This window comes from Streptomyces sp. ISL-100, from assembly GCF_018614615.1.
Lineage (GTDB): Bacteria > Actinomycetota > Actinomycetes > Streptomycetales > Streptomycetaceae > Streptomyces.
The window spans coordinates 77,938-133,061 of the sequence record NZ_JAGGOK010000065.1 but is presented as its reverse complement, the minus strand read 5'-3'; the positions used below and the strand labels follow the sequence as shown (position 1 = coordinate 133,061).

The window sequence follows — 55,124 nt, the reverse complement described above, 5'->3', positions numbered from 1 at the left end:
GTGGTTGGGCGTACGCTCCTCGGGCAGTTCTGCCAGCGCGTTCCTGATCGTGGCGAGCGGGATGCCGACGCGCTGCGCCGCGCGGACGAAGGCGACGCGGCGCAGCGCGTCACGGCTGTAGCGTCGCTGGTTGCCCGTGGTCCTGCGGCTGCTGATGAGGCCCTTGGACTCGTAGAAGTGAAGGGCGGACACGGCGGCGCCGCTGCGGGCGGACAACTGGCCGACCGTGAGTTCGTGGATCTTCTCTGGTATCTGCGGCACCCCTCGAACCCTACTGGGCCCCCGTCGCCGGCTTCCGTCGCAGCTTCCGTCGCAGCTTCCGTCGCAGCTTCCGTCGCAGCTTCCGTGGACAGCTTCCGTTGACAGCTTCCGTGGACAGCTTCCGTTGACAGAACACAGCAGCCGAACCATGCTGAGCAAGCGCTTAGACATGAACTTTAAGGAATGCAGCCGCACGAGAGGCAGGGGCCGGGACATGGCAGAGCCGAGGATCTTCACTTCCGCCGAGGAGCTGCGCGCCGGGGTCGGCGAGCAGTTGGGGCACAGCGAGTGGCTGGACATCGACCAGAAGCGGATCGACCTGTTCGCCGAGGCGACGGGTGACCACCAGTGGATCCATGTGGACCCGGAGAAGGCCGCGGCGGGCCCCTTCAAGACGACCATCGCGCACGGATATCTGACGCTGTCGCTGCTGCCGGTACTCGTTCCGCAGATCATCCGGGTCGAGGGCATGAAGATGGGCATCAACTACGGCGCCAACAAGGTGCGCTTCCCGTCCCCCGTGCCGGTCGGCTCGCGGCTGCGGGCGACGGCAGTGCTCAAGGAGGTCACGGAAGCGGGCGGCGGCGTGCAGGTGACGGCCGTCGTCACGGTGGAGCGCGAGGGCGGCGACAAGCCGGCGTGCGTGGGGGAGTCCGTGTCCCGCTACTACTTCTGAGCCGCGCGCGACTACTCCGCGACCACTGCGCGACTACTTCTGGGCGGTGACCATCCTCAGCACGAGGTCGGCGTACAGCTCGCCGACCTCGTCGGGTGTCCTGCGGCCCTGGGCGTTGAACCAGCGCGCCACGTCGATGCACAGCGACAGCACGGCGAGGGTGGTGCCGGGGACGTCCGGGACGTCGAACTCCCCCGCCTTCACACCGTCGTTCAGGATGTGGCGTACGGCGGCGTCGGTGCGCCTGCGCAGCTCCACGATCTCGGTGCGGTGCTCGTCGCTGAGCGCGTCGAGTTCGTACTGGACGACGCGCGCCGTGGTGTGCCGTTCCGCGTGCCAGCGGACGAAGGAGCGTACGGCAAGGTCGAGCCGCTCGGCGGCCGTGCCCGGCCCTTCCGCCGCGGCCAGCAGAATCTGCAGGGCCCTGTCGTGCCCGACGCGGCTGATCCGGTGGAGCAGCTCTTCCTTCGTCTTGTAGTGGATGTAGAGCGCAGCCGGGCTCATCCCGGCGCGGCCCGCGATATCGCGGGTCGTGGTCGCGTGGTAGCCCCGCTCGGCGAACGCCTCGACGGCGGCGACCAGCAGCTTCCTGGCCGCCTCGGGGGTGACCTCGCTCCACGGCTTGTCTGTGTCGTCGTGGTTGTCGCGTGGCTCGGCCATCTCGTCCGCCGCACTCATGGCTCGCCCCTTCCGTCCAACAGGAACGAACACCATACCCCGAAGGTGAGCAAGCGCTTAGAGCTTCTGGAACGGGTCGTGCTCGGCGAGCAGCTTCTCCAGGCGGGCCTGGTCGACGCGGCTCACGATCTGCCCGGCCTCCTGCCGGTCCCTGATCACCTTGGCGAGGGTGAACGCGGAGGTCACCAGGTACAGGACGCCGATGCCGAGGAAGGCGCGCACCCAGGCGTCGGCGTCCAGGTAGAGGATGCCGAGGGTGACCGCCCCCAGGGCTGTGACGAAGGCGGCGACCGCCTGCCCGTAGTACGCCGTCGTGTTCTGTTGCTTTACCGGTGTGTCGCTCATGACCGACAGCATGGGCGAATGCGACGCGGCTCACATCCGCTCACGTACCTACCTCACGTACTCAGATTCAGATGTCAGGCGCTCAGGAGCCGGATCGGATTTCCCTCCAGGAACACGGCGACGTCCTCCACCGCCTGCTCGTAGTAGGCGCGGAAATTGCGCTGGGTCACATAGCCGAGGTGCGGTGTGGCGAGCAGGTTCGGCAGCGAGCGGAACTCGTGCCCGTCGGGGAGCGGCTCCGTTTCGAACACGTCCACACCGGCGCCGGCGATCCACCCGTCACGCAGCGCCCGCGCGAGCGCCGCCTGGTCCACGATGGCGGCGCGTGAGGTGTTGATCAGGTACGCCGAGGGCCGCATCCGCTTCAACTCGTCCTGGCCGAGCAGCCCCCGGGTCCGGTCGCCGAGTACCAGATGGACCGAGACGAAGTCGCTGCTCTCGAGCAGCTCCTCCTTGCTGAGCGCGAGCCGGACGCCGGCGGCGTCCGCCCGCTCGGCGGTCAGGTTCTGGCTCCAGGCCATCACGTCCATGCCGAAGACCTGGCCGATCCGTGCGACCTTGCTGCCGGTCTTGCCGAGGCCGAGCAGGCCGAGGCGGCGGCCGTACAGGTCGGTGCCGACGGTGCTCTGCCAGGGCCCGTGCTCGCGCAGGGCGCTGCTTTCCCGTACCACCTGCCGGGCCAGCCCGAGGATGAGCGCCCAGGTGAGCTCGACGGGCGGCTCGGAGTTGCTCGCCGTCCCGCACACCGTGACTCCGTGCCGCGCGGCGGCGCCGAGATCGATGGACGCGTTGCGCATTCCCGAGGTGATCAGAAGCCTGAGGCGGGGCAACCGGGCGAACAACTGGTCGCTGAACGGCGTGCGTTCCCTCATCACGACGGCGATCTCGCAGCCGCCGATCGCTTCGACCAGTTCGTCCTCGCCGGTGAAGTGCTGTCGGTACGACGTCACTTCCACGGCGTCGGCCACCGGGGCCCAGTCGGCGCTGGAGAGCGCGACGTCCTGATAATCGTCGAGTACGGCACAGCGCACCTTCACAGTCATCCCTCCGGTGTCCCTCCGACATCTCTCCGGTCACGCGCTCAGAACGCGGAGACCCCTGTCAGTGCCCGGCCTATGACGAGCTTCTGGATCTGGCTGGTGCCTTCGTACAGTGTCATCACGCGGGCGTCGCGCAGCAGCTTGCCGGCCGGGTACTCGTCGATGTAGCCGTAGCCGCCGAAGACCTGGAGTGCGTTGTTCGCGGCGCGTACGGCGGCCTCGGAGGCGAAGAGCTTCGCTTTCGAAGCCTCGGTGACGAACGGCTGACCGCGGTCGATGAGATCGGCGACGCGCCAGGTCAGCAGGCGGGCGGCGTCCACGTCGACCGCGATGTCGGTGATGAGTTCCTGTACGAGCTGGTGGTGGGCGATGGTCTTGCCGAACTGTTCGCGCTCGGTCGCGTACTTCACGGCCGCGTCCAGGGCGGCCTGGGCGATGCCCACACAGCCCGCCGCGACCGACATGCGGCCCTTGGCGAGAGCCGACATGGCGACCGAGAAGCCCTTGCCTTCCGGCGCCATCATCGCGGAAGCGGGGACCCGTACGTCCTCCAGGAACAGCTCAGCGGTGGCCTGGCCGCGCAGGCCGAGCTTGCCGTGGATCTCGCGGCGGGTGAGGCCGGGGGTATCGGTGGGCACCAGAAAGGCCGAGACGCCCTTGCGACCGGGGGCGTCGGTCGAGCGGGCGAAGAGCAGCACCACGTCGGCCCAGGTGCCGTTGGTGATGAACATCTTGGAGCCGTTGATGACGTACTCGTCGCCGTCGCGCACGGCGCGGGTGGTGAGGTTGCCCGCGTCGGAGCCCGTGCCGGGCTCGGTGAGGCCGAAGCACCCGACCAGCTCGCCCGACGTGAGGCCGGGCAGCCACTGATGCTTCTGCTCCTCGGTGCCCCAGTGCGCGATGGTCTTGGCGACGAGGCCGAGCGATACGGACACGATGCCGCGCACCGAGGAGTCGCCGCGGCCGAGTTCCTCGGTGACGAGGCAGTACGCGAGGTGGTCGCCGCCGGAGCCGCCGTACTCCTCGGGGATCGTCAGGCCGAGGAACCCGAGCGCGCCGAGCTTCTTCACGATGGCTCGATCGACGCTCTCGGCGCGGTCCCACTCGACGATGTGCGGGCTGATCTCGCGGTCGGTGAAGTCCTTGGCGAGCTGCCGCACCGCGGTCTGCTCCTCGCTGAGCTCGAGATTCATCCCGGCACCCCACTTCTCGTCAACTCGATCAGCATTTAATTAGCACTGCTAGTTTCTTGATGCACGGCCTACTATGTGCCGCATGGCCCGACCGCGCAAGCCCCTCCTCAGCCGTGACCGCATCGTCGGGGCGGCGAGTGCGCTCGTGGACGCGGAAGGTCTCGACGCGGTGTCGACGCGGAGGCTCGCGGCGGAGCTCGGGGTCAGCGGGCCGTCCCTCTACAACCACTTCCACAACAAGGACGAGATCCTCGACGCGGTCGCCGACGGGGTGAGCGCGAAGGTCGACCTGACGATGTTCGACCCGGCGGACGGCCGCGACTGGCAGACCGCGCTGCACGATTACGCCGTCTCCTACCGCGCGGCGCTCACGGAGCACCCCAACATCGTTCCGGTACTGGCCCGCGGGCCGGGGCGCAGGCCGGCCGGCCTGCGGGTCGCCGACGCGGTGTTCGGTGCGATGGTCAGGGCGGGGTGGCCGCCGGCCCAGGCGACGTACATCGGCGCGCTGATGCGGTACTTCATCACTGGCTCGGCGCTCGGCTCGTTCGCGAGCGGCTTCGTCGACGACGAGACGGCGTACGATCCGGCGGACTATCCGCACCTCGGCCAGGCCCATCTGCTCGCGGAGCGGCGGCAGAAGGTCGACGAGGGCGCGTTCGAGACGGGGCTGCGGGCGCTGATCGACGGCTTGGCGCTCCAGTACGAGCAGTGGGGGGCGGTTCGGCGCACGCCGAACAATCCCTGACGCATCCTGGGACGCATGGCGCAAGACGACTCCCACCACTCCACTCGCCCCTCCCCCCACCGCTCCTCCCCCGCGCGCCGCCTCGCGGCGCTCGCCGCACTCCTCGCCGACGAGACCCGGGCGTCGTTCTGCCTGGCCCTGCTCGACGGGCGGGCCTGGACGGCCGGCGAACTGGCGCGCCACGCGGGGGTGGCCGCTTCGACCGCGAGCGAGCACCTCGGCAAGCTTGTCGCCGGGGGGCTGCTGGCGGAGGAGCGGCAGGGCAGGCACCGGTACGTCCGGCTGGCCGACACGGGCACGGCACACATGGTCGAGGACCTCGCCGCGCAGGTGGCGACCGCGGCGCCTCCGGGGCCTCCCCGTTCGCTGCGGGCGGCAAGTGCGAGCAGTGCGATGGCGCGTGGCCGCACGTGTTACGACCACCTGGCCGGGCGGATCGGCATCGTGATCGCGGACGCGATGACGGCACGTGGCCTGCTGCGGCAGGACACCGGCTTCGCGCTCACGGAGGAGGGGCTGGGCTGGTTCGGCGCGCTCGGCATCGGCCTGGAACGCACGGGCCGGCGGCCACTCGTACGCTCCTGCCTCGACTGGACCGAGCGCCGCCCGCACCTTGCGGGGGTGGCGGGGGCGGCGCTGTGCCGTCATGCGCTGGATGCGGGATGGTGCGTACGGATCGGCTCGGAGCGGGCGGTGAAGATCACCGAGCCCGGGGAACGGGCACTGCGCGAGGCGCTGGGGATCGAGCGCGGGACGCTGTAACCGGGACCCCGCACTCTTCGGCGGTGGCCGAACCGTCGCGGCGGTACGTTCAGGGCCATGACAACGCCCACTCCGGACGCCCGTGCCGTGCTCCGCGACCCCCGGTTCCTCGTACCGGAAGCGCCCGCCGGCGGCGCACCCGAAACCATGCGATGGCTGCGCGGCGCCGTGGCCCGCTTCAGCAACGGCGAGGTGCACGCACGGCGCCGGGCCCTGGCCGAGGGCGAGTTAGGACGCCTCGACCCCCACCGACTGCGGGAATCGGCCAGGATTCTGACCCGTCACGCCGCATCACCCGACGCGGCGCCCTACATCCCGGTAGCCGTCCTCGGCACCGCGCTCGGCGCCCATGCGGACGTCGTCCCCGCGACCCGCGCGGTCGCGGCGGCCTACCGGCCGGGGGCGGCGCCGGAGGTGATGGCGCGCGCGGACGAGGGCGTACGCACTCTGGTCGGCCTGCTGCCGGACGACGAGCCGGAGCGCGTCGCGAACCGGATCGGGCTGCTCGTACAGACCTGCGACGCCACGGCCGCGCTGATCGTCAGCGCCCTCGAAGCCGGGGCACGGCAGCAAACCACCCTCCCCACCGATGAGTTGGTCGCCGAAACCCTCCGCCTTGCCCCACCCGTGCGCGGCACGCAACGCGTCGCCGCCGCCGGGGCGGCGCTGCACGGCCGGTCCGTGCCCGAGGGCACCGACGTACCTCTGGACCTGGCGTCCGCCGACGCCCCCTTCGGCCACGGCATCCGCCCGTGCCCCGGATCCCGGCACGCCCTGGCGCTGGCCTGCGGCGTACTCGACGTACTACTGGAGGAGACGAACTCATGAGCCGTTACGACGAATTCCGCGCCCTGCACCACCGCCCCGGCACCCCGCTCGTCCTCCCCAACGCCTGGGACCACGCCTCCGCCGCCGCCCTCGCCGAGGCCGGTTTCGCCGCCATCGGGACGACCAGCCTCGGCGTCGCGTCGGCCGCCGGCAAACCGGACGCGACCGGCACGGCACGCGAGGAGACGCTCCACCTCGGACGCGGGCTCACGCGGCTGCCGGTCCCGGTCACCGTGGACATCGAGGGCGGATTCAGCGCTGACCCGGCCGAGGTCGCCGCGCTGGCTGCTGATCTCGTACGGGCGGGGGTGGCCGGGGTGAACATCGAGGACGGCCGCACGGACGGCACGCTCGCGCCACTGGCGCACCAGCGGGAGGTGATCCGTGCGGTGAAGGAAGCGGCGCCGACTCTGTTCGTCAACGCGCGCGCGGATACGCACTGGCTGCCGGGCCACGCGGACGAGACGGCGCACCGGCTCTCCGCCTACCAGGAGGCGGGCGCGGACGGCCTGTTCGTACCGGGGCTGCAGGACGAGTCCGTCATCGCCGCCCTGACGGCCGAGTACGAGGCGCCGCTCAACATCCTGTACGCACCGGGCCGGTTGACGGTCGCGCGGCTGGCGGAGCTGGGGGTGGCCAGGGTCAGCACGGGCTCGCTGCTATTCCGGGCGGCAGTGCGGCATGCGGCGGATCTGGCGCGGGCGGTGTCGGGGGGCGGCACGGTGGATGTGGCGGGCGTGCCGGCGTACGCGGTGGCGGACGGGTGGGCGGACCTGTACGGGAAGTAGGCCCCGGCTCCGTCCGGCGAAGCCGACAGTACCGCCGCATGCGGCGGTACGGCGCTTCGCGAGGAGGTTGTCCGTCCAGCGGACGAAAGAGGGAAGGAGGTGTACCCACTCCTTTCCACTCTTAACTTATAGCGCAGTGGGGGGCTTGCGGCAAGGCCCCGGTCGTGCCGCAGAATCACCGGCCTAAGCCAGAATCTGCGGAAGTGAGAGTCACTGAATGCGAGTGCTGTTGTCGACGTACGGGTCGCGCGGGGACGTCGAACCGCTGGTGGGGCTCGCGGTGCGGTTGCAGGCGCTCGGTGCCGAGGTGCGGGTGTGCGCGCCGCCGGACAAGGAGTTCGCGGAGCTGCTGGCAGGTGCCGGCGTGGAGCTGGTGCCGTTCGGCCAGTCGGTGCGCGCGCTGGTGACCGGGGTGACGCCGCCGTCGGCGGCGGACGTGCCCCGGATCGCGGCCAAGCTGGTCGCCGAGCGGTTCGACACGCTCGCCGCGGCGGCCGAGGGATGTGATGTGCTGGTGGCGACCGGCCTGATTCCGGCCGGCGTGCGGTCGGTGGCCGAGAAGCTGGGCATCCGCTACGTGTACGCGTGCTTCCATCCGTTCGAACTGCCGTCGCCGAACTACCCGCCGCAGCAGCGGCCGGGAGTGCCGTTCCCACCGGAAGAGACCGACAACCGGGTGCTGTGGGACTTGGACGCCGAGAAGGTGAACGCGCTGTACGCCGCGCCGCTCAACACCCACCGGGCAGCGATCGGCCTGCCACCGGTGGACAACGTCCGCGACCACACCTTCACCGACCAGCCGTGGCTCGCGGCGGACCCGACCCTGGGCCCGTGGCAGGACTCGACGGACCTCGACGTCGTGCAGACCGGCGCGTGGATCCTGCCGGACGAACGCCCGCTCCCGTCCGAGTTGGAGGCGTTCCTGAACGCCGGCACACCACCGGTGTACGTGGGCTTCGGCAGCATGCCCATGCGCGCCTCGAAGGACGTCGCCCAGGTGGCTGTCGAGGCGGTCCGCGCGCAGGGCCACCGCGCAGTCGTCTCCCGCGGCTGGGCGGACCTGGCCCTGGACGACGACCAGGACGACTGCTTCGTCCTCGACGAGGTCAATCAGCAGGCACTGTTCGGCCGGGTCGCCGCCGTCGTGCACCACGGCGGTGCGGGCACCACGACGACGGCTGCCCGGGCCGGCGCGCCTCAGGTGGTCGTACCCCAGATGGTGGACCAGCCGTACTGGGCGGGCCGGGTGGCCGAGTTGGGCATCGGCGCCGCACACGACGGTCCGACTCCGACCTTCGAGTCCCTGTCGGCCGCGCTCAGCACGGCCCTGACCCCCGAGACCGCCGCACGAGCGAGGGCCGTGGCCGGCACGATCCGGACCGACGGGACAACGGTGGCCGCGAAGTTGCTGCTCGACGCGACCGGCGGAGAAATGCCGCAAGTGTCCGCGTGAACCACGCGGAATCGTCGAGCCAGGACCAGAGCACGAGAACCCGCGAACCATGGCGACCTGAACCGACAACGGCGTCATGGTCACCAGGTTCGTCACGCCGGTCCAGACGCCTTGCCGCGCGCAATCAATGGTTGCGAGCGGCCTCACATCGGAGCTTATGACTTGAACCCCCTTACTACCAGCGCCTTTGACCTTCCCGACCGCCTCTCCCCCAAGGCCGACCCGACGCTGATCGCCGGCGACGAGCAGCACTTCGCGGCCATCGCGGAGTGCCTTGAGCAGTCGATCGCCGAACTGACCGACCAACTCGATGCCGAGCGCAAGCGGCCCGGAGGCATCGGCCGGCAGGCGATGGACCGGGACATGGAGATCCACCGGCTGACCGCTCGCCTGCGCGCACTGCGTCGCTTCGGTCTGGACCTGTGCCTGGGACACATGGTCAGCGCGGACAACCCAGAGCCCGTGTACGTCGGACGACTTGGCCTTACGGACAGCGCGGGCCGATGGCTGCTGCTCGACTGGCGCTCCCCCGCGGCCGAGCCGTTCTTCGGAGCCACCCACGCCAACCCGATGGGTCTGGCAAGCCGCCGCAGGTACCGCTGGACCCGCGGCCGGATCAGCGACTACTGGGACGAGGTGTTCACCTCGGACGGGTTTGCCGGGCACGCCGCGCTCGACGACCAGTCCGCCTTCATCGCCAGCCTGGGCAGCAACCGCTCGCCCCGGATGCGAGACGTGCTCGGCACCATCCAGGCCGATCAGGACGCCATCATCCGCGCGGGATCGCGCGGCGCTCTCGTCGTCGACGGCGGTCCGGGTACGGGAAAGACCGTCGTCGCCCTGCACCGCTCCGCCTACCTCCTCTACTCCGACCCTCGCCTCGGTCACCGCCGTGGCGGCGTGCTGTTCGTCGGTCCGAGCCGGCCCTACCTCGGCTACGTCGCCGACGTACTCCCCAGCCTCGGAGAGGAGGGCGTGCAGACCTGCACCCTGCGGGACCTCGTCGCCGAGGGAGCCGCGGCAGCGATCGAGGCCGACCCGGACGTGGCCCTCCTGAAGTCGTCCGCGAATCTGGTGAAGGCGATCGAGACGGCCGTCAGGTTCTACGAGGAGCCGCCCACCAGGGGGATGACGGTCACTACCCACTGGTCCGACATCTGGCTGAGCGCCGACGACTGGGCCGTGGCGTTCGAAGCAGCACCCGGTATTCCGCACAACGAGGCGCGCGACCAGATCTGGGAGGAGCTGCTCACGATCCTGGTGGACAAGCACGACGGCGACGTCTCGCCCGACCTGCTCCGCAAGTCGCTGGGGCAGGACAGGGAGCTGCTCACAGCCTTCGACCGCGCGTGGCCGCTGCTCGAAGCGGCCGACCTCGTCGCAGACCTGTGGTCGGTACCCGCCTACCTGCGCAAGTGTGCTCCCTGGCTCAGCCGCGATGACGTCTCGAAGCTGCAGCGCGGGGACCCCCAGGCCTGGACGGTGTCCGACCTGCCGCTCCTGGACGCGGCACGGCAGCGGCTCGGTGACCCGGAGGCGGCCCGGCGGAGGCGCCGGCACGAGGCCGTGCTCGCCGCCCAGCGCGAGCGCATGGCGCAAGTCGTCGACAACCTGGTCGAGGCCGCAGCCGACTCCGGCGCCGACGGTGACGACGGCGAGGGCCTGGTGACGATGCTGCGCGGCGAGGACGCCCGGGTCAGCCTGGTCGACGAGTCCGAACTGCACACCGCCGACCAGGATTTGCTCGCCGGCCCGTTCGCGCACATCGTCGTGGACGAGGCTCAGGAACTGACCGACGCCGAGTGGCAGATGTTGCTGCTCCGGTGCCCGTCCCGGAGCTTCACCATCGTCGGGGATCGTGCCCAGGCCAGGCACGGCTTCACGGAGTCGTGGCAGGAACGGCTCGAGCGGGTCGGGCTCGACCGGATCAACCTGGCCTCCCTGAGCATCAACTACCGGACGCCGGAAGAAATCATGGCGGAAGCCGAGCCGGTCATCCGGGCCGTGCTCCCGGACGCCAACGTACCGAACTCCATCCGCAGCAGCGGCGTCCCCGTCGTGCACGGAGCTGCTGCGGATCTGAGCTCGGTCCTCGACAACTGGCTCGCCGCACATGCCGAAGGGATCGCCTGCGTCATCGGCGATCCAACATTCCGGGCGACGTCCCGCGTCCGGTCGCTGACCCCGGAGCTGTCGAAGGGGCTGGAGTTCGACCTGGTCGTCCTCATCGACCCGGAGGCGTTCGGCAAGGGCATCGAAGGAGCGGTCGACCGCTATGTCGCGATGACCCGGGCGACCCAGAAACTCGTCATCCTCACGAGCTCCTGACGCCGGCCGGGCGAACGCCCGCTCCCGGGCCGGCAGAGGGCTGTCCCGCGGTCTGTGGCACTGGCTACTGGTGACCGGTGGGACAGCCCTTGCGGCCGGGGCAGGCGCAAACGCCCGCCCTAGTCGGCCGCGGCGGCAGCGGCGGCAGCCCGGTTCGACAGGATCTTGATGGAGATCAGGGCGATCACCGCGAGTCCGATGATGTACGCCGACACCGCCATCGACGTACCGGTCGCCTCAAGAAGCAGCACCATCATGAACGGCGCCAGCCCGCCCCCGAACACCGCCGCGATCTGGTACCCGAGCGACGCCCCCGTGTACCGCATCTCCGCCGTGAACAGCTCGGCGAACAGCGCCGCCTGCGGCCCGTACATGATGCTGAGGAAGCAGCTCGTCACGAACGTCCCGACCGCCAGCCACAGCAGCGACTTCGTGTCGATGAGCAGGAACATCGGCACCGCCCACACCAGAAGCCCCACCGCACCCAGGGCGTAGATGCGCAGCCGGCCGATGCGGTCGGACAGGGCCGCCGACGCGGGAATCATCACCAACTGCGTGAGGCTGACGCACAGCGAGACGGCGAGGACCGCGCTGCGTTCCATCTCCAGTTCGCGGGTCGCGTAGTCCAGGACCCCGGTGATGATGATGTAGAACGTCGCGGTGTTGACCGCGAAGGACCCACCGGCCAGGAAGACCGTGCCGAGGTGCTTCGTCAGGATCGTACGGAGCGGCGAGCGCGCCGCCCCCTTCTCCTGCTCGGCCAGCGCGCGCTCCGCCTCGCGGAACGCCGGAGTCTCTTCGACCCGCGTGTGGATGTACCAGGCGAGTACGAGCACCAGGACGCCGACGAAGAACGGCACTCGCCAGCCCCACGACGCGAACGCGCTCTCGCTGGTCGTGGCGCCCGCGATGAGGAAGACCGTGTTCGCGGTGACGACGCCGATGGGAACGCCGAGCTGCACCAGGCTGCCGTACAGCCCGCGCTTGCCCTCGGGGGCGTACTCGGTCGCCATCAGCATCGCGCCGCCCCACTGGGCGCCGACGGCGATGCCCTGGAAGACGCGGAGCAGGACGAGAAGGATGGGAGCGGCGATGCCGATGGTCTCGTACGTCGGCAGGAGACCGATGCCGGTGGTGGCCAGGCCCATCAGCGTCAGGGCCAGGACCAGCATCGGCTTGCGGCCGTGCTTGTCGCCGAAGTGGCCGGCGATGACGCCGCCGACCGGGCGGGCGAGGAAGCCGACGGCGAAGGCGGCGAAGGCGGCGAGTACGCCGGCGGACGAGCTGCCGGAGGGGAAGTACAGGTCGCCGAGGACGAGAGCCGCGGCGATACCGAAGACGAAGTAGTCGTACCACTCGACGGCGGAGGCGAGGGCGGCGGCGGTCGCCACCTTGCGCCGGTTGCGGTCGGTGGCCGAAGCGTCTGCCGTGGTGTCCGTGAGCGGGGAAGGTGCCGTGTCCATGCGGTGCACACTCCGGTGGGTGCGGGGACGAAAGGTGGGGACGGGCAAAGGGGAGGGGGTGGCTCCGAGATGTGCCGGGAACGTACCGACCGGATGGTACGGAGGTCAACGGGTCTGGCAGCAGGACTTTCTCCCACCTCAGCCTCAGCACTGACCTCGGGTTTCTGCCTGGCCTGTCGCTGCGGGGGTGGTGGCGCGGCCTTGGAATCGTTGGTCAGGTCCCGGGCGGGATCGACTCGCCCCCCGGCCCCGGCCGGCCGGGGCCGGGCGGTGCGACCGGGCATGTTCCGGCCGTCACCACGCTGGGCGGAGTGCTCTTCAACGCATGGGACTGCTACGCCTGCGATGAGGCCGCTTGCGGGCAGCGCGAGCCACCCCAGCCGCGCGGAAGCGTCTGGGGTGGCTGATGTGGAACAGGGCTGGGCCTGGTCCAGTCGTTCTAGAAGACGACCAGGGCCCGGCCGCCCTTGCCCGCCAGCATGTTGTCGAAGGCGGCCGGGATGCCGTCGAGGCCGATCTCTTCGGTGACCATGCTGCTCAAGTCGAGGCGGCCGGCGCGGATGTGGTCCGCGAGTACGGGCAGGTCGCGCCCGGGGTCGGAGTTTCCGTAGACGCAGCCCGAGAGCGTACGGCCGAAGTGGAAGATCTCCAGAGCGTTGAAGCTGACCTGCTGGTCCTTGCCGCCGATGCCGACGACCGTCGTGCGGCCGCCGCGGCGGGTGGAGTCCCAGGCGGTGCGGATGGTGACGGCCCGGCCCACGCACTCGACGGCGACGTCGACGCCCTGCGCACCGCCCGTGAGCTTTCGGATCTCCTTCGCGGTGGTCTCGGAGGCGATCACGAAGTCGGTGGCCCCGGCGGCCCGCGCCAGTTCCTCCTTCTCCGGCGAGACGTCGACGGCGACGATCTGTCCCGCCCCCGCGATACGCGCCGACTGCAGGACGGCGAGACCGACGCCGCCGACACCGAAGACCGCGACCGACTCGCCCTCGCGGACCCGCGCGCTGTGGTGGACAGCGCCGTAGCCCGTGAGGATCGCGCAGCCGAGCAGCGCGGCCTCCGTGAGCGGGATGCCGTCCGGGACCGGCAGCACACAGTTGGCCGCGACGACGGTCTCCTCGGCGAACGCCGCGACGTTCAGGCCGGGGTGGAGGTCGGTGCCGTCCGCGGTACGGGCGTACACGCTGCCGGCGCCGGACAGCGCGTTGACGCACAGCCACACCTCGCCGATGCCGCAGTGGTGGCAATTCCCGCAGGCAGGCGCCCAGTTGAGAACGACCGGGTCGCCGGGGGCGACATGCGTGACGCCCTCGCCGACGGAGACGACCGTACCGGCGCCTTCGTGGCCGAGTACGGCGGGAACCGGCACGCGCATGGTGCCGTTCGAGAGGGAGAGGTCGGAGTGACAGACACCGGCGGCGGCGAGACGGACCCTCACCTGACCGGGACCCGTCTCGGGGAGTTCAATGTCGGTGATTTCCAGGGGAGCACCGACGGCGGACAGGACTGCGGCGCGGACTCGGTCGCGGGCCATGGTGGGTTGCTCCCGGATCAGAACTGGAGGGACTTGGTCTGGAGGTACTCGGAGAGGCCGTGCGACCCCAGCTCGCGCCCGACGCCCGACTGCTTGTAGCCGCCGAACGGTGCGAGGGGGTTGAACCGGCCGCCGTTGATGTCGACCTGTCCGGTGTCCATGCGGCGCGCGAAGGCGACGGCCTCCTCGTCGTCCGCCGCCCAGACCGCGCCCGCGAGGCCGTAGACGGTGCCGTTGGCGATCCGCAGCGCCTCGGCCTCGTCGGCGTACTTGAGGATGGAGACGACCGGGCCGAAGATCTCCTCCTGGGCGATGGTCATGTCCGGGGTGACATCCGCGAAGACGGTCGGGGCGACGTAGTAGCCGGTGTCGAGCGGGGCTTCGGGGCCGCCCGCGACGATGCGCGCGCCTTCCGCGACCCCCTTCTCGATGTAGCCGCGCACGCGCGCCTGCTGCTTGGCGTTGACCAGCGGGCCGACGCGTTCGCCGACGGTGTACTTCGCCACGGCGGCGGTGGCGACGGCCACCGCCTCGTCGTACTGGTCCTCGTGTACGAGCATCCGCGTCCAGGCGCTGCACGTCTGGCCGGAGTTGCCCATGACGTTCGCGATGCCGACACTGACCGCCTTGGCCAGGTCCGCGCTCGGCAGGATGACGTTGGCCGACTTGCCGCCCAGTTCCAGCGCGACGCGCTTGACGGCGGCGCCGGCCGTCGCGCCGATCTGCTTTCCGACGGCCGTGGACCCGGTGAAGGACACCAGGTCCACCCCCTCGTGCTCCGCGAGCGCCTGCCCGGCGACCGGGCCGAGGCCGGTGACGAGGTTGAAGACACCGGCGGGGATGCCGGCCTCGTCCACAGCCTCGGCGAAGAGCTGAGCGGTGAGTGGGGTGTCCTCGGCGGGCTTGAGGACGACCGTGCAGCCGGCGGCGAGTGCGGGGGCCACCTTGGCGACGATCTGGTGCAGCGGGTAGTTCCACGGTGTGATGGCGCCGACCACGCCCACCGGCTCCAGGAGGACGGTGGAGTTCCCGACCTTCTCCTCAAAGGAGTACGTCGCGGCGAGCTCGGCGTACGACCCGGCGACCAGGATCGGCACACCCGCGTGCACCATCTGCGAGAAGCCCAGCGGCGCGCCCAGCTCGGCGGTGACGGTGGCCGCGATCTCGTCCTTGCGGGCCACCAGCACGTCGCGCAGCGCGGCGATCTTCGCGGAGCGCTCTGCGGGCGGGGTCGCGGCCCAGCCCGGGAAGGCGTCGCGTGCGGCTCGTACAGCCGTGTCTACGTCTTCGGCGGTGCCGGCCGGGACGTGGCCGATGACCTGTTCGTCGGCCGGGTTCACGACCGCGATCGTGTCCTGACCTGCGGCGGGCCGCCACCGGCCACCGATGTACATCGCGTCATGGGCTTTCATCGCAATCCTCCAGGGCTGGCTGGCGTAGTCGTCCACGCCCCAAACTAGCGCTGTTAGTTTTTCGACGCCAGAGGCCCAAGTCTCCAGAGTGCCACTACTGGACGAGGGCGACGGCGAACAGCGTGAAGGCGAGCACGATGATGCCCACGCGGACGCAGTGGAACCGGTCCCAGCGCCCCACCTGCTGTTTCCAGTCAGCGGGAACACCCTCGTGCGACCAAGTCGCGACACGCGAGTTGATCGGCACGAGCAGCAGGATCGACATCACCACGCTCAGCACGAGGAGCACTGCGCCTGCGGCTATGAACGACGCGCCCTCACCCTTCCACGTCACTGCGGCCCACACCGCGCCGAGGACGACTGAACCGATGTACCAGAACGGCATGATCCGGCCGAGAACGCGCGCCCCGTCGCTGCGGGCGTCGAGTCCGCCATCGTTGGGGAGCCGGTCGAGGATCGGGTTGACGAATACCGCCACCGCGAACTCCACGCCCACCAACAGCCCGACCACCACGACCGTGACGACAGCCAGTACGTCCTGCATGTCCCCTCCCAAGGGCTCGCCCTAGCGTCGCTAGGTTCTGACGCAATGCTAGGCATGTCGGCGCTCCATTTTCTAGCGGTGCTAGAATTGAGCCATGTCAGTACACGAACGCAAGCAACGCGAGCGGGCCACCCGCCACAGGCTGATCGTCTCCACCGCCCGCGAACTCGCCGAGGTCAACGGCTGGGACGCCGTGACCACGCGCCGGCTCGCCGAGCGGATCGAGTACAGCCAGCCCGTGCTCTACAGCCACTTCCGGGGCAAGAACGAGATCGTGGGAGCGGTCGCGCTGGAGGGGTTCGCCGAGCTGACGACCGCGCTGCGAGCCGCGGTGCCGGAGGGGCCCGCCGGCCGGGAGGCGGTGGCCGCGCTGGCCCGCGCCTACACCGACTTCGCCGTGCGCAACCCCGCCCTGTACGACGCGATGTTCAGCCTCGACAACGGCCTGCCCTTCACCGACGAGGCCACGCCCGCTCCGCTGCGTGAGGCGTTCCGGGCCCTGCTGGACCCTCTCGTCGACCACGCGCACCCGGACGAACCGGGGTTGTTCGTCGAGACGTTCTGGGCCGCGTTGCACGGACTGGTCACCCTCACCCGCGCCGGGCGCCTGCCCGCCGACCGAGCCCACGAGCGCCTCACGCTCCTGGTCGACCGCTTCGTTCCCCGCTAGGGTCCGTCAGCCTCGCGTAGCGAGGACGATGAAGTCCGCCCAGGCACGGGGCGCGAGGTCCGGCACGGGCACGGACCTGTCCTTGGAGTCGCGTACGTGGACGGTGTCGGGGCATGCGTCTACCTCGACGCAGTCGTCGCCCTGGGCGCCGCTGTAACTGCTCTTGACCTGGAGACGGGCGGCGGGGCCGGGTGAGGTCAGAAGTCGGCGCGGATCGGATCGTCGAGACGGGCGACGGATTCCTGGGCGTACGCGCGCTCGTAGGCGTCGCGGATGCGCTCGATCTGCGGGTCGCGGGCCTTGACCTGCGATGCCGGGTACAGCAGCGTCAATTCGTATGAACGCTCGCGCTCGATCGTGCCGTTGGCGTCGCGCCACTGGCCTCGGCCGTTCTGCACGGTGAGTCCGTCCGGGAAGCTGCGTGTCACGTGACGGTCGATGAAACCCATGAATGCCTTGTCGGTGATGTCCGGACCGCCGTCCGGCCGCTCGGTGCCGAAGAACAGCCGCGTTTCCACGTACGCCGTTCCCCGCGGGGCGGCAGCCGGGGTGGCGGCGGGTTCGTCGCCGAGGGTGGCGTACGCGGCGGGGGCGCCGGCTGCGAGGAGTACGCCCGCGGTGGCGGTGGCGAGGCGGGTGGGTGTGATCCGCAGGGGCGTAGGAGGCGTGAGAGGCATGGTGAAGTCCCTTCGGTGGAGGCTGTTGACGCGCGGAAGCCCCTCGACCGGACCGACGGCCTGGTCGAGGGGCACTGTTACGCGTACTTCACGTCCGTGAGGTGGGCGAAAACGACGACATTGGAGGCGTATCCCTTCTTCTTGTCGAAGGCGCCGCCGCAGGTCAGGATCCGCAGTTCCGGGCGGCCGGCTTTGGCGCCGTACACCTCGGCGTCGGGGAATGCCTCCTTCTTGTACGTCCGCACGGCGTCGACGGTGAACACCGCGGTCCGGCGGTCCTCCCGTACGACGTGGACGACGTCGCCGGGGACGAGTGCGTTGAGGTTGAGGAAGATGGCCGGTCCGGTCCGGGTGTCCCGGTGGCCGACGAGGAGGGACGTTCCCGCCTCTCCGGGGGTCGGGCCGTCCCGGTACCAGCCCACCAGGCGCGGGTTGTCGACCTGCGGTGCGGCCAGGTGGCCTGCCGGGTCGAGCCCGAGCCCGATGATGGGCGACTCGATGGTGATGGCGGGGACGGCCACACTCAGCGGTGGCGATGCGGGCAGCGGCGGATACGTCGCCTGGACCGGCTTCGGAACCGGCATCGGCTTGCGCACCGGCTTGGGTACCGGTTTGGGCACCTGCTCGGGTGCCGGTTTCGAAACCGGCGTCGGAACCGGCTTGGGCACCGGCGTCGGGACCGACTCGGGCACCGGGCTCGGAGCCGGCTTCGGGACCTGTTCCGGCGCCGGCTCCCTTACGTTCGCGGCATTCGCAGCCGGTTCCGGCGCCGGGTTCTTGGCTGCGGTGTCGTGAGCGGCCGTGTCGTGGGCAGCGGTGACCGGTGCGTCGGGGGGCGAATCGCCGCACCCCCGGACAACACCGGTCACCAACGTCACCGTCACAGTCGCGGTCATAGCGAGGCGGACGCCCCGGCTGGGACCGCTCCGACGGCTGTAGCGGGTGTTACGCGGCGCCATTTGCGCGGCGGCGGGCCCGACGGACGAAGATCAGCCCGGCCACTCCCGCAGCACCCGCGACCAGGGCGGCTGCCAGGCTCGCCGACGAGCTGTCGGCGGTCTCGGCGCCCGTGCCCGTGCCGGTACCGATGTCCGCGGCCCCGCCGCCACCCGCGGGGACAGCACCGCGCGGGGCGGCGGCGGGCTTGTCGTCCTGCTTCTTCGCGCAGTTGACCTTGAAGATCTTCTGCTTCGGGACGCCGCCCGGGAACGACCAGCTGAGCTGGTAGTGACCGTCCGGGAGCGAGTAGTCCGCGGTGCTCCCCTTGCCGTTCATGATGACGAGGCCTCCCGACAGGATGGGCTCGACGGGGGTCTTCGGCTGCGGGGGTGTGACAGTCCAGTTGACCAGCTTCACCGATTCGAAGTTGGACGCGGACAGGCTGAACGTACAGACCTCGTAGTGGTCCTTGGTGTCGGCGGCGCGGGTTCCGGACTTGTGGATCTTGATCTCTCCGCTGTCTCCCTCCACGGCGAACGCCGCCGACGCGCCCCACAGGGACACCCCTGCGAGGGCCAGCGCGGCGAGGGCTGCCGTGCCCGATCGGACACCGTGGGAACGAGAAGATGTCGTGGTGGTCATGCGTGCTCCTTCAAGCCGAGATGATTGTCGTACTGATCACTCGATCGCCTGATTAGATGTCACATATCGGGCGTGAAGAAGCGTCGAATCGCTGAAAAGGCATCAGAAATGACCTGACTGGCCCACAGTGCGTGTCCGCCGCCGGAGCAAACGGGTGGCCTGCGGGGCGTTCCGTGGGCTGGACGGGGCCGGGCGGGGCCCGGCCCACCCGCGGCTACTTCGCCCGCGTCCGGCGAGTCTCACGTGACGCGGCGCAGCCGCCCGCCGCCCGCCTCGAACCGCCCCCGCGCCCCGGATCCCGCAGCGCCAGCGCCGACGCTCCCAGCAGCAGGACCCCCAGCATCGCGAACGGCGCCGCCGTCCCCGCCACTCCGGCCACCAGGCCCGCCGACGCCGGCGCCGCGACCTGCCCGAGGCGGTTGCCGGTCAGGCGCAGTGCGAGCGCCGTCGAACGCGCCTTCGGCGGCGCCGCCTGAACCACCGTCGTCATCGACAGCGGCTGGCCCACGCCGAGGCAGAAGCCGAGCACGGCCAGCATCACCGCGAGCGCCCACACCGGCACCGGCAGCGCGATCCCCGCGCACAGCAGCCCGGCCACAAGGCACGTGACGCTCATCAGGGCCGTGCGGCCGAGCACCCGGATCATCGGCGTCATCACCAGCCGACAGGCGATCGTCGCCGCGGCTCGCAGGCTCAGCAGCAGGCCGACGACCGAAGGGGCGATCCCCCGGTGCTCGCCGATGACCGGCAAGTAGGCGGTGAGGATGTCCGTCGCGGAGAGCACGGCGAGGCTGATGAAAATCCCGGCCGGCACGCCCCGCGTCCGCAGGATGCGGTGAACCGGAACCTTCGCCCCGCCCGCCGTACGCACCGCAGGCCCCACCCGGTGCTCGATCCGCCAGAGCGAGCTGAACGACACCGCCGCGACGCCCGCCGAGACGACCAGGGCGAGGGCACTGGTCCGGGCCATCGCACCGTCCTGGCCGGAGACCAACAGGCCTGCCGCGACCGGTCCCACGAGCTGGCCCAGAGACGCCCCGATGGTGAAGTGGCCGAAGTTGCGGTCCTGTTCGGCCGGCGCGGACTGCCTAGCGACGATCGACTGGGCGCCGATGACGAAGCAGAGGTGCCCGAGACCCATCACCCCGCTCCACGCGGCCATCACCGCAAGGGAGTTCGCCGTACCGCTGAGGGCGCATCCGGCCGCGATCAGGACAACACCGGCGGGAAGCAGGGGTGCACACCGCCCGTGGTCCGTCCGGCGCCCCAGCGGTACGGCGGCGAACAGGGGAAGCAGCGCGTACACGCCCGCGATCACACCGATCGCGCGCTCGTCCGCGCCCAGGGCGAGGGCGCGGTACGAAACGGCCGGGCGCGCCATCGACACCGCCGCCTGCGCGAAGCCGAAGGCGATGACGAGGCGCACCAGCCAGCCCCTGCCCGGCATCATCAGATGATGCCGAAGACGATTCCGGCGGCGAGTACCACCAGCGACGTGAGCGCGGCCCACTTCACGGTGAACTTCGTGTGATCGCCGAACTCCACCTTGGCCATGCCGACCAGGACGTACACGGCGGGCACGAGCGGGCTCGACATGTGGAGGGCCTGCCCGACGAGCGACGCGCGGGCGATCTCCAGCGAGGACACACCGTGCGCCGCGCCCGCTTCCGCCAGCACCGGCAGGACACCGAAGTAGAAGCCGTCGTTGGACATGAAGTACGTCAGCGGGAGGCTCAGGAGGCCGGTGACGATCGCCATGTGCGGGCCCATGCCCTCGGGGATCGCGCCGACGAGCCAGTCCGCCATGTGCTTGACCATGCCGGTGCCGGTGAGGACGCCGGTGAAGACGGCGGCCGCGAAGACCATGCCGGCGACGTTGAGGACGTTGTCCGCGTGGGCGGCGATACGGGCCTTCTGGTCGGTCATCTTCGGGTAGTTGACCGTGAGGGCGAGCGCCGCGCCGAGGAGGAACAGAACCGGGATCGGCAGCAGCTCCGTGATCATGGCCGCGAGCAGCACGACGGTGAGCCCGGCGTTGAACCAGTAGAGCTTGGGACGAAGGGTCGCGCGGTTCGGGTCGAGCCCCTGGAAGCCCTCCCCGTCAGCGGAGTACGCCGGACCGGCATCGGCGTCGGCCTCGGCGTGCGCCCCGCCGCCCGCGCCCTTGCGCGGCTCAGTGCCACCGCCGACGCCACCGCCACCCGCCGTGACAAGGACCTCCGCCTCCGCCTCGACCGCCTCGTCCAGGGTGAGATACCCGAGCCGCTTGCGCTCCCGCCTGCCCAGCACGTACGCCAGCACGAAGACGAAGAGCAGTCCCACGGCCAGCGCCGGGATCATCGGCACGAAGATGTCCGCCGCGTCCAGCTTCAGCGCGGTGGCGGCGCGGGCCGTCGGCCCGCCCCACGGCAGTGTGTTCATGACGCCGTTCGCGGTGGCGGCGATGCCCGTCATCACGACCAGGCTCATCCCGAGCCGCTTGTACAGCGGATACATCGCCGAGACCGTGATCATGAAGGTGGTCGAGCCGTCGCCGTCGAGCGAGACGATCGCGGCGAGCACGGCAGTCCCGACCACGATCCGCAACGGGTCTGCCTTGCAGAAGCGCAGGATGCCGCGGACGATCGGGTCGAAGAGACCCACGTCGATCATCACGCCGAAGTACACGATGGCGAACATCAGCATCGCGGCGGTCGGCGCGAGATTGCCTACACCTTCGAGGACGTAGTCGCCGAGCTTGGCGCCCTGTCCGACGAGCACACAGAACAGTGCCGGGATCAGCACGAGCGCCGCGATCGGCGACATCTTCTTCATCATGATCAGGACCAGGAAGGTCGCAATCATGACGAATCCGAGGATTGTCAGCATTTGGGGTACCTAACGTTCGCCCTTGAACTCCCACCAGACCAGGCGGTTCGATGACGTTAGGTCGCGTTCCGACGCGTTAACAAGATGTTGACACGCGAGCAATAAGCGCAAAACCCCAGGTCACGATATGGGTGTTACCTCGACGGGGAATCCGTTGAGCACAGCTGTGCCCGACAGCGGGTCGAGCAGGCTTCCGTCGAGCAGCTGGTTGACGTTGACGCCCGGAGTGGCCGCGGCGACTGCCATCCGGACGCCCTCGCGGTCGTGCCCCCAGCCGTGCGGGAGGCTCACCACTCCGGCGCGTACCTCGTCCGTCACCTCCACCGGAACCTTCAGTTCCCCTCCTTCCGCGGCGATACGGGCGTCCTCGCCGTCGTTGAGACCGAGCCGGGCCGCGTCGTCGGGGTGGACCTGGAGGGTGCAGCGGTTGCTGCCGCCGTTGAGCGACGGGATGTTGTGCAGCCAGCTGTTGTTGGAGCGCAGGTGACGGCGGCCCACGAGCACGAGGGCGGCGGGTCGTTCGTCCAGCGCGCGCCGCAGTCGCGGCAGGTCGGCGGCGATGGGATCCGGCAGCAACTCGACCTTTCCGCTGCGGGTTTTGAGCACCTGCGGGAGGCGCGGCTTGAGCGGGCCGAGGTCGACGCCGTGCGGGTGCGCGAGCAGGTCGTCGAGGACCAGGTCGTACGGGCCGAGGCGCAGCATCATGTCCAGGCGCCGCTCGGGTCCGGTGCGCCCGGTGAGCAGAGCGGCGAGCTGCTTCGGGTCGCCGCCGTGGAGGGGCGAGTGCGGTTCGGCGACCGCCTTGGTGAGGGCGCGCTCGATGACGAGGTCGTCGACGGACACCGGGTCGGCGCCGTGCATGCCGCTCACCGCGAGGATCAGGCGGGCGTGGATTTCGCTCTCGTCCATCCGTCCGTCCTCCAGGGGGACGGCGGCCGGGCTGTAACGCGCCTGGTTGTGAACGGCGAAGCCGTTGAAGGCGAAGTCGAAGTGCACGCTCCGGGACGGCGGCGGCGGGGGCAGCACGACGTCGGCATGCCGCGAAGTCTCGTTGAGGTACGGATCGACGCTGACCATGAAGTCGAGGTGCTCGCTCAGGGCACGGTCGAGGCGGAGCCCGTCGGGCGCGGAGAGCACGGGGTTGGCGGCGATGGCGATGACCGCCCGCACCCGGCCCTCCCCCGGAGTGTCGATCTCCTCGGCGAGCGCGGACAGCGGCAGTTCGCCCTTGGCCTCCGGGTGGCCACTGACCCGGCTCTTCCAGCGGCCGAGCGCGAATCCCTTGCCGGGGCCGGCGGGGCGGGGCGGGGGCACGGTGGCGGAGAGCGGGAAGAGGGCTCCGCCGGGGCGGTCGAGGTTGCCGGTGAGGATGTTCAGTACGTCGACGAGCCAGTTGGCCAGGGTGCCGAACTCGACAGTGGAGCTGCCGACCCGGCCGTACACCGCGGCGGTCGGCGCGGCGGCGAGACCACGGGCCAGAAGGCGGATTTCATCGGCGGGGATGCCGCAGGCGGCGGCGACGGCCTCCGGTGTGAAGTCCCGTACTGCTTCCCGGACTTCGGCCAGCCCGTCGATGTACTCCTCCAGAACGCCCGGGTCCGTCAGCTTCTCCTCGAAGAGGACCTGGGCGAGCGCGGCCAGCAGCAGCGCGTCCGTGCCGGGCCTGATGGGGACGTGCCGGTCGGCGAGCTTCGCGGTGCGGGTGCGGCGCGGATCGACGACGACGAGCGTGCCGCCGCGGCGGCGCAGCGCCTTGAGCTTGCCGGGGAAGTCGGGGGCGGTGCAGAGGCTGCCGTTGGAATCCAGCGGGTTGGCGCCGAGGAGCAGGAGGTGGTCCGTACGGTCCAGGTCGGGCACCGGGATGGCAAACGGGTCGCCGAAGAGCAGTCCGCTGGAGACGTGCTTGGGCATCTGGTCGACGGTGCTGGCCGTGAAGAGGCCACGGGTGCGCAGGAGGGAGAGGAGGACGGGCGGGTAGAGGGCGCCGGCCATGGTGTGGACGTTGGGGTTGCCGAGTACGACGCCGACGGAGTTCGGCCCGTACTCCTCGATCAGCGGCCGCATCCTGGCGGCGACGAGGTCGAAGGCCTCGGTCCAGGTCGCCTCCTGGAGGACGCCGTCCTTGCGGACCAGAGGCCCGGTCAGCCGGTCGGGGTCGCCGTCGACCTCTCCGAAGGAGGCGCCCTTGGGGCAGATGAACCCCTGGCTGAATACGTCGTCACGGTCGCCGCGCGCGCCGGTCACCTTTGTGCCCTCGATGGTGAGGGTCAGACCGCAGGTGGCTTCGCAGAGGGGACAGATACGCAGGACGGTGCGGGATTCGGACATGAGCCCTCCAGCGGGCGGCGGCGACGGCGGCGGTGACGCGCGAGCACGGCCGAGCATACCGACCGGTAGGCATGAAGGGGAGGGTCGAGCGAAGAGGATCAGTAGCTCAGGTCAGTCGAGTGTCCGGGCCAGGTAGGCGTGCAGGACGCCACGCGTTTCGGTGATGAGGTCCGGGTCCCCCGACGGCCGCAGCCGGAATGCCAGCTGGAGCACCGCGTCGGCCGCCTCGACGGCGACCAGGACCGTCCGGCGCAGGGCCGCGTCGGGGGTACGGCCGAGGTGGGCCGAGAGGAGGTCGGTGAGGCGGTCGGTGACGCGGTAATTGATGTCGGCGTCGCCGGGGTCGCCGACCCGGTCGCCCGCCCGGGTACCCATCGGGATCTGGACGCCGAAGTCGACGAGGCGGAAGCCGGGGACGGTCCGCTTCATGGCGATGTACTCGTCGAGTACGGCGTCGATGGCGCCGCGCCAGTCCTCGCCCGGCATCGCGGCGATGCGGCCGCTGATCCGCTCGGCGTAACGGTCGAGGTTCCGCTGGGCCAGGGCGTCGGCCATGGCGCGCTTGTTGCCGAAGAAGCGGTAGACGGAGCCGATGGGCACGCCCGCGCGGGCGGCGACCGCCCGGGTACTCAGCCGCTCGTAGCCGGTTTCGTCCAGGAGTTGGGCACAGGCGTCCAGTATCCGGGCGAGCCGCTCGGCACTGCGCTGCTGCACGGGGGCTCGGCGGAGTGAGTTCGTTGGGGGCACGGGCTCCATGATGCCGATACACCCCACGGGTGCGGCACCCCGTTGACGGCCGGGCTCGCGAATCCTACTGTCAACCATAGGATTGCACCTTAGGATTTCTTCGGCACCCCGGGAGCGGACGATGAGCGGCATCGAGCAGGCGAGGAAAACGGCTGAGGGACTGGCCCATTCCGCGGGCTTCGGCAACGAACACAGCTCGGAGGCCGTCCCCGGCGCCTTGCCCCACGGCCGCAATTCGCCCCAGCGCGCCCCGCTCGGCCTGTACGCCGAGCAGCTGAGCGGCTCGGCCTTCACCGAGCCGCGCGCCCACAACCGGCGCTCGTGGCTGTACCGGATCAGGCCGTCGGCCGCGCACCCCCCGTTCGTACGCACCGACAACGGCAACCTGCGCAGCGCGCCCTTCACGGAGGCCGTTCCCGACCCGAACCGGCTGCGCTGGAACCCGCTGCCCGAGCCCGCGCCCGGCACCGACTTCCTGGCCGGCCTGTGGACGGTCGGCGGCAACGGCGACGCGACCCAGCGCACCGGCATGGCGATTCACCTCTACAACGCCAACTCCTCCATGACGGACCGCGTGTTCAGCGACGCCGACGGCGAGCTGCTGATCGTTCCGGAGCGCGGCGGCCTGCTGCTGCGCACCGAGTTCGGCCTGCTGCGCTGCGACCCCGGCCACATCGCGCTGATCCCGCGCGGGGTGCGCTTCCGCGCGGAGCTGCTCGACGAGACGGCCCGCGGTTACGTCTGCGAGAACTACGGGCAGCCCTTCCAGCTCCCCGACCTCGGCCCGATCGGCGCGAACGGCCTCGCCAACGCCCGCGACTTCCTCGCTCCGGTAGCGGCGTACGAGGACGTCGAGGGCCCGGTGGAGGTGGTGAACAAGTTCTGCGGCAACCTCTGGTCGGCGACGTACGACCACTCGCCCCTCGACGTCGTCGCCTGGCACGGCAATCACGTCCCGTACGTCTACGACCTGCACCGCTTCAACGTCATCGGCAGCATCAGCTACGACCACCCGGACCCGTCGATCTTCACGGTCCTCACGTCGCCGTCCGACACCCCGGGACTGGCGGGAGTCGACTTCGTCGTCTTCGCGCCGCGCTGGCTGGTCGGCGAGGACACCTTCCGGCCGCCGTACTTCCACCGCAATGTGATGAGCGAGTACATGGGCCTGATCGAGGGCGCGTACGACGCGAAGGCCGAAGGCTTCGTGCCGGGTGGCGGCTCGCTGCACAACATGATGTCGGCGCACGGGCCCGACCGTGAGACGTTCGACCGGGCGAGCGCCGCGGAGCTGAAGCCGCAGAAGATCGACGACGGTCTTGCCTTCATGTTCGAGACGCGCTGGCCGGTCACGGCGACCGCTCAGGCGGCGTCCGCCGACCACCTTCAGTCGGCGTACGACGACGTGTGGCAAGGTCTGCAACGCCACTTCAGGTCGTAGTACGTACGTCGTACCGTGCCGACGGAGAAATGAAACCGTGACCGCATTCGCCCCCGACTCGCTGGTCCTGAACCGGAAGCTGCCGCTCTGGTACCAGGTCTCGCAGTCCCTGCGCGCTTCCATACTGGGCCGCATGGCCGACGCCTCGCTGCGGCTGCCCACCGAGGAGCAGCTCGCCGCGCACTACGGCGTGAGCGTGCTCACCATGCGCCAGGCCCTCAAGGAGCTGGAGGCGGAGGGCCTGATCAGCAGGCACCGGCGGCGCGGCACGTTCATCGAGCCGGGCGCCAGGCGCGGTGCGCCGCGCCGGCTGCTCGGCTCGATCGACGCGATCGTGGCCCAGCAGTCCGGGGAGCTGACGACGATCCTCGGGCACGGGCCGACGCCCGTGCCCGGCGATCTCGTCGAGTACTTCCCGGACGAGGAAGAGGTCGTCACGTACAAACGGCTGCGCTGCGACGGCGAGAGCGGCGAGCCGACGAACTGGGCGGAGAACGCGGTTCGACCGGATGTCGCCGCCGGTCTCGACGTGGCCGATCTCGAACGCTGGCCGATGACGAAGGTGCTGCGGGACGTGGTGGGCGTACGCATCAGCAAGATCACGGACACGGTCGAGGCGCGGCTGGCCGATCCGGCGACGGCGGACCTGCTGAAGGTCCCGCTGCTCAGCCCGATCCTGCACTACACGGGTGTGACGTACGACCGGGAGGGGCGGGTCGTGGACGTGGCGCGCATCCGTTACCGGGGCGACCGCTTCTCCTTCTCGGTGACGGTGGACGCGCACTGACCTGCGGTCGGGTGGCGTGGCTACGATGCCCGCATGGTTGCCCCGGATGCCCCGCTGCTCGACGAACTGATGCCCTGGTCGGTGGCGCCGCTGCGGCTGGGGCGGGGCTGGGTCCTGGCGCCGGACAGACGTACCCTGCGGGCCCGTTGGGATGCGCTTGTACGGGCGGAGGGGGCCGCCCGCGAGGAGCTGTTCGGGGCCACCCGGGCGCGTACGACGCATTCTTCGGTGGCCGCGCTGCCCGGCCGGTCGACGGGCACGGGCCGCCTCGCACGCGAGACCGGGCCCTGCCCTGACCCGGTCCGAATCCTTCACGGCCCCTTCGACGAACAGTGGCTGATCCCGGACCACCGGCTGATCGACGCCGCCCGGCCGGAGCTGTGGCGGGTGGCCGACGACTCGAACCAGCTGTTCGCCGTGGAGCAGGCGTACGTGCCCGGGGCGGCCGCCGGACCCGCGCTGCTGGTCAGCGCCCTGCTCCCGGACGGCCGCTCCTCCGCCGGCCGCCCCGGCCGCATCCGCCCGCTGCACCGCCGCCCCGGCGGCCGCGAACCGAATCTGACGCCGGGGCTGCGGGCGCTGCTGAGCGACCGTTACGGACAGGAGGTCGCTGCCGGGGACGTACTGGCGTGGGCGGTCGCCGCTGCCGAGCCCTCGCCGTCGGGCGCGGTGGTTCCGCTGCCGGCGGGGCCGGACGTATGGGCGGCGGGCGTGGAACTGGGCCGCCTTATGACGGCTGTGCAGGTGCGGGGTGCGCGGGGCGGGAAGCGCCCCAGGCTGCCGGGCGGCCGCCGCCCTTATGTCCGGGCCGCCGTCCCGGCGTGGCCTTCGGTACTGCGGTACGACGCGGAGCAGGAGGTCCTGCACGTCGGAGAGGGTCGCGTCTCGCCCGTACCGGCCGCGGCCTGGGACTTCCACGTGGGCGGGGTCCGGGTGCTGGATCTGTGGTTCGAGCGGCGTACGGCGCGGGGTGAACCGGGGACCCTGGAGGCGATCCGCCCTTCTGCGTGGCCGCAGGAGTGGACGTCGGACTTGCTTGAGCTCATCACGGTGCTGGCGCTGCTGGGTGAGCTGGACGCGGGCCGGGAGGAGTTGCGGGGCGGGGAGCGGATCGGCCGCGATGAGCTGGCGGAGGCGGGGGTACTTCCGGTGCCGGATGCGGTGCGGCGCCCGGCGTCGGTCCTGGACCACCAGGAGGAGGGCCCGGAGGGCCAGTTCGCGCTGCTGTAGCACCCGGCCCCGGTGCCCTGCGGGGTTATTTCCCCTACCCGCCCCTTCCCGAACTGGGGGCAAGCCCCCAGACCCCAGACAACGCAGACGCCCTGCGGGCGTGTCCTCAATCGCCGGACGGGCTCCAATGGAGCCCCTCCGGCGATTGAGGAGCGGGGTCTGGGGCAGCGCCCCTCACGCGGCGGAGCCGCAAAATGTCACAGCGGGAAGGGGCGGGGTCGGGAACAAGCCGCCCGCAGGGCTCCGCCCCCGGCGCCCGGCACGCCGCACTCCCCGGCTACGCGAAGCTGTTCAGCACCCGCTCCAGCATTCGCTCGAACACCGCGTCCAGATCGATGGGGCCGGCGTCCTCGGCGAACGCCTGCGCCATCCGCGGATACTTTCCCGTGGCGATCTCGCGCCCGAGATAAGCGATCCGCACCGCGTTCTCCTGCTCCTGCGACCACGGCAGCGACCGGCTGCGCTCAGCCGTCGCGAGCTCATTGGTGACGTACGTCGTCACCATTCCGTTGACCATCGCCACCAGCTCCAGCTTCGTCCCCTGCGGCGCCTCCAGCCCCTCCAGGCAGCCGAGGCAGTACTCCAGGTACCGCAGCACATTGGGGCTGAAGCCGTAGACCGGTGACATCAGGCGCGGCAGCCACGGGTGCCGGTGCATCAGTGCCCGAGCCCGGTGCGCCAGCGCCAGCATGTCCGCGCGCCAGTCCCCCGACGGCTCCTGGGACAGGTCGTACTCCCCACTGACGGCGTCGACCATCAGCTCGTACAAGTCCTCCTTGCGCGGCACGTAGTTGTAGAGCGACATCGTGCCGCAGCCGATCTCCGCGGCGACTCTGCGCATCGATACCGCGTCGAGCCCGTCCGCGTCCGCGATCCGCACCGCAGCGGCCGCGATGTCGGCGCGGCTGTACGCCGCCCTGGGTCCGCGGCCGGCGCGTTCGGGGCGGGCCCAGATCACCTCGGGTGTCGCGGAACGCCCGCCGACTGCCATTGATCATCACCTCGCCCACCATCCTAGTTACGTACAGCGTACGTAGTGCGCTACGGTGGGGGCATGACAACTACGTACGCTGTACTTAGTGAAGGCCTGGAGAAGCGCTTCGGCCAGGTTCACGCCCTGCGCGGCCTCGACCTCGCCGTCGAGCAGGGCACGGTCTGCGGCATCCTCGGCCCGAACGGCGCCGGCAAGACCACCGCCGTCCGGGTCCTCACCACCCTCACCGCCCCCGACTCCGGCACCGCCACCGTCGCGGGCCACGACGTCCGCCGGGACCCCGGCGCGGTACGCCGCGCCATCGGCGTCACGGGCCAGTCCGCGTCGGTGGACGGCGAGCTCTCCGGCCGCGAGAACCTGCGGCTCTTCGCCCGCCTGCTGCGCATCAGGGGCGCGGCAGGGCCCGCCCGCGCCGACGAACTCCTCGAACGCTTCGACCTCACCGACGCCGCCGGCCGCCCCGCCCGCACCTACTCGGGCGGCATGCGCCGCCGCCTGGACCTCGCGGCCAGCCTGCTCGTCCGGCCCGAGGTCCTCTTCCTCGACGAGCCGACCACCGGCCTCGACCCGCACAGCAGGAACCAGATCTGGGACGCGGTACGCGACCTGGCGGGCCGGGGGACGACCGTGCTGCTCACCACGCAGTACCTGGAGGAGGCGGACCAGCTGGCCGACGACATCGTGCTGATCGACCAGGGCCGGGCGGCCGTCACGGGCACCCCCGCCGAGCTGAAGGCCCGTATCGGCTCGTACGCCGAAGTGGTCGTCGCCGACGCGTCCGCGATGCTGCCCGCAGCGGCCGTACTCGACCAGCTCACCGGCGCCGAGCCGGTCCTCGACCACGAGCGCCGCGCGGTCGGGGCCGTCGCGACCGACCCCTCGCTCACTCTCCCCCGTATCGTCCGCGAACTCGACGCGGCGGGCGTGCCGGTCGTCGACGCGAGCCTGCGGCCACCCACCCTCGACGAAGTCTTCCTGCGCCTGACCGACCGCAACCCCAGCCCCAGCCCCCTGAAGGAGCGCGCCGCATGAGCACCATCGCGTACGACGGCACCGCCATGCTGACCCGTCACCTTCAGCGCATCAAGCACGCCCCGGGCGTGCTGATCCTGATGCAGACCATGCCGATCACCATGCTGCTGTTCTTCGGCTATGTCTTCGGCAGCGCCCTCGCCGTGCCGGGCCAGGAGTACCGCGCCTTCCTGGTGCCGGGGCTGCTGGCCGCGACCGCCGCCAACGGCCTCATGACCGGCATGTTCCAGGCCGCCCAGGACTCCCACCGCGGCGTCATGGACCGTTTCCGTACGATGCCGATGAGCCGGGTCGCGGTGCCGCTCGGCCAGACCACCGCCGATCTGCTGATAACGGCCGCCGGCACAGTGCCCCTGGCCCTGGTGGGGCTCGTGGTCGGCTGGCGCGTCGAGGGCGGGACGCTCGCGGCGCTCGGCGCCTTCGGCCTCCTCGTCCTCTTCCGCTTCGCCACCGCCTGGGTCGGCTGCTACCTGGGCCTGCTCATTCACAACGAGGAGGCGGCCGGCCAGCTCGGCAGCGCCACCTTCATCCTGCCGCTGCTCTCCAGCGCGTACATCCCCACCGACAATCTGCCGGGCCGGCTGCGTACGGTCGCCGAGTGGAACCCGATCAGTGCCGTGGCCGGCGCGGTGCGCGACCTCTGCGGGAACGCCGCGCCGTCCGCCGACGCCGCCTGGCCCGTCGCCCACCCGGTGGCCGGGACGATCGCCTGGTCGCTGGTGCTGCTCGCGGTCTTCGTGCCGCTCGCCGTCCGCAAGTACGCGAACGGCGGAAAGTGATCGGGTTCTCAGCCAGCATGTCCGGGTGACAAAGGTGTGACCTACACGATAGTCAGTGGGGCATGAGCACTCAGCCCCTGCCTCTGCCCCTGGACGGCATCACCGTCGTCGCTGTCGAACAGGCCGTTTCGGCGCCGTTCGCCACCCGCCAGCTCGCCGATCTCGGTGCCCGCGTCATCAAGATCGAGCGACCGGACGGCGGCGACTTCGCGCGTGGCTACGACACCGCCGCGCGCGGCCTCGCCTCGCACTTCGTGTGGTGCAACCGCGGCAAGGAGTCACTCGCGGTGGATCTGAAGGACCCGCGCGGTCTGGACGCGGTACGGCAACTCGTCGCGGGAGCCGATGTGTTCATGCAGAACCTCGCCAACGGGGCGGCGGCACGGCTCGGGCTGGACGCCGCCACCCTGTGTGCCGCGCACCCGCGCCTGGTCGCCGTCGATATTTCGGGTTACGGCGCCGACGGGCCGTACGCCGACAAGCGGGCGTACGACATGCTCGTCCAGTGCGAGGCCGGGCTCGTGTCCGTAACCGGCACGCCCGGGCAACCCGTCAAGGCGGGCATTCCGGCGGCCGACATCGCCGCGGCGATGTACGCGTTCTCCGGGGTCCTGGCGGCCCTGCTGCGGCGCGCGACGACCGGGCTCGGCGGGCCGGTCGAGGTGTCCATGCTGGAGGCGCTCGGTGAGTGGATGGGGCATCCGCTGCACCACGGGATGCATGGAGGTGAGGCCCCGGCGCGCACCGGCATCGCGCACGCCGTCATCTCGCCGTACAACGCCTACCCGACGGCGGACGGCGGTCAGGTGCTGCTGTCGGTGCAGAACGACCGGGAGTGGCGGCGTCTCGCCGAGCAGGTGCTCCGGCGGCCGGAACTGGCGGACGATCCCGCCTTCGCCACGAACACCGCCCGGACGGGCAACCGGGTCAAGACCGACGCGGTGGTCGCGGAGGCGCTGGGAGTGATGAGTGCGCCGGAGGCGATCGCGGCGCTGGAGGCGGCCGGTATCGCCTGTGCCCGGCTGAACACGGTGGCCGACGTGGCGGCGCATCCGCAGCTGGCGGCGCGGAACCGCTGGCGGGAGATTGATTCACCGGCGGGGCCCCTGCGGGCGATGCTGCCGCCGATCACTATGCCGGGTGGAGCGGACCCGCTGATGGGCCCGGTTCCCGCACTCGGCGAGCACACCGACGCGCTGCTGCACGGCCTGGGGATGACGGACGTACAGATATCAGCGCTGCGCCGGGACGGTGTGATCGCCTGAGCGCGGTCGCACTGCTGATCCGCCGTGTCAGTGGCGGCTGCCGAAGAGCGATCGACGCAGTCGCCGCAGCGGGGCGAAGAGCGAGACGCGCGCGCTCCTGCTCGCCCGCGAGTGCGCCACATCACGTGACGTGAGCTCGCGCATCAGCAGGGTCGCCTCGGCCGTCTCGCCGTGCGGCACGGCTGGTCCGCCGAGCACCGCGAGATGGCGGTCGAGGCGCGAGCTGGTCGCACCGCTCCCGCATGTGATCGCAGGCACTCGAGGCCTGCTGCGCACCGTTATCTGTTCCATGTCACTCCCCACCCGTACGAGGGCACCCGGCCCGGGCAGGTTAACCCTATCGCCCCGTCGAGACACTCGTGTATCCCGCCGGTGTGATTCACCACCCCAGTACGGGGGTTGACGACCACGTGACGATTACTCTCCGAATACGACTGATTCCAGGGTGAGTTGGACAGTTTACGCGCGCAGGATCGCCGGCCGGGCGGATTGCTGTTCAAGGGGGCTTCAGCTGGCCGGAGTTGAGATAACTTTGAGTGGTTTCTTCCGTGATGCCGCTCTGCTGCGGACAGGAGGCTCGCCAGTGAGCGAACAGCCGGGCAATGGGCAGCGGGTGATCGCCGGCCGTTATCGCCTGCTGGCACCGCTGGGCGAGGGCGGCATGGGCGTCGTGTGGCGCGCCCGCGACGACGTCCTGGGCCGCGAGGTCGCGGTCAAGGAGGTCCGGGCGCCGTCGGAGCTCGGCACCACGGACGGACAGCGGCTGTACGCGCGGCTGGAGCGCGAGGCGTGGGCGGCCGCCCGTATCTCGCACCGCAATGTGATCACCGTGTACGACGTGGCGACCGAGGAGGGCCGCCCGTGGATCGTGATGGAGCTGGTGCGCGGGCTGTCGCTCTCCGACGTACTGGACGGGGAGGGTCCGCTGAGCCCGCAGCGTGCCGCGCGGATCGGCACCGAGGTCCTGGCGGCCCTGCGCGCGGCGCACGAGGCGGGCGTACTGCACCGCGATGTGAAGCCCGGCAACGTACTGATCGCCAATGACGGCCGCGTCGTACTGACGGACTTCGGCATCGCGATGGTCGAGGGGAGCTCGGCGCTCACGATGACCGGCGAGCTGATCGGGTCGCCCGAATTCCTGGCGCCGGAGCGGGCGATGGGGCGTACGCCGGGGCCGGAGTCGGATCTGTGGTCGCTCGGGGTGCTGCTGTACGCCGCGGTCGAGGGCAACTCGCCGTTCCGTCAGGACACGCCGCTGTCCACCCTGCGCGCGGTGGTCGACGAGGAGTTGCCGCGCCCGGCGCGGGCGGGCGCGCTGGCGCCGGTGATCGAGGGGCTGTTGCGCAAGGAGCCGGCCGAGCGGATGTCCGCCGGGGACGCGGAGCGTCTGCTGCGGATCGTGGAGGGCGGGGGTACGCCGCGCACCGGGGCGGTGCCGGTCGCGTCCGGTCCGTACAGTCCGACCGTCACGGGGTCCACGCCGGTCGCCGGGCCTTCGCCGTACGGCAGCCACACTCCTCTTCCCACCCCTCAGCCCCTCCCCACCGCGACGACCTCCACCACGACGCAGGAGCGGCCCCGGCGGGGTGTCGTGATGCTGGTGGCGGTGGTGGTCGCGCTGCTGCTCGCCGTCGGGGGCATCACCTGGGCGCTGGTGAAGGCCAACGCCGACACCGCCGACAACACTGAAGACCCGGGGACGGCTTCGGGCGGCGCTTCGTCCGGCGCGACCGGCGGCGACGGCGGGGGCGGCACCGACTCCGGCGGAGGCGGTGACAGTGGCGGCAAGAACGGCGGCGGGACGGACGGCGGCACCGGCACCGGCGGCTCCACCGGCGGGGATACGAGCACCGGCACGACCGGGGGCGACACCGGCGGCAACGGCGGCAATGGCGGGACCGGGGCCAACGGTGGCGGCAACGGGGGTACGACCACCCCGCCGCACCAGTCCGTGAAGGTCACCGTCACGACGGTGACCGGCAGTTACTCCGGCACCTGCCCGCCGCCCGAGGGCCAGGCACCGTCGTTCACCGCGACCTTCACGGTGGGACGCGTCCCCGCCGAGGTCGGCTACCGGTGGGTGACCGGCAGCGGCGAGTCCTCCGACTCCGGGTGGAAGACGCTGAGTTTCGGCGCGGGCGAGGAGAAGTCGAAGCAGGTGAACCACACCGAGTTGACCCACAAGGAAGATGAGACGCACCACGACGCGATCAGCGTCGAGGTCAAGAGCCCCGTGCAGGTCACGTCCAACTCCGTGTCGTTCTCGGTGACCTGCGAGCAGGAGACCCCGACGGACGGGGCCTCCTACACCGCCGAAAGTCCGGCGGCCGCGCAGATCAGGCAGCGGAGGTGAAGACGGGCAGGTATCCGCCCGACTGACCCGCCGCGGTCGGGTGGTACGACTCGCCGATGTTGGACCACTTCACGCTGTGGAGCCACGGCGCCGACGAGCAGATCTCGTGGCCGGTGAAGGCCGGGGTGACCTCCGCGAACGTGTAGCCGTGGTCGGCCGCGCGCTTGGCGGTGGCGGTGTTGAGGTAGTCGGAGGCGTCGTTGATCGCGGCGCGCTCCTTCTCGGTGAGCCCGGCGACGCAGCCGCCGCCGAGCTTGTAGAAGCGGGGATAGCCGAGTACGACGACGTGCGCTGCGGTGGCCTTGGCTCTGATCGCCGTGTACACGGAGTCGAGCTTGCCGGGCAGGGTGGAGTCGACGTAGGCGCGCGCTTCGGCGATCCGGGCCAGGCACGCGGCCTCCGACTGGAGGACGCACGTCGTCATGACGTCCGCGAAGCCGGCGTCGTTGCCGCCGACGGTGAGGGAGACGAGGTCGGTCGAGGCGTTGAGCGGGGCTAGCTGACCGGCTGTCACGTCACCCGTACGAGCGCCGGCACATGCGGTGAACGCGAACGTCGAGGGTGAATGGGCCGCTGCCCACAGGGCCGGGTAGGCGCGGGTGCTGCGCTTGCAGTTGCCGCTGGCGCTGTCGTAGTTTCCGGCGCCGACGCCCGAGGAGTAGGAGTCGCCGAGGGCCACATAGTCCGGGGATTCGGCTTGTTGAGCTGCCTGCGCCGCGCTCGCCCCGGTGAGGGTGAGCGCTGCTGCGAGCAGGAGTGAGGATGAGAATGCCGCGATTCGGGACAGTTTCATGGAACCTCCCTTAGCAGGAATTCCGCCTCAACTGTCGTAGCAGTCCCTATACATCACCGGAAGTGTCCATGCCAAGAACTTTCTCCTGGGATCTTCCGCACACTCTCTCCGCATCCTTGACGCGCCCGAGTGGGCTGAGCGACATTGAAGCCCGGCATCCGGCGCTTCAGGGGGCAAAGTCGCCAATGCAGACCATCGGTAACAAGCCATCGGCAGCGGTCGCGGATTCGCTGCCCGTTCTCGCGGGCGCGGCGCTCGCCGTGTCGGGGGTCGGCGCCGTACTGGCGCTCGCGGACCTCGCGTCGCCACTTCGCGCGCCGTTCACCCTCTTCTTCCTGATCGTGGCGCCGGCCTCCGCCGTGGCCGCCGGCCTCCGGGGCCTGGAGCCGCTGGGCCGCCTGGTGGCATCGGCAGCGGGGGCGGTCGCGCTCAACCTGCTGGTGGCCCAGGCGATGCTGGCCACGCAGACCTGGTCGATCAGGGGCGGGGTAGCGGCGATCGCCGGACTCAGCGCCCTGCTCTTCCTCTTGGCGCTGTTACGGCGTCCCGGCGGCCCTACGGCGAGAAGGCAGACCTACTGACATGGACGACATCAGTGTGCTCCGCCCCGGCGAGCTCAGCGCTGCCGACCGAACGGCCTGGACCGCCATGCAGTCAAAGGCCCACCTGCACGGTGCGCCGGAGCTGGCGAACCCTTTCCTCTCCCCCGAGTTCACGCTGGCCGTGAGCCGGTACCGGCGCGGGGTGCGCATCGCGGTCGTACGCGAAGGCGGTGAGCCCGCGGCGTTCTTCCCGCACCAGAGATCCGCCACCGGCGTCGGCCGGGCCATCGGTCTCGGCGTCTCCGACAGTCAGGGTCTGGTGCACAGACCGGGCTTCGAGTGGGACGCGCGGGAGTTGCTGCGGGCGTGCGGGCTCGCGGTGTGGGAATTCGATCATCTGACGCAGGGGCAGGGGCCGTTCGAGGCCGGCGTCACCGGGTCGTTCGCCTCACCCGTGATCGACATCCAGGACGGTTACGACGCATACCTCGCGTACCTGCGGAAGAACTCGCCGAAGTTCATCAAGTCGACGCTCGCCAAGGAGCGCAAGCTGACCCGCTCGGTAGGCGAGTTGACGTACGTGCACGACGAGCGCGATCCGGCGGCGCTGCGGACGCTGATGCGCTGGAAGTCCGCGCAGTACCGCAGGACCGGGCGCAGCGACCGTTTCACCCAGCCGTGGATCACCGGGCTCGTCGAGCATCTGTTCCACACCCGGACGGAATCGTTCAGCGGCCTGCTGTCGGTGCTCTACGCGGACGGCAAGCCGGTCGCCGCGCATTTCGGGCCGCGTTCGGAAAGGATCATCAGCTGCTGGTTTCCGGCCTATGATCCGGAGTTCGCGAAATTCTCTCCCGGCCTGCTCATGCACCTGCGTATCGCTGAAGCCGCCGCCGCCGACGGTATCGCGTACATGGATCTCGGCCGCGGCCAGAAAGAGTACAAAGACTCCCTGAAGACCCGCGACATCATGGTGTCGGAGGGGTGGATGATGCGACGTCATCCCGTCGCACTCGGCCACTGGGCGCATCGCGCTCCGGTCCGGGCATTGCGCAATACGGTCGTCGAACGGCCGGAATTGTTCGAACCCGCGGACAGGCTGCTCAAGCGGATCGGCGAATTCCGATCGGGACGGTTCCGTATGTGACCGTCCATGCAATACCAAAGGCGCAAAAAAGCGAGGCCACGTTCCAGGTCTTGCCATACAGTCCCAATCATCAATACCGTCGTACATCCACCCGCAACGGTCCGTCATGCAAGGCGCTAGGGGAGGGCTCAAGCGTCGCGATGGGGTCCGGGGCGGGGCGCGGTAGGGGGGGTCGTGCTCGGCGAATCAGTACTGTGCCGAGTCGCGTGCCGCGCTGGAAAGCTGTGCCAGCTCGCCCGTCCAGTGCGGAGTGACATGCCGTCATGGGCAGGGTGAGAACCCCCCTTTCGAACCGGAAACTCATCCGGACCGCCCGGGGGCGGGCGGTCCACCGGTGGAGAGGGAAAAGACTCATGAGCTCATTCCTCCGCCCTGCGATCGAGGGCAAAGATCCGCTGATATCCGGCCACGCTTACCGGCCGATCTCTTCACATCTCGCCATAGCACCGCCGGTGAGTGTCGTAATCCCCGCCATGAATGAGGCGGAAAATCTCCCGTACGTCTTCAAGACCCTTCCCGCCTGGATCCATGAAGTGATCCTGGTCGACGGGAATTCGACCGACGACACCGTCCAGGTGGCCCGTGATCTCTGGCCGGGAATCAAGGTCGTCAAGCAGCGCGGAAAAGGCAAGGGCGACGCATTGATCAGCGGATTCGCCGCCTGCACCGGCGAGATCATTGTGATGGTCGACGCGGACGGATCGGCCGACGGCCACGAGATCGTCAGTTACGTGTCGGCGCTCGTCTCGGGGGCCGATTTCGCCAAGGGCTCGCGCTTCGCCAACGGCGGCGGCACGGACGACATGACGCCGATCCGCAAGCTCGGTAACCGGGTGCTGTGCGCCGTGGTCAACGCCAAGTTCGGCGCGCGCTACACGGACCTGTGCTACGGCTACAACGCCTTCTGGCGGCACTGTCTCGACAAGATCGACCTGGACTGCACGGGCTTCGAGGTCGAGACCCTGATGAACATCCGGGTCGTCAAGGCCGGCCTGCGGGTCCAGGAGATCCCCAGCCACGAGTACGTCCGCATCCACGGCATGAGCAACCTCAGTGCCGTGCGGGACGGGCTGCGCGTGCTCAGAGTGATTTTGAAGGAGCAGGGCAGGCGGCGCCCCGGACGCCGCAGGCCGCCGGCCTTCGCGCCGGGCGCCAGCCGGGGAGAGGTGTCTTGAGCTTGAGCCACCTGGACATCTCGGTGGTGATCTGTGTGTACACCGAGGACCGCTGGGAGGACATCCTCGCGGCGCTCGACTCGGTGCGCCGCCAGTCACGGCCCGCCGCCGAGACATTGCTGGTCGTCGACCACAATCCGGCACTGCTGGAGCGGCTCGGCAAGGAAGTACGCAAGAACACAGACGGTCAGGAGGAGGTGCGGGTGCTCGCCAACGCGGGCCCCCGCGGCCTCTCCGCGGGCCGCAACACCGGTATCGCCGCGGCCCGCGGCGAGATTGTCGCCTTCCTCGACGACGACGCCGTGGCCGAGCGCGACTGGCTGCGGTACTTCGCCGAGGGGTACGCCGATCCACGGGTGATGGCCGTCGGGGGCAGAACCATGCCCGCCTGGGCATCCGGCCGCCGACCGGACTGGTTCCCCGAGGAGTTCGACTGGGTCGTCGGCTGTACGTACAAAGGCCTGCCGCCGGGGCGGGTCCGGGTCCGTAACGTCCTCGGTGGGAACGCGTCCTTCCGCAAGTCGGCGTTCGACGCGGCGGGCGGCTTCGCCACCGGCATCGGCAGGGACGGCGACAAGCGGCCGCTGGGCTGCGAGGAGACGGAGCTGTGCATCAGGCTCACCCAGGCACTGCCGGAGGCGGTGCTGCTGATCGACGACCGCTCGGTGATCCACCACAAGGTCCCGGCCGTCCGGGAGCGCTTCGGCTACTTCCGTACGCGGGCATACGCCGAGGGACTGTCGAAGGCGCTCGTGGCGCGAAGTGTCGGTGCGGGCAAAGGACTTGAGTCCGAACGCCGCTACACGACACGGGTCCTGCCGGCCGGTGTCGCCCGAGGGCTGCGCGACGCGGCCCTCGGGCGGCCGGGCGGCGCCGGGCGGGCCGGGGCCATTGTGGCCGGAGTGGCTGCAGCGGCGGGCGGGTACGTCCTCGGGAGCATCCGGGCGCGCAGGGGCGTGGGCGCGTTCTCGGTCCCGGTCCTGGCTTCGGTGCCCGGCCCGCGCCCGGCCTCCGACAGACCGCCCGTGCGAGGTGGGACGCGGTGAGTGGACCGGCGGTGCCGATCCTGATGTACCACGCGGTGGGGCACCGGCCGGCGAAGGCGGCGTACAGCCTCTCGGTCTCCCCGGAGGCGTTCGCCGAGCAGATGGAACTGCTCGGCGAACGCGGCTTCACTCCGCTGACCACGGCGCAACTGGGCGCGGCCTGGCGTGGTGGCTCCAAGCTGCCGGAGCGTCCGGTGCTGATCACCTTCGACGACGGTTACGAGGGCGTGCACCGGCACGCCCTCCCCGCCCTCGCCAAGCACGGTTTCGCGTCGACCCTGTTCGTCTCGACTGGCTGGCTGCGCGGCCCGTACGACGGCGGGGGCGCCCTGGACACCATGCTCGACTGGGACCAGGTACGGGAACTGGCGGCCGCCGGAACCGAGATCGGCGGCCACAGCCACACCCACCCGCAGATGGACCAACTCCCGGACGATCAGCTGTGGTTCGAGACTCTCCGCTGCCGTGAGATCGTCACGGAGGAACTCGGCACCCGCCCCGTCTCCTTCGCCTACCCCTACGGCTACTCCAGCCGCCGCGTACGCCGCACGGTGCGCGAAGCCGGCTTCGCGCAGTCGCTCGCCGTGGGGAACGCGCTCGCGGCGCGGTGCCAGGGGCCGTACGCCCTGGAGCGGGTGACCGTACAGCGCAAGACCGGTATCGAGGAGTTCGAGCGACTGGTGGAGGGCCGGTCGATCGCCCGTGACTTCGCCAGGGACCGGGTCCTCACCAAGGGGTACGCCATGGTCCGCAGAGCCCGAGCGGCCGGCCGGAAGGTAAGCAGGAGCCGTGTCTGACACGACCACCACCACCGCCCAGGCCTCAAGCCCGGCGCCGGCGCAGCAGCCGTCGTCCGGGCTCCGCTTGCGTCTGCCGGGCACGGGCGGCGGGAATCCGCTCTTCCGTAACGCCTACGCACTGATGCTCAACACGGGCATCAGCGCGCTCCTCGGCCTCAGCTTCTGGCTGGCCGCGGCCCGGTACTACTCGGAGTCCGCGGTCGGCCAGGGTTCGGCGGCCATCGCCGCGATGAAGCTGCTGGCCGGCCTGACCGCGCTGACGCTCACCGGGGCGCTCGCGCGCTTCATCCCGGTGGCGGGGCGCAGGACCGGGCGGCTGGTGTTGCGGACGTATGCGGGAAGCTCGGTCGTGGTCGCGGTCGCCGCGCTGGTCTTCCTGTCCACGCTCAGCCTGTGGGGCCCTTCGTACAGCTTCCTGCACGGCCCGCTGAACGGCCTCGGCTTCGTACTCGCCGTCGTGGCCTGGTCATTGCTCACGCTCCAGGACGGGGTCCTGACGGGCCTGCGCAGCGCGCTGTGGGTGCCCGTCGGCAATACCGTCTTCTCCGCGGTCAAGCTGGTGCTGCTGATCGTGATCGCGGCTTCCATCCCGACTGCGGGCGTCTTCGTCTCGTGGGTCGCGGCGATCGCCGTGTCGGTGATCCCGCTGGGCTGGCTGGTCTTCCGCCGCCTGGTGCCGCGTCATGTGGCGGCCACCGAGGACCGCGCGCAGCCGCCGACGCTGCGGCAGATGGGCCGCTTCCTGGCCGGTGACTACACCGGTTCGCTCTTCTCGCTGGCCGTCGTCTACGCGGTACCGGTGATCGTCGCCTCGCAGGTCAGCTCCGAGGACAACGCGTACTTCTACATCACCACGACCATTGGCGGCACGGTCAACCTGCTCGCGATCAATATGGGCGCCTCCCTGACGGTGGAAGGCGCGCACGACCCCAGCACCCTCGCTCAGAACTGCCGGGCCGCACTGCGCCGCATGGCGCGCATCATGCTGCCGGTGGCGGCCGCCCTGTTCTTCGGCGCCCCCTACATCCTGGGCGTGTTCGGCGAGGGGTACGCGGACGCCGCGACGCCGCTGCTGCGCTGGTTCGCCGTCGGCGCGCTGCTGCGCGTCGTCATAGAGGTGTACTTCGCGGTCCTGCGCGCCCAGAGCCGCACGTCCCCTCTCGCCTATCTCCAGGGCGGGCTGTGCGTCCTGGTCCTCGGCCTGACGCTGTTGCTGCTGCCGCGCATGGGGCTCGTCGGGGCGGGGATCGCGGAAATCTCCAGCCTGGCGGTCGTGGCCTCGGTCGCGGGCGTGATGCTGTACCGGGTGGTGCGGTCGGCGCCGCCCGCCAGGTCCAAGGGCGCGGAGGCGGCGGCGCCGGACGGTGACCTGGCGGACCTGGCGGTCGACGGCGACCGCGGCGACTCGGCCGACTCGCTGAGTGAGGAAAGGCCGCCCGGCGGCGAGTTCGGGACGCGCTGGGCGCTGCGCTCGGCGCTCGACGCGCCCACCATGCCGCTCGGGGCGCGGCTGGACTTCGACCACCCGGAGCGCAGGCCCGATGTGCGACCGGGACCGGAGACTCCGGCCGCGGGTACGCCTGCGGCGGGGAGCGGCGGGACGGGCGATGGTGATGACCACCGGCCGACGTGGGCGCTCAAGTCACCGGTGCCGAGGATGATTCCGTCACCCCGCTCCGCCTCCTCCGTGCCGGCTGCCACACCATCCGCAGAGGCGAGCGAGAAGCGGGGCGAGGAACGCGTGGAGCAGGTGGCTTCCGCCTCCCGGGCGGACGACGTACCGCCCGCGCCCCGCCGCACACCCCTGCGCCCGCGCGTCCCCGAACTCGGCGTCGGGCTGCTGCTCCTGGCCGCGCTCGCGCTCTACTGGCTGCCGGTGCGGGGCATCGGCGAGGCCGGCCTGGAACGTATCGGCGGCCTGGGGCTGATCTCCGTACTCCCGGCGGCGACACTGCTCGGCGCCGGGATGCTCGCGCTGTCGTTCGCCTCGCTGCTGTGGCTGGACCGGCCGAGGACCGTACTCCTGACGGTGGCGCTGGTGGCAACGGTCGTGTCGCTGCACGCGCTGCCCGCCGTGCTGGAGGCCGAGCCGCGCTTCCCGACCGCCTGGCAGCACCTCGGCTTCATGGACTACATCGACAGGACCGGCACGGCGGTGCCCGACCTCGACGCCCGCTGGAGCTGGCCCGGCTTCTTCGCCCTGGCGACCTTCGTCGCCGAGGCGTGCGGCGTCGAGGACATGTCGTCCGTAATCCGCTGGTGGCCGCCGGCCATGCAGCTGCTCTACCTGCCGCCGCTGTTCCTGCTGGTGCGCTCGATGCGGGCGAGCTGGCGCGCCAAGTGGGCCGGGGCGTGGATTTTCGTGCTGAGCGGCTGGGTCGGCCAGGACTACTTCTCGCCGCAGGGCTTCACGTACGGCATGTACATGGCGTTCGTCGCGATCGTCCTGGTCTGGTTCCGCGAGCCGCGCGTGCTGTGGAGGAAGCGGCGTCCGGGCGAAGCCGAGGTCAGGCCGGCCGGGCGGAGCGAGAAGGCGGTGCTGCTGCTGGTCGTGGTGGGCCTGTTCGCGGCCACCGTCCCCGCCCACCAGCTCACACCATTCGTGATGCTCGGCGTACTCGCCGTCCTGGTGATGACCGGTCGCTCGACCCTGCGCGGCCTGCCGATGCTGTTCGCCGTACTGGTCGCGGTCTGGATCGGCTTCTTCGCCGAGCCGTACTGGTCGGGCCACTTCGACGAGCTGTTCGGCGGCATGGGCGGGGTGGGCGGCAACGTGACCTCGTCCGTGTCCGGCCGTATCGAGGGCGGCAGTTCGACACACAAGCTGGTGCTGTACGTCCGGGTAGCCATGGCCGGCGGTGTGATGGCCTTCGCCTGCTGGGGCTGGTGGCGGCGGCGCTTCGCCGGCTACAGCGAGCGCTCGCTGCTTGTCCTGGCCTTCGTGCCGTTCCTGGGCTTCGGCATGCAGTCGTACGGCGGCGAAATGGCCCTGCGCGTCTTCATGTTCGCGCTGCCCGGCGCCGCCCTGCTGGCCGGGCTCGCGCTCTTCCCCCGTACCGGCGTCACCGTCGCCGAGCGGGAGGCGGACCGCAAGAGCCTCGCGCCGCTGGCCGCGCTGCTGACGGGCCTGATCCTGATGGGCGGCTTCCTGGTCTCCCGCTGGGGCAACGAGTCCTTCGAGCGGACCAGGGCCGGCGAGGTCGCCGCGATGGAGTTCGTGTACGCGCACGACGATCCGTCGGTGCGGCTGCTGTGGATGAGCAGCGACACCATCGACAACGTCACCCCCGCGATCCCGTGGGGCGCGCGGGACATGGAGAAGGTCAGTTACGTACCGACGCTCGCGCCCGTCGATCCGGTGCTGGTGGCGGGCCTGGTCAAGTCCCTGAAGGACGCGGGCCCGAACTCGTACCTCATGATCAACCGCAGTCAGTCGACGTACCTGCGGCTCGACGCGGGCTACTCGCCCACCTGGGAGAAGCGGCTGACCGCGAATCTGGACAGGCGGCCGGAGCTGAAGAAGGTGCTGTCGAACGCGGACGTGTCGCTGTACGCGCTGCGCGAGCAGCCCGACGGCCCGGTCGCGAAGCCGGACCCCGGCCCGGCGGGCCCGAAGATCACCTGGACGCCGTGGTCGGTGGTGGGCGCGCTGGCCGCGCTGGCGCTGATCGTGCTGCTGGCGGCGCGGGAGGTCGTACGGGTGGCGGTGGCGCCCGGCGTGCGGCAGTTGCAGTGGTTGCAGAGCACGTTCTGGTTCTCGCTGCCGTTGCTGGCGGTGCTGCTGGCGTCGCTGGTGCAGCGCTTCCTGACGATGTCGTGAGGGGGCCGGCGCGGCTCAGCGCGTCAGCCACCTCACCTCGTACCCCTGCATGTCGAAGGATTTGCCGTCGACCCTGGCCTTGATGGCCCGGTCGAGGGTGTTCACCACCAGGACCGCCTTGTCGTCGGCGAGGACGCGGACGTTGGGTACGTCGTCAGCGGCGATCCGCACGGTGTCGTCGTACCGGGTCCCCGGCGGGAACTCCTTCGCGAACCGCGACAGCAGCTTCATCATCGGCAGCGCCCCGCCGCCGTCGGCGAGCTGAGTGGAGCGCCACAGACATCCGGCGCACTGGGGCCCTGTGTTCTGCGGATTCCAGTAGAAGGCTGTGCCGGCGCCGCCCCGGGCCATCGCCATGAGCCCGGAGGCGTGCACGGCGGCGCGGTGCGGTTCGCTCCAGCCGTCGCGGTCGTCATCGTCGTCGCCCGGTTCGACGTAGTACTCCGCCCACCACGCCGGCAGTCCCCCGGACCGCTGACGGATCCACTCACTCACGGCGGTGAGCTTGTCCGTGGCCCGGAACTCGTCGGGCAGCAGCTCGTCGTCGCGGGTGTAGCTGGCGCCGTCGACGACGACGAAGTCCGCGCCCTTCTTGTTCTTGTTCCAGTAGGTGTAGGCGTCGAGGACGCGCTGGTCGACGCTGCCCCAGGGCCCCTTGAGGTCGGAGGCGTACGTCGTGTCGCGAGGCTCGTAACTGTCCATGACGAGATAGGGCCCGCCGACGAGATTCGCCTTGTTGACCTTCTTCAGCTCGGCGTACACGAGGTTGTAGAGGCGGGTGTAGCCCTCGTAGTTCCAGCGCCGCCTGCCGTCGTCGAAGAAGCCCTTGAACTCGTTCCAGACGATGAAGTGGCGTACGTCGGGATAGCGCTTGGCGACGGTCGCGGCCAGCTTCGCGAAGTCCTTGTAGTGCTCGGGGCGCGGAGCGGTCTCCAGGGACTTCTTGCTCCAGTCGGTGTTTCCGGCCCCCGCCTTGCCGCCCTTCATCCAGTCCGGCGCGCAGCACAGCGTGATGACCGGTGTGCCGCCCGTCCTGCGGATCAGGTCGACGCGGCTGTCGAGCTCGTCGAACTGATACCGGCCGGGAGAGGGCTCGGGGTTCTCGGCGCCCCAGCCCATGATGTGCTGGATCTGCGGCAACGACTGTGCGGACAGCGTGTCTTCGGCCCGGCGCAGGGCGTCGGCGTCGCCCTCGTCGGCGCTGTACTGGGTGTGCGTGAAGCCCCAGCCGAGCGCGGGCTCCGGCGCGCCGGACGGCGGCACGGGGGTTCCGTGCACTTTGTCACCGTCGGTGGTGGTTCCGGCATCGCCGCCGCTGCGGTCGTTTCCGTCGGGAAGAGTCGCGCACATCGTCAGTACGAGGGCGATCGCGGCCAGGCCCACGCCGATCAGTGCGGTGAACCGCCACCGCCTTGCACCCGAATCCCACCCATGGCGTCCCATCACCGGCCAGGGTATCGGCGGGGGTTGGCATTCCGGCAGGTATCACAGGAACAGGCACGTAACGGCACGCTGCTCCGTGGAAGGGACGAACGCATGAAACCTGGGTGCACGGGGCGGCCCGGTGCCGGATCATGGGCGCCATGTCCGCAAACCCTGAGGCCGCTCTGCCGATCCGGCTGAACGTCGACGACAGCGATTCCCCGTCGGACGTCGTCGACGCGCTGTTTCTCGGCCGTTTCGCCACGGGCGAGCAGCCGTACTCCCACAGCCGGTCGATCGACCGCGTCAAATCAGGCGCCACGCTCCTCCCGCCGTCCGCGACAGTTCTGCGCGCCGCCCGCGACGACGACCGCAGCGCGACCCTCGCCGAGGGCGAGGGCTGGACGCTGCTGGTCTCGCGCTGGAGCCACGGTGCGGACGTGACCGTCACCGCCGTCACCTCCGACCTCGCGGAGAAGGTCCTGAAACAGGCGACGGACGGCGTGCAGGACGAACCCGAACCGCAGCCCGACAACGTCACGATGGGCTTCTGGTACGTCTCCCCGCGCCGCGGCCCGCACCGCACCACCCGGCAGATCGCCGCCGGTACGTGGGACGAGGTACGGCCCAACTACACAGCGCCGGTGGCCGAGGCCATGGACCGGCTGATGAAGGTGACGCCGGACGACATCGCGGGCCGCCTGCTCCTGCTGCACGGCCCGCCGGGTACGGGCAAGACTTCCGCGCTGCGCACGCTGGCCCGCTCCTGGCGGGACTGGTGCCAGGTCGACTGCGTACTGGACCCGGAGCGGCTCTTCAACGACGTCGGCTATCTGATGGACATCGCGATCGGTGAGGACGACGGCTCGGCGAAGGGGCGCTGGCGGCTGCTCCTGCTTGAGGACTGCGACGAGCTGATCAGGGGCGAGGCCAAGCACACGGCGGGCCAGGCCCTTTCCCGCCTCCTGAACCTGACGGACGGCCTGCTGGGGCAGGGCCGCAACGTCCTGGTCGGCGTCACCACCAACGAGGACCTGGAGCGCCTTCATCCGGCGGTGGTGCGGCCGGGGCGCTGCATGGCGCGCATCGAGGTGGGGTCGCTGACGCGGGCGGAGGCGGTGAGCTGGCTCGGCACGGAGGAGGGCGTCGGCCGCGAGGGCGCGACCCTGGCGGAGCTGTACGCGTTGCGGCGCGGCACGAGCCCGGCGTCGGTCCCGTCCCAGCCCGATGGCTCGGACGCGGGGCTGTACCTCTAGCCTCCGGCCCCGGGACGCCCTGCGGGCGTGTCCTCAAACGCCGGACGGGCTGGATGTGCCGGGCGGGGCTGGATTGCCGCGCACGGCGAATCTCAGCCCCTCCGCCGCCGCAGGCGACGCGCACCGCACCGCGCAGGTCACCCCTCGTACGCCGCCCGCAGCGCGTCCTGAACCGCCGCCAGCGCCTCCGCGTGGCCGAGGCCGAGACGCTGGGCGCGCTCCGCGTACCCCTGGGCCGCGGCCGCGGCCTGCCGCTCCGCCGCGTCCCCCGCCGCCGCGACGAACGTCCCGTTCCGCCCCCGCGTCTCGATCACCCCGTCGCTCTCCAGCGCCCGGTACGCCTTCGCGACCGTGTTCGCGGCGAGACCGAGATCCTCCGCGAGGCCGCGTACGGTCGGCAGTTTGTAGCCCACCGGCAGCGCACCGGCGCGGGCCTGCTCCGAGATCTGGGCGCGCAGCTGCTCGTACGGCGCGATACCGGTGTCCACGTCAATGTCGATCTTCAAGGTCACGCCTCGATTGTCCCCCACGACCGGAGAAAAGAGCTGAAGAAAAATGGGAGGCACCGGGGCACGTTCTGCCCGTAACGTCCGCCCCATGACGCTGATCGTTCGCGACCTCGTGCCCACCGACGCAGCCGACACACAGGGCTGGGTCCGGGTACGCCGCGCAGCCGTCCCCTTCATGGTCACGACCCCGGAGTCCGTCGCCTTCGAGCTGAGCACCGCGCACCCGGACAAGAAGATGCGCATGCTGCTGGCCGAGGAGGACGGCGAGGTCATCGGCGCCGCCACCGCAGGTATCGCGTACGACAGCACGGAGCCGGGCCAGTCGTACGTCACGCCGTACATCCACCCCGACCACCGCGGCCACGGCGCGGGTTCACTCCTGCTGCGCGCGGCGGAGGAGCATCTCAGCGCCGAGGGAGCCACGGCCGTCTACGCCTGGGTGCTGGACGCACCGGAGTCCCGCGCGTTCGCCGAGAAGCGCGGCTACCGGCCGACCCGCCCCCTGCACTTCCAGCGCCTCGACCTGGCGAACGGCGACGCTCTTCCCGCGCGGCAGCCGCTCCCCGTCGGAGTCGAACTCCGTACCGCAGCGGATTTCTTGGACGATCCGCGGCCGGTGTTCGAGGCCGACGCCGAAGCCACCGCCGACGAGCCGAGTGACATCAGCACGGACTTCGCGGATTACGACGACTGGGTCAACCACACCTGGAACCACCCGCTCCTCGACCGCGGCCTCTCCACTATCGTGGTGGCCGAGGGCAGGGTCGCCGCGTTCACGGCGGCCCAGACGGACGGCCTCACCCGCTACTGGTCCGGCATGACCGGCACGGTGCGCGCCCACCGTGGCCGCGGCTTCGCGAAGCTCGCCAAGAACGACTCCCTGCATCGTGCCCGTGCCGCCGGCTACACGGAGGCGTACACGAGCAACGACGCGGACAACCAGCCCATGCTCGCCGTCAACAGATGGTTCGGATACGAGATCTGCGCCTCGGAGGTACGCCATGTCCGCAAGCTCGGTTGAGATAGCCCTCGTCAAGGCCGGCCGTACGAAGATCCGCTATCCGGCGTCCGTGGTCTCCGACGACGGCACGCACCTGGTGGTGCGCGCGCCGTGGGCGGCGCCGGGCGTACGGGACTTCGGCTTCGTACGGTTCGAGCCCGGCGATGTCTTCACGGAGCACTACTGGCGCGACCGGTGGTACGCCGTCAAGGAGGTCACGGCGGCCGACGGCACGCTGAAGGGCTGGTACTGCGACGTGACCCGCCCGGCGGTGGTCGCCGACGGCCGGGTGGAGGTCGAGGACCTGGACCTCGACCTGTGGGTGTCGGCGGACGGCGCCACCGTCCTGCGTCTGGACGAGGACGAGTTCGAGGCGAGCGGCCTCGCGGACCGGCACCCGGAGGCGGCGGCCGAAGCCCGCCGCTCCCTGGACACGCTGGAGGATCTGGCCCGTACCTCCCAGGCCTTTACCGCCCTGCTGCGAGTCTGAGGGCGCGGCGCTCTCGCCTCCGGCTACGGGCGGACTTGATCGAACCGGACAAACCCGCCATGGTTCTCGTCGTCCGTGCCCCAGATCTCCTGCTTGTTCGGCAGTTGGGCGACTGCCTCGATCTTGCGGTCGTCCTGCTTGGTGAACCGGCGCAGAGGAGTGAGAGACCCCTTCTTCTGGTGCAGCACCGGCTGAAGCCCGCGGTTCATGGACAACTTCCCGGCGCTGTAGAGCGCCGAACTGAACGGCCCGTCGTCCGTATTGGGGTCCGAAGCCGAGGCGATCAGCACGGTCCCGTCCGGCAGCACCTTGAGATCGCTGACGTGCCGCACCTCGTCCTCGGTCGGGAACGGGACGGCGAACTCCTGAGTACCGGCGGGCATGCCGATCCGCAGAGACGCCTGACCGATCGTCATCGCCGCGGCACGCACGACCGACTTCTCCTCACTGTTGCCCCTGGTGGCCCACACGGCGGTGAGCTTGCCCGAGGGATGGCGGAAGACCGCGAAGCTCTCGTAGTTGTCGCCGGTCACCTTTCCCGGGAGCGGGACGGGCCTGCCGAGCACTGTCACCGTGTCACCCGCCACGGCGATGTGGTACGCCGTGCCCTCACTGGCCACCGCGATGTAGTGGTTCTTCCGGCCCGGAATCGCGTCGAGCGCCTCCAGATCCTTCGGCAGCGGCCCCTCCCACTCCAGTGCCTTCGTCACGGGCTCCTTACCGGGCCTGAGCCGGACCGTGACCACTCGGTCCTGCCCGTCGTCCTTGTTGTCCCGCACGACGACCACGTCGGCCGAATCGCGGCCCACAGGTGCGCCTTCGACGACTGCCATGCCGCTCACACCGCCGGTGATTCCTGTGCCGACACGCTGCCATTGCGGCAGGTGCACGGCTTGAGCCCCCAAGGCTGTGGTGGCCAGACAACCGCAGGTGACTGCAAGGGCGGTGAATCCATTTCTGATCATGATCAGACGCTAAGGGGAGCCCGCGCTTCCGTACGCCGAACCTCACACAATCCACCCGCGTCGGGGATGAAATCCCCCGGCGGCCAGAGCCGCTTGCGGTAGTGGAAGCGAGCGCGCGTACTCCTCGACGTACTCCGGCAGTCGGCGGCCCACCCCCCGCCCGTGGGCGTCGGGGTGGACCGCGATGCTGTCGAGGAAGAGGTGGTCCGCCTCGGGGACCAGGATCAGGGCGCCGATCACCGGGTCGCGACGCCGATCCGTTCGATGTAGTGGTGATAGGCCGCGTCGGTCACGGCCTTCACCCTCGGTACGTCGGCGGACGTGGCACGGCGGATGCTCATGTCGTCGGTCATGCCGACACGTTACGACGCCCCCGCAGCACCACTTTCTTCAGCCAGGGCCAGGCCAGCAGGATCACAATCACGGCGTAAACCGTCACCGAGAAGGGGGTGTTGAAGAGACCGACCGCGCCGCCGTCGCTGATCTGGAGCGCCCGCCGCAGCTGCTGCTCCGCCGCCGGGCCGAGGATTACGCCGATGACCGCCGGCAGCGCCGGCAGCCCGTACCGCCGCATGCCGAACCCGATCAGGCCGATGACCAGCAGGATCACCAGGTCCAGCGCCTCGCCGCCCACCGCGTACGCGCCGACCGCCGCGAAGAACAGGATCCCCGCATAGAGGTACGGGCGCGGAATGCGCAGCAGCTTCGCCCAGAGCGGCGCCAGCGGCAGGTTGAGCAGGAGCAGCAGCACCATGCCGACGAAGAGCGAGGCGATCAGGCCCCACACCAGGTCGGGTTCGCGCTCGAAGAGGAGCGGTCCCGGCTGAATTCCGTACTGCTGGAAGGCGGCCAGCATGACGGCGGCGACAGCCGTCGTCGGCAGGCCGAGCGTCAGCATCGAGACGAGGGTGCCCGCCGCCGAGGCCGAGGCCGCCGATTCCGGGCCCGCCACGCCCTCGATGGCGCCCTTGCCGAACTCCTCCTTGTGCTTGGAGAGCCGCTTCTCGGTGACGTACGAGAGGAACGTCGGGATCTCCGCGCCGCCGGCCGGGATCGCGCCGAACGGGAAGCCGATCAGCGGGCCACGCAGCCAGGACTTCCAGGTGCGCTTGACGTCGGCCTTGCCGAGCCACGGCCGCCCGACCGGAATCGGCTCGGCCACCGCGCGCCGCAGGTGCGCGGCGACCCACAGTGCCTCGCCGATCGCGAAGAGGCCGACTGCGACGATCACCACGTCGATGCCGTCGGCGAGCTGGAGCGAGCCGAAGGTCAGACGCTGCTGGCCGGTCATCTGGTCCAGGCCGACCAGCCCGATGGTGAGGCCGATGAGCAGCGACGCCGCGCCTCTGACGCGCGACGAGCCGAGCACCGACGTCACGGCGATGAAGGCCAGCACCATGATGGCGAAGTAGTCGGGCGCGCCGATGTCCACCGCCAGTGATGCGACGGTCGGGGCGAGCGCGACCAGCAGGATCGTGCCGATCATGCCGCCCGCGAAGTGCCCGATGGCGGCGGCCGCGAGCGCCTGCGCGCCGCGTCCCGCCTTCGCCATCGGGTTGCCCTCAATGGCCGCGACCACCGCCGCGCTCTCACCCGGCGTGTTGAGCAGGATCGAGGTGGTGGAGCCGCCGAACATCGCGCCGTAGTAGATGCCCGCGAACATGATGAAGGCGCCGGTGGGTTCGAGACCGTACGTCACCGGAAGCAGCAGGGCCACCGCCATCGCCGGGCCGATTCCCGGCAGTACGCCGATGGCCGTGCCCAGCAGGACGCCTATCGCGGCCCAGAGCAGATTGATCGGCGTGAGGGCGGTACCGAAGCCGTCGAGCAGGGAGTTGAGGGAGTCCATGACTCAGAGCACCTCCATCAGGGGGCCACCGGGGAGCGGGACTCCGAGCAGGTTGTTGAAGACGAAGAAGGTGAGGAGGGAGAGGCCGGCCGCGATGAGCGGGTCTCGGTCGTAGTGGCGGCTGCCCAGCGCGTACGCCGATCCCCAGAAGAGCAGGGCCCCGGAGATGGGGAAGCCGAGCGGGTCGATGAGCACGGCGTTGCCGAGGAAGACCCCGGCGAGGAGCAGGACCGTACGCCAGTCGCTGGGCTCGCTGAGGTCGATGTCCTCGCCGCCCTCCGCCTCACCGCGCCCGCCGCGCAGGACGTCGACGGCGAGGAGTACGGCGACGAGCAGCAGGGCGATGCCGACGACGACCGGAACGGTCTTGGGGCCGACGGGGCCGCGCTGGGTGATGTCGACGTCCATGGTGAGGGCGTCGGTGAGGACGAGAACGCCGAGCAGCAACAGCAGCACGCTGACGCCGATTTCGGAGTGCTCGCGCAGCCAGGACCGGGGCGCGCGGGCCGCGGCCGGGGTTTCGGTTCCGGTGGTCACAGCCCCAGCTCCTTCAGCACCGAGTTCACGCGCGTGTCCTGCTCGTCCAGGAAGTCGCCGAACTTCTCCCCGGTCAGGAACGCGTCGTCCCAGCCGTTCTTCTTCATCGACGCCTGCCATTCGGGCGAGGCGTGCAGCTTCTCGACGAGCGCGACGAGCTTGTCGCGCTCGGCGTCGGTGAGTCCTGGCGGTGCGACGATGCCGCGCCAGTTGGTGAAGTCCGTGTCGAGGCCCGACTCGCGCAGGGTCGGGGCGTCGAGGCCCTTCACCCGCTTGGGGCCGGTGACGGCGAGGAGTCGCAGCTCGCCCGACTTGATCTGGTCGAGGTATTCGCCGACGCCCGAGACGCCGAAGGCGACCTTGTTGCCGAGGATGGAGGCGAGGAGTTCGCCGCCGCCGTCGAAGGGGATGTAGTTGACGGACTTCGGCTCGATGCCCGCGGCCTTCGCCATCAGCATCGGGGCGAGGTGGTCGGGCCCGCCGGGTGAGGAGCCGCCGCCGACGGGGAGCTTGGCGGGGTTCTTCTTCCAGGCGGCGACGAGGTCGTCGATGGTCTTGTACGGCGAGTCCTTGCTGACGACGACGATGTCCTGCTCTTCGGTGAGCCGGGCGACCGGCGTCGTGTCGCCAAGTGTCTTGGGCGACTTGTTGGTGTGTACGGCGCCGACGACTCCGAGGCCCATCGACATGGCGAGCTTGCCGTTGCCGTGTTCGCCGACGAGCCGGGTGAGGCCGACGGTGCCGCCGGCGCCCGGCAGGTTGAAGACCTCGATGTTGTGGGTGAGCCCGGCGTCCTCGGCGTTCTTCGCGGCCGTACGGGCCGTGATGTCGTAACCGCCGCCGGGTGTATTGGGAACCATGAAGCGCAGGCCGGGGATCTGCGTGCCGGTGTCGGCGCCGCTGCCTGTCGTGAGCAGCGGCGGCCCCACCAGTACCAGCAGTGCCGCCCCGAGCAGGGCGAGGGGAGTGCGCATGCGCACCTGGGCCACCACCTGTCCGTTTGAACGTGGGAAACGTCTGAACTGGGAATTCACGGAAACTTGTGAAGTGGCCCACATGTTGCCCGCGCGTTAACAAGCTGTCTCCCTTCCGCAATCAACGGACGTTGTGGTCGTTGTGGTCGAGACCTAGCCTTGCGCGGTGACCAAGGTGCTGGTGGTGGACGACGACTTCATGGTCGCCAAGCTGCACAGCCGCTGCGTGTCCGCGATGGACGGTTTTACGGTCGTCGGGGTGGCACACAGCGGCGCCGAGGCGCTGCGCGCTGCCGAGCGACTTCGTCCCGATCTGGTACTGCTCGACGTATATCTGCCCGATATGGACGGGATCAGCGTGCTGCGCGAGCTGCGCGCGGCGGAGGAGCGGGGCGAGTACGGGCACACCGTGGACGCGCTGTTCATCACGGCGGCCCGCGATGCGGAGATCATCAGGGCGGCGCTGCGGGCGGGCGCCCTGCACTATCTGATCAAGCCGTTCAATCAGGCCGCTCTTCAGGAGCAGCTGCGGCACGTGGCGTCGATGCGGACCCGCTTCGACGAGCTCGCCGAGCAGGGCGAGGCGCGCCAGGCGGACGTCGACCAGATCTTCGGCACCCGCCCGCCGGGCTCGCGCGAGCTCCCGAAGGGCCTCGCGGCTCACACGGCGGAGCTGGTGGAGCGCACCTTGCGCGAGCACCCGGCCGGCCTTTCCGCCACCGAGTGCGCCGAGTCCGGATCGCTGTCCCGCGTCAGCGCGCGCCGCTATCTGGAGTACTTCGCGGACACGGGCCGCGCCGAGGTGACGCTGCGGTACGGCGGGACAGGGCGCCCGGAACGCCGCTACCGGTGGGTCGGCTGACCGGCCACGCGCACCTGGCCCAGCGCCAGCACGCTCAGGCCGAACATCACGACGCCCAGGGGGACATGGAGCGACGGCATGTGCGCGATGCCCAGCACTACCTGCACCGAAGCGAGTACGAGGAAGCCCGACGCGTACAGGATGGGGTGGGGCGCCCCGCCGCCCGGCCGCCACGCCAGGATCGCGGCGAGCACGTACAGCATCGATGCGCCGTACATCACGCGCGATCCGACGTCGTGCAGCACCGCACCGTGGGACGAGGACAGCAGCATTCCGGCGGTGACCGCCTGGAAGAGGAGGGACAAGGCCTGCAGGGCGATCGCGACCTGCAGGAATGTGAGTCTGCCCTGTACTGCCGTCGTCTGTGTGGCCATGGCGCGGTCCCCTCTTCTGCCTTGCGGCGGTGGATCGGTAGTGTCTCGGTAGTCCGACGACGTGGGCCCGCGAAATGTGAGGCGAAGCGCCGGCCTCACAGTCCGGTGCGGTGTTTCGCCGAAGTGGCGAGAGCGGAAGCGGACGAGAAGAACCAGGGAGCGGTCGCGACCATGAGCACACCGTCCGAGCCGGGACATGACCGCTCCGAGCCGGGCCTGAGCGAGATCGTCGGCGAGCGACGACATCTGATCAACCTCACCTACCGGCTGCTCGGTTCGCTGGCCGAGGCCGAGGACGCCGTGCAGGAGACCTACACCCGCTGGTACGCGATGTCGCGGCAACGGCAGGAGGCCATCGAGTCGCCCGGCGCCTGGCTGACGACGGTGGCCACCCGCATCTGCCTGGACCTGCTGGGATCGGCGCGGGTCCGGCGCGAGCGCTACGTCGGCGAATGGATACCCGAGCCGCTGCCCGACCGCACGGAGTGGATCAGCGGACCGTCGGGCGGCGGCAGGGCCGAGCCGGCCGACCCCGCCGACCGGGTCACCCTGGACGAGTCGGTGAGCATGGCCTTCCTCGTCGTACTGGAGTCGATGACGCCGGCCGAACGCGTGGCGTTCATCCTGCACGACGTCTTCCGGTACCCCTTCACCGAGGTCGCCGAGATCGTCGGCCGGACGCCGGCGGCCTGCCGACAGCTGGCGTCCTCGGCCCGTCGGCGTATTCGTGCCGCGCAGGAGCCGGCGGTTCCGACGGC

53 protein-coding genes and 1 pseudogene (1 of these 54 running past the window's edge) are annotated in these 55,124 nt (G+C 70.4%); 26 read left to right on the top strand and 28 right to left on the bottom strand.

Annotation, left to right across the window (positions count from 1 at the left end):
* Positions 1 to 261, bottom strand: partial view of a redox-sensitive transcriptional activator SoxR gene (soxR, locus tag J7E89_RS27980; protein WP_214977222.1) — the 5' portion only. Its footprint begins 231 nt before the window's first position; the window shows 261 of its 492 coding nt (coding positions 1-261); the start codon lies at positions 259 to 261; the stop codon falls past the left edge of the window.
* A 214-nt stretch (positions 262 to 475) separates the two neighbouring features.
* On the opposite strand from soxR, the gene J7E89_RS27975 reads away from it, so the two are divergent.
* Complete coding sequence (locus J7E89_RS27975; RefSeq protein WP_214977221.1) at positions 476 to 937, top strand: MaoC family dehydratase; 462 nt, start codon at positions 476 to 478, stop codon at positions 935 to 937.
* A 33-nt stretch (positions 938 to 970) separates the two neighbouring features.
* Here the strand turns inward: J7E89_RS27975 and J7E89_RS27970 are convergent, their stop codons facing one another.
* The 4 genes from J7E89_RS27970 to J7E89_RS27955 form a co-directional block, all read right to left on the bottom strand.
* A complete protein-coding gene (locus tag J7E89_RS27970; RefSeq protein WP_214977220.1) occupies positions 971 to 1,615 on the bottom strand; it encodes a TetR/AcrR family transcriptional regulator in 645 nt (214 codons plus the stop codon).
* Between the two features lie 57 nt (positions 1,616 to 1,672).
* Positions 1,673 to 1,960, bottom strand: coding sequence for a YiaA/YiaB family inner membrane protein (locus tag J7E89_RS27965; RefSeq protein WP_214977219.1), 288 nt, complete (start codon positions 1,958 to 1,960; stop codon positions 1,673 to 1,675).
* Between the two features lie 74 nt (positions 1,961 to 2,034).
* The gene (locus tag J7E89_RS27960) at positions 2,035 to 2,997 is read right to left on the bottom strand and encodes a D-2-hydroxyacid dehydrogenase family protein (RefSeq protein WP_214977236.1); all 963 of its coding nucleotides are present in this window, start codon (positions 2,995 to 2,997) and stop codon (positions 2,035 to 2,037) included.
* Positions 2,998 to 3,041: 44 nt separating this feature from the next.
* Entirely contained in the window at positions 3,042 to 4,193 is a 1,152-nt protein-coding gene (locus J7E89_RS27955; protein ID WP_214977218.1) for an acyl-CoA dehydrogenase family protein, read from the bottom strand.
* Between the two features lie 82 nt (positions 4,194 to 4,275).
* Here J7E89_RS27955 and J7E89_RS27950 point away from each other — a divergent pair, with 82 nt between their 5' ends.
* The 6 genes from J7E89_RS27950 to helR all read left to right on the top strand — a co-directional run bounded on the left by J7E89_RS27950 (position 4,276) and on the right by helR (position 11,100).
* The gene (locus J7E89_RS27950) at positions 4,276 to 4,941 is read left to right on the top strand and encodes a TetR/AcrR family transcriptional regulator (RefSeq protein WP_214977217.1); all 666 of its coding nucleotides are present in this window, start codon (positions 4,276 to 4,278) and stop codon (positions 4,939 to 4,941) included.
* Positions 4,942 to 4,956: 15 nt separating this feature from the next.
* Positions 4,957 to 5,703 (top strand): helix-turn-helix transcriptional regulator, encoded by a 747-nt coding sequence (locus J7E89_RS27945; protein WP_214977216.1) that lies wholly within the window; start codon positions 4,957 to 4,959, stop codon positions 5,701 to 5,703.
* Positions 5,704 to 5,760: 57 nt separating this feature from the next.
* The gene (locus tag J7E89_RS27940) at positions 5,761 to 6,531 is read left to right on the top strand and encodes a hypothetical protein (RefSeq protein ID WP_214977215.1); all 771 of its coding nucleotides are present in this window, start codon (positions 5,761 to 5,763) and stop codon (positions 6,529 to 6,531) included.
* A complete protein-coding gene (locus J7E89_RS27935; protein WP_214977214.1) occupies positions 6,528 to 7,319 on the top strand; it encodes an isocitrate lyase/phosphoenolpyruvate mutase family protein in 792 nt (263 codons plus the stop codon). The genes J7E89_RS27940 and J7E89_RS27935 overlap by 4 nt, the downstream gene beginning before the upstream one ends.
* 217 nt (positions 7,320 to 7,536) lie before the next feature.
* Complete coding sequence (locus J7E89_RS27930; RefSeq protein WP_214977213.1) at positions 7,537 to 8,772, top strand: glycosyltransferase; 1,236 nt, start codon at positions 7,537 to 7,539, stop codon at positions 8,770 to 8,772.
* 162 nt (positions 8,773 to 8,934) lie between these two features.
* The gene (gene helR / locus J7E89_RS27925) at positions 8,935 to 11,100 is read left to right on the top strand and encodes an RNA polymerase recycling motor ATPase HelR (RefSeq protein ID WP_214977212.1); all 2,166 of its coding nucleotides are present in this window, start codon (positions 8,935 to 8,937) and stop codon (positions 11,098 to 11,100) included.
* A 119-nt stretch (positions 11,101 to 11,219) separates the two neighbouring features.
* On the opposite strand, the gene J7E89_RS27920 is transcribed toward helR, so the two are convergent.
* The 4 genes from J7E89_RS27920 to J7E89_RS27905 form a co-directional block, all read right to left on the bottom strand.
* Positions 11,220 to 12,563, bottom strand: a complete 1,344-nt coding sequence (locus J7E89_RS27920; protein WP_214977211.1) for an MFS transporter — start codon at positions 12,561 to 12,563, stop codon at positions 11,220 to 11,222.
* A gap of 439 nt (positions 12,564 to 13,002) precedes the next feature.
* Positions 13,003 to 14,097, bottom strand: coding sequence for a Zn-dependent alcohol dehydrogenase (locus tag J7E89_RS27915; RefSeq protein ID WP_214977210.1), 1,095 nt, complete (start codon positions 14,095 to 14,097; stop codon positions 13,003 to 13,005).
* Positions 14,098 to 14,114: 17 nt separating this feature from the next.
* Entirely contained in the window at positions 14,115 to 15,509 is a 1,395-nt protein-coding gene (locus tag J7E89_RS27910) for an aldehyde dehydrogenase family protein (RefSeq protein ID WP_214977209.1), read from the bottom strand.
* 94 nt (positions 15,510 to 15,603) lie between these two features.
* Positions 15,604 to 16,053 (bottom strand): DUF1772 domain-containing protein, encoded by a 450-nt coding sequence (locus J7E89_RS27905; protein WP_214977208.1) that lies wholly within the window; start codon positions 16,051 to 16,053, stop codon positions 15,604 to 15,606.
* Positions 16,054 to 16,147: 94 nt separating this feature from the next.
* On the opposite strand from J7E89_RS27905, the gene J7E89_RS27900 reads away from it, so the two are divergent.
* Positions 16,148 to 16,723, top strand: coding sequence for a TetR/AcrR family transcriptional regulator (locus J7E89_RS27900; protein WP_214977207.1), 576 nt, complete (start codon positions 16,148 to 16,150; stop codon positions 16,721 to 16,723).
* 6 nt (positions 16,724 to 16,729) lie between these two features.
* Here J7E89_RS27900 and J7E89_RS27895 read toward each other — a convergent pair whose 3' ends face one another.
* From J7E89_RS27895 to J7E89_RS27860, 8 genes are all read right to left on the bottom strand, one after another.
* Positions 16,730 to 16,924 (bottom strand): DUF397 domain-containing protein, encoded by a 195-nt coding sequence (locus J7E89_RS27895; protein WP_308315626.1) that lies wholly within the window; start codon positions 16,922 to 16,924, stop codon positions 16,730 to 16,732.
* Positions 16,921 to 17,400 carry a DUF3574 domain-containing protein gene (locus tag J7E89_RS27890; RefSeq protein WP_214977206.1) on the bottom strand — a complete coding sequence of 160 codons (480 nt, stop codon included), beginning with the start codon at positions 17,398 to 17,400 and terminating at the stop codon, positions 16,921 to 16,923. The genes J7E89_RS27895 and J7E89_RS27890 overlap by 4 nt, the downstream gene beginning before the upstream one ends.
* Before the next feature lie 77 nt (positions 17,401 to 17,477).
* Positions 17,478 to 18,020, bottom strand: coding sequence for a class F sortase (locus tag J7E89_RS27885; protein ID WP_374196902.1), 543 nt, complete (start codon positions 18,018 to 18,020; stop codon positions 17,478 to 17,480).
* Between the two features lie 325 nt (positions 18,021 to 18,345).
* A complete protein-coding gene (locus J7E89_RS27880) occupies positions 18,346 to 18,981 on the bottom strand; it encodes a hypothetical protein (RefSeq protein ID WP_214977204.1) in 636 nt (211 codons plus the stop codon).
* Between the two features lie 214 nt (positions 18,982 to 19,195).
* Positions 19,196 to 20,431, bottom strand: coding sequence for an MFS transporter (locus J7E89_RS27875; protein WP_214977203.1), 1,236 nt, complete (start codon positions 20,429 to 20,431; stop codon positions 19,196 to 19,198).
* A complete protein-coding gene (locus J7E89_RS27870) occupies positions 20,431 to 21,849 on the bottom strand; it encodes a CitMHS family transporter (RefSeq protein WP_214977202.1) in 1,419 nt (472 codons plus the stop codon). The genes J7E89_RS27875 and J7E89_RS27870 overlap by 1 nt, the downstream gene beginning before the upstream one ends.
* Positions 21,850 to 21,969: 120 nt before the next feature.
* Positions 21,970 to 24,177, bottom strand: coding sequence for a molybdopterin oxidoreductase family protein (locus J7E89_RS27865; RefSeq protein ID WP_214977201.1), 2,208 nt, complete (start codon positions 24,175 to 24,177; stop codon positions 21,970 to 21,972).
* Positions 24,178 to 24,288: 111 nt separating this feature from the next.
* Entirely contained in the window at positions 24,289 to 24,933 is a 645-nt protein-coding gene (locus J7E89_RS27860; RefSeq protein WP_214977200.1) for a TetR/AcrR family transcriptional regulator, read from the bottom strand.
* Positions 24,934 to 25,045: 112 nt separating this feature from the next.
* On the opposite strand from J7E89_RS27860, the gene hmgA reads away from it, so the two are divergent.
* Genes hmgA through J7E89_RS27845 form a run of 3 tightly spaced genes read left to right on the top strand, consistent with a single transcriptional unit; the run spans position 25,046 to position 28,382 of the window.
* Positions 25,046 to 26,365, top strand: coding sequence for a homogentisate 1,2-dioxygenase (gene hmgA / locus J7E89_RS27855; protein ID WP_214977199.1), 1,320 nt, complete (start codon positions 25,046 to 25,048; stop codon positions 26,363 to 26,365).
* A 37-nt stretch (positions 26,366 to 26,402) separates the two neighbouring features.
* Positions 26,403 to 27,152: a GntR family transcriptional regulator gene (locus J7E89_RS27850; protein WP_214977198.1), complete on the top strand. Its 750-nt coding sequence runs from the start codon at positions 26,403 to 26,405 to the stop codon at positions 27,150 to 27,152.
* A 33-nt stretch (positions 27,153 to 27,185) separates the two neighbouring features.
* Entirely contained in the window at positions 27,186 to 28,382 is a 1,197-nt protein-coding gene (locus tag J7E89_RS27845) for a type ISP restriction/modification enzyme (protein ID WP_214977197.1), read from the top strand.
* Between the two features lie 277 nt (positions 28,383 to 28,659).
* Here J7E89_RS27845 and J7E89_RS27840 read toward each other — a convergent pair whose 3' ends face one another.
* Complete coding sequence (locus J7E89_RS27840) at positions 28,660 to 29,373, bottom strand: TetR/AcrR family transcriptional regulator (protein ID WP_214977196.1); 714 nt, start codon at positions 29,371 to 29,373, stop codon at positions 28,660 to 28,662.
* Between the two features lie 63 nt (positions 29,374 to 29,436).
* On the opposite strand from J7E89_RS27840, the gene J7E89_RS27835 reads away from it, so the two are divergent.
* The 3 genes from J7E89_RS27835 (at position 29,437) to J7E89_RS27825 (ending at position 32,452) form a co-directional block, all read left to right on the top strand.
* On the top strand, positions 29,437 to 30,408 hold the full coding sequence (locus tag J7E89_RS27835; RefSeq protein WP_214977195.1) for an ATP-binding cassette domain-containing protein: 972 nt from the start codon (positions 29,437 to 29,439) through the stop codon (positions 30,406 to 30,408).
* Positions 30,405 to 31,187, top strand: a complete 783-nt coding sequence (locus J7E89_RS27830) for an ABC transporter permease (RefSeq protein ID WP_214977194.1) — start codon at positions 30,405 to 30,407, stop codon at positions 31,185 to 31,187. Before J7E89_RS27835 ends, J7E89_RS27830 begins: the two co-directional genes overlap by 4 nt.
* A 62-nt stretch (positions 31,188 to 31,249) precedes the next feature.
* Positions 31,250 to 32,452: a CaiB/BaiF CoA-transferase family protein gene (locus J7E89_RS27825; RefSeq protein WP_214977193.1), complete on the top strand. Its 1,203-nt coding sequence runs from the start codon at positions 31,250 to 31,252 to the stop codon at positions 32,450 to 32,452.
* Between the two features lie 27 nt (positions 32,453 to 32,479).
* On the opposite strand, the gene J7E89_RS27820 is transcribed toward J7E89_RS27825, so the two are convergent.
* Positions 32,480 to 32,743 carry a hypothetical protein gene (locus J7E89_RS27820; RefSeq protein ID WP_214977192.1) on the bottom strand — a complete coding sequence of 88 codons (264 nt, stop codon included), beginning with the start codon at positions 32,741 to 32,743 and terminating at the stop codon, positions 32,480 to 32,482.
* Positions 32,744 to 33,113: 370 nt separating this feature from the next.
* Between J7E89_RS27820 and J7E89_RS27815 the strand changes: the two genes are divergently transcribed.
* Complete coding sequence (locus tag J7E89_RS27815; protein ID WP_251061185.1) at positions 33,114 to 34,805, top strand: serine/threonine-protein kinase; 1,692 nt, start codon at positions 33,114 to 33,116, stop codon at positions 34,803 to 34,805.
* Here the strand turns inward: J7E89_RS27815 and J7E89_RS27810 are convergent.
* Positions 34,789 to 35,598 (bottom strand): SGNH/GDSL hydrolase family protein, encoded by an 810-nt coding sequence (locus J7E89_RS27810; protein ID WP_214977190.1) that lies wholly within the window; start codon positions 35,596 to 35,598, stop codon positions 34,789 to 34,791. The genes J7E89_RS27815 and J7E89_RS27810 overlap by 17 nt on opposite strands.
* A gap of 185 nt (positions 35,599 to 35,783) precedes the next feature.
* Here J7E89_RS27810 and J7E89_RS27805 point away from each other — a divergent pair, with 185 nt between their 5' ends.
* The 6 genes from J7E89_RS27805 (at position 35,784) to J7E89_RS27780 (ending at position 44,128) form a co-directional block, all read left to right on the top strand.
* The gene (locus tag J7E89_RS27805; RefSeq protein ID WP_214977189.1) at positions 35,784 to 36,179 is read left to right on the top strand and encodes a hypothetical protein; all 396 of its coding nucleotides are present in this window, start codon (positions 35,784 to 35,786) and stop codon (positions 36,177 to 36,179) included.
* A 1-nt stretch (position 36,180) separates the two neighbouring features.
* Positions 36,181 to 37,287 carry a GNAT family N-acetyltransferase gene (locus J7E89_RS27800; protein WP_214977188.1) on the top strand — a complete coding sequence of 369 codons (1,107 nt, stop codon included), beginning with the start codon at positions 36,181 to 36,183 and terminating at the stop codon, positions 37,285 to 37,287.
* Between the two features lie 353 nt (positions 37,288 to 37,640).
* Positions 37,641 to 38,462 carry a glycosyltransferase family 2 protein gene (locus tag J7E89_RS27795; RefSeq protein ID WP_214977187.1) on the top strand — a complete coding sequence of 274 codons (822 nt, stop codon included), beginning with the start codon at positions 37,641 to 37,643 and terminating at the stop codon, positions 38,460 to 38,462.
* A 2-nt stretch (positions 38,463 to 38,464) separates the two neighbouring features.
* Positions 38,465 to 39,508 (top strand): glycosyltransferase family 2 protein, encoded by a 1,044-nt coding sequence (locus J7E89_RS27790; protein ID WP_214977234.1) that lies wholly within the window; start codon positions 38,465 to 38,467, stop codon positions 39,506 to 39,508.
* A gap of 23 nt (positions 39,509 to 39,531) precedes the next feature.
* Positions 39,532 to 40,305: a polysaccharide deacetylase family protein gene (locus tag J7E89_RS27785; RefSeq protein ID WP_214977233.1), complete on the top strand. Its 774-nt coding sequence runs from the start codon at positions 39,532 to 39,534 to the stop codon at positions 40,303 to 40,305.
* Positions 40,298 to 44,128: a lipopolysaccharide biosynthesis protein gene (locus J7E89_RS27780; protein WP_214977186.1), complete on the top strand. Its 3,831-nt coding sequence runs from the start codon at positions 40,298 to 40,300 to the stop codon at positions 44,126 to 44,128. The genes J7E89_RS27785 and J7E89_RS27780 overlap by 8 nt, the downstream gene beginning before the upstream one ends.
* Before the next feature lie 15 nt (positions 44,129 to 44,143).
* On the opposite strand, the gene J7E89_RS27775 is transcribed toward J7E89_RS27780, so the two are convergent.
* Positions 44,144 to 45,571 (bottom strand): xylan 1,4-beta-xylosidase, encoded by a 1,428-nt coding sequence (locus J7E89_RS27775; RefSeq protein ID WP_214977185.1) that lies wholly within the window; start codon positions 45,569 to 45,571, stop codon positions 44,144 to 44,146.
* 140 nt (positions 45,572 to 45,711) lie between these two features.
* Between J7E89_RS27775 and J7E89_RS27770 the strand changes: the two genes are divergently transcribed.
* Entirely contained in the window at positions 45,712 to 46,806 is a 1,095-nt protein-coding gene (locus tag J7E89_RS27770; protein WP_214977184.1) for a DUF5925 domain-containing protein, read from the top strand.
* A gap of 137 nt (positions 46,807 to 46,943) precedes the next feature.
* On the opposite strand, the gene J7E89_RS27765 is transcribed toward J7E89_RS27770, so the two are convergent.
* Positions 46,944 to 47,318 carry a GntR family transcriptional regulator gene (locus tag J7E89_RS27765; protein ID WP_214977183.1) on the bottom strand — a complete coding sequence of 125 codons (375 nt, stop codon included), beginning with the start codon at positions 47,316 to 47,318 and terminating at the stop codon, positions 46,944 to 46,946.
* Between the two features lie 85 nt (positions 47,319 to 47,403).
* Here J7E89_RS27765 and J7E89_RS27760 point away from each other — a divergent pair, with 85 nt between their 5' ends.
* Positions 47,404 to 48,336 (top strand): GNAT family N-acetyltransferase, encoded by a 933-nt coding sequence (locus J7E89_RS27760; RefSeq protein WP_214977182.1) that lies wholly within the window; start codon positions 47,404 to 47,406, stop codon positions 48,334 to 48,336.
* The gene (locus tag J7E89_RS27755; RefSeq protein ID WP_214977181.1) at positions 48,317 to 48,805 is read left to right on the top strand and encodes a DUF402 domain-containing protein; all 489 of its coding nucleotides are present in this window, start codon (positions 48,317 to 48,319) and stop codon (positions 48,803 to 48,805) included. Before J7E89_RS27760 ends, J7E89_RS27755 begins: the two co-directional genes overlap by 20 nt.
* A gap of 23 nt (positions 48,806 to 48,828) precedes the next feature.
* On the opposite strand, the gene J7E89_RS27750 is transcribed toward J7E89_RS27755, so the two are convergent.
* The 5 genes and pseudogenes from J7E89_RS27750 to J7E89_RS27730 form a co-directional block, all read right to left on the bottom strand.
* The gene (locus J7E89_RS27750) at positions 48,829 to 49,647 is read right to left on the bottom strand and encodes a hypothetical protein (protein WP_214977180.1); all 819 of its coding nucleotides are present in this window, start codon (positions 49,645 to 49,647) and stop codon (positions 48,829 to 48,831) included.
* 165 nt (positions 49,648 to 49,812) lie between these two features.
* Positions 49,813 to 50,123 (bottom strand): annotated as a pseudogene (locus tag J7E89_RS27745) (GNAT family N-acetyltransferase).
* On the bottom strand, positions 50,120 to 51,619 hold the full coding sequence (locus tag J7E89_RS27740) for a tripartite tricarboxylate transporter permease (RefSeq protein ID WP_214977179.1): 1,500 nt from the start codon (positions 51,617 to 51,619) through the stop codon (positions 50,120 to 50,122). Before J7E89_RS27740 ends, J7E89_RS27745 begins: the two are co-directional and overlap by 4 nt.
* A gap of 3 nt (positions 51,620 to 51,622) precedes the next feature.
* The gene (locus J7E89_RS27735; RefSeq protein ID WP_214977178.1) at positions 51,623 to 52,156 is read right to left on the bottom strand and encodes a tripartite tricarboxylate transporter TctB family protein; all 534 of its coding nucleotides are present in this window, start codon (positions 52,154 to 52,156) and stop codon (positions 51,623 to 51,625) included.
* On the bottom strand, positions 52,153 to 53,136 hold the full coding sequence (locus J7E89_RS27730) for a tripartite tricarboxylate transporter substrate binding protein (protein ID WP_214977177.1): 984 nt from the start codon (positions 53,134 to 53,136) through the stop codon (positions 52,153 to 52,155). The genes J7E89_RS27735 and J7E89_RS27730 overlap by 4 nt, the downstream gene beginning before the upstream one ends.
* A gap of 160 nt (positions 53,137 to 53,296) precedes the next feature.
* On the opposite strand from J7E89_RS27730, the gene J7E89_RS27725 reads away from it, so the two are divergent.
* Positions 53,297 to 53,992, top strand: coding sequence for a response regulator (locus J7E89_RS27725; protein ID WP_214977176.1), 696 nt, complete (start codon positions 53,297 to 53,299; stop codon positions 53,990 to 53,992).
* Here the strand turns inward: J7E89_RS27725 and J7E89_RS27720 are convergent.
* Positions 53,974 to 54,366: a hypothetical protein gene (locus tag J7E89_RS27720; RefSeq protein WP_214977175.1), complete on the bottom strand. Its 393-nt coding sequence runs from the start codon at positions 54,364 to 54,366 to the stop codon at positions 53,974 to 53,976. The genes J7E89_RS27725 and J7E89_RS27720 overlap by 19 nt on opposite strands.
* 171 nt (positions 54,367 to 54,537) lie before the next feature.
* On the opposite strand from J7E89_RS27720, the gene J7E89_RS27715 reads away from it, so the two are divergent.
* Positions 54,538 to 55,124: sigma-70 family RNA polymerase sigma factor (locus tag J7E89_RS27715; RefSeq protein WP_251061180.1), on the top strand; the 587-nt coding region annotated here is incomplete at its 3' end.

What these genes read in the sequence shown, in the direction of transcription:
- J7E89_RS27975 (WP_214977221.1), top strand. Translation starts at nt 476, where the DNA reads ATGGCAGAGCCGAGGATCTTCACTTCCGCCGAGGAGCTGCGCGCCGGG.
- J7E89_RS27970 (WP_214977220.1), bottom strand. Translation starts at nt 1,615, where the DNA reads ATGAGTGCGGCGGACGAGATGGCCGAGCCACGCGACAACCACGACGAC.
- J7E89_RS27965 (WP_214977219.1), bottom strand. Translation starts at nt 1,960, where the DNA reads ATGAGCGACACACCGGTAAAGCAACAGAACACGACGGCGTACTACGGG.
- J7E89_RS27955 (WP_214977218.1), bottom strand. Translation starts at nt 4,193, where the DNA reads ATGAATCTCGAGCTCAGCGAGGAGCAGACCGCGGTGCGGCAGCTCGCC.
- J7E89_RS27950 (WP_214977217.1), top strand. Translation starts at nt 4,276, where the DNA reads ATGGCCCGACCGCGCAAGCCCCTCCTCAGCCGTGACCGCATCGTCGGG.
- J7E89_RS27945 (WP_214977216.1), top strand. Translation starts at nt 4,957, where the DNA reads ATGGCGCAAGACGACTCCCACCACTCCACTCGCCCCTCCCCCCACCGC.
- J7E89_RS27940 (WP_214977215.1), top strand. Translation starts at nt 5,761, where the DNA reads ATGACAACGCCCACTCCGGACGCCCGTGCCGTGCTCCGCGACCCCCGG.
- J7E89_RS27935 (WP_214977214.1), top strand. Translation starts at nt 6,528, where the DNA reads ATGAGCCGTTACGACGAATTCCGCGCCCTGCACCACCGCCCCGGCACC.
- J7E89_RS27930 (WP_214977213.1), top strand. Translation starts at nt 7,537, where the DNA reads ATGCGAGTGCTGTTGTCGACGTACGGGTCGCGCGGGGACGTCGAACCG.
- J7E89_RS27920 (WP_214977211.1), bottom strand. Translation starts at nt 12,563, where the DNA reads ATGGACACGGCACCTTCCCCGCTCACGGACACCACGGCAGACGCTTCG.
- J7E89_RS27915 (WP_214977210.1), bottom strand. Translation starts at nt 14,097, where the DNA reads ATGGCCCGCGACCGAGTCCGCGCCGCAGTCCTGTCCGCCGTCGGTGCT.
- J7E89_RS27910 (WP_214977209.1), bottom strand. Translation starts at nt 15,509, where the DNA reads ATGAAAGCCCATGACGCGATGTACATCGGTGGCCGGTGGCGGCCCGCC.
- J7E89_RS27905 (WP_214977208.1), bottom strand. Translation starts at nt 16,053, where the DNA reads ATGCAGGACGTACTGGCTGTCGTCACGGTCGTGGTGGTCGGGCTGTTG.
- J7E89_RS27900 (WP_214977207.1), top strand. Translation starts at nt 16,148, where the DNA reads ATGTCAGTACACGAACGCAAGCAACGCGAGCGGGCCACCCGCCACAGG.
- J7E89_RS27890 (WP_214977206.1), bottom strand. Translation starts at nt 17,400, where the DNA reads ATGCCTCTCACGCCTCCTACGCCCCTGCGGATCACACCCACCCGCCTC.
- J7E89_RS27880 (WP_214977204.1), bottom strand. Translation starts at nt 18,981, where the DNA reads ATGACCACCACGACATCTTCTCGTTCCCACGGTGTCCGATCGGGCACG.
- J7E89_RS27875 (WP_214977203.1), bottom strand. Translation starts at nt 20,431, where the DNA reads ATGATGCCGGGCAGGGGCTGGCTGGTGCGCCTCGTCATCGCCTTCGGC.
- J7E89_RS27870 (WP_214977202.1), bottom strand. Translation starts at nt 21,849, where the DNA reads ATGCTGACAATCCTCGGATTCGTCATGATTGCGACCTTCCTGGTCCTG.
- J7E89_RS27865 (WP_214977201.1), bottom strand. Translation starts at nt 24,177, where the DNA reads ATGTCCGAATCCCGCACCGTCCTGCGTATCTGTCCCCTCTGCGAAGCC.
- J7E89_RS27860 (WP_214977200.1), bottom strand. Translation starts at nt 24,933, where the DNA reads ATGGAGCCCGTGCCCCCAACGAACTCACTCCGCCGAGCCCCCGTGCAG.
- hmgA (WP_214977199.1), top strand. Translation starts at nt 25,046, where the DNA reads ATGAGCGGCATCGAGCAGGCGAGGAAAACGGCTGAGGGACTGGCCCAT.
- J7E89_RS27845 (WP_214977197.1), top strand. Translation starts at nt 27,186, where the DNA reads ATGGTTGCCCCGGATGCCCCGCTGCTCGACGAACTGATGCCCTGGTCG.
- J7E89_RS27840 (WP_214977196.1), bottom strand. Translation starts at nt 29,373, where the DNA reads ATGGCAGTCGGCGGGCGTTCCGCGACACCCGAGGTGATCTGGGCCCGC.
- J7E89_RS27835 (WP_214977195.1), top strand. Translation starts at nt 29,437, where the DNA reads ATGACAACTACGTACGCTGTACTTAGTGAAGGCCTGGAGAAGCGCTTC.
- J7E89_RS27830 (WP_214977194.1), top strand. Translation starts at nt 30,405, where the DNA reads ATGAGCACCATCGCGTACGACGGCACCGCCATGCTGACCCGTCACCTT.
- J7E89_RS27825 (WP_214977193.1), top strand. Translation starts at nt 31,250, where the DNA reads ATGAGCACTCAGCCCCTGCCTCTGCCCCTGGACGGCATCACCGTCGTC.
- J7E89_RS27820 (WP_214977192.1), bottom strand. Translation starts at nt 32,743, where the DNA reads ATGGAACAGATAACGGTGCGCAGCAGGCCTCGAGTGCCTGCGATCACA.
- J7E89_RS27815 (WP_251061185.1), top strand. Translation starts at nt 33,114, where the DNA reads ATGGGCGTCGTGTGGCGCGCCCGCGACGACGTCCTGGGCCGCGAGGTC.
- J7E89_RS27810 (WP_214977190.1), bottom strand. Translation starts at nt 35,598, where the DNA reads ATGAAACTGTCCCGAATCGCGGCATTCTCATCCTCACTCCTGCTCGCA.
- J7E89_RS27805 (WP_214977189.1), top strand. Translation starts at nt 35,784, where the DNA reads ATGCAGACCATCGGTAACAAGCCATCGGCAGCGGTCGCGGATTCGCTG.
- J7E89_RS27800 (WP_214977188.1), top strand. Translation starts at nt 36,181, where the DNA reads ATGGACGACATCAGTGTGCTCCGCCCCGGCGAGCTCAGCGCTGCCGAC.
- J7E89_RS27795 (WP_214977187.1), top strand. Translation starts at nt 37,641, where the DNA reads ATGAGCTCATTCCTCCGCCCTGCGATCGAGGGCAAAGATCCGCTGATA.
- J7E89_RS27785 (WP_214977233.1), top strand. Translation starts at nt 39,532, where the DNA reads ATGTACCACGCGGTGGGGCACCGGCCGGCGAAGGCGGCGTACAGCCTC.
- J7E89_RS27775 (WP_214977185.1), bottom strand. Translation starts at nt 45,571, where the DNA reads ATGGGACGCCATGGGTGGGATTCGGGTGCAAGGCGGTGGCGGTTCACC.
- J7E89_RS27770 (WP_214977184.1), top strand. Translation starts at nt 45,712, where the DNA reads ATGTCCGCAAACCCTGAGGCCGCTCTGCCGATCCGGCTGAACGTCGAC.
- J7E89_RS27760 (WP_214977182.1), top strand. Translation starts at nt 47,404, where the DNA reads ATGACGCTGATCGTTCGCGACCTCGTGCCCACCGACGCAGCCGACACA.
- J7E89_RS27755 (WP_214977181.1), top strand. Translation starts at nt 48,317, where the DNA reads ATGTCCGCAAGCTCGGTTGAGATAGCCCTCGTCAAGGCCGGCCGTACG.
- J7E89_RS27740 (WP_214977179.1), bottom strand. Translation starts at nt 51,619, where the DNA reads ATGGACTCCCTCAACTCCCTGCTCGACGGCTTCGGTACCGCCCTCACG.
- J7E89_RS27720 (WP_214977175.1), bottom strand. Translation starts at nt 54,366, where the DNA reads ATGGCCACACAGACGACGGCAGTACAGGGCAGACTCACATTCCTGCAG.